Raw genomic sequence first — 57,671 nt, 5'->3', positions numbered from 1 at the left:
GGCAGTTATTTCCTGTAATAAGCGGATCTGCTTTGAAAGGAAATGGAATAGATACGTTTTTGGAAATATTCTCAAGGCTGACGGGTACGGATTATCATAATAGAGAAAATTCTACATTTAGGGGAAAGGTTTATAAAATTCTCCATGATGAAAAGGGAACAAAATTAACGTTTATAAAGTTGTTATCAGGAAAGCTGAGTGTTAAAGATGAATTTTTATTTATCAGAGGAGAAGATGAATTCTCGGAAAAGGTAAATGAAATTAGATTATATAATGGTATGAAATATGAAGTTAAAACTGAAATTAGCGCCGGAGATGTATTTGCAACTGTAGGTCTGACAGCCCCTATATGTGGTACGGTATTAAGGAATGGGGGAACCATAATAGAGGATGTAAATGACTTTAAACTTACGGCAGCGCTTAAATCAAGGGTAAGAGTATTGGATAAAACGGATTCAATTACAATTATGGAAAAGCTGCGTATTTTAGAATCTGAAGATCCCATGCTTTCGATATCTCATAACAAAGAAAAAGGTGATATATTGATAAGCGTGATGGGTAAAATTCAATTAGAGGTTTTGGAACAGGTTATATCATCGAGATTCGGCATAAGTGTGTCGTTTGAAGCTCCTCAGGTTGAATACAAGGAAACTGTAGCATCAACAGTAACAGGCTACGGTCATTTTGAGCCCTTAAGACATTTTGCTGAGGTTCAATTAAGATTAGAGCCTGCTAAACGGGGAAGCGGAATAATTTTTAAGAATGAATGCCATGTGGATAACTTAGCATCAAACTTTCAAAATATTATTAAAAGTCATGTGTCTGAAAAGGTTCATAAGGGAGTACTGACAGGCTCGCCAATTACCGACATAAAAATAATTCTTACGAATGGACGTTCTCACATAAAGCACACCGTAGGCGGTGATTTCAGAGAGGCAACATACAGAGCTATAAGGCAGGCATTGGAGAAATCAGAAACAATTTTATTAGAACCCTATTACAAATTCGAAATCTATGCAGAAGAATTATATATCGGAAGAATAATGTCTGATGTTCAAAAGCTGAGGGGATCATGCGAGCCGATAGTACTTGATACGGGAAACGCATGTATTAAAGGAAGAGGACCTGTCGAATCTTTTATGGAGTATGGTGTTGAATTACTTTCCTTTACAAAGGGAACAGGAAGTATAAGCTTAATGTATGATGGATATGATTTGTGTGGAAATTCTGATGAGGTTGTAGAAAAAATAGGATACGACAAGGAAAGAGACGTTGAAAATACATCAACATCAGTATTCTGCGCTAAAGGAGTTTCATACACGCTACCGTGGTTCGAAGCAGAAAAATTTAATATAACATAGAACAAGACCATCGTCCAGCAAACGATGGTCTTGTTCTAAACTTCAATAAGGGCTTTGCCCGTCATTTAACGATTTCAGTGGTGGTTTTCCACTGAAAAAATTTAAATATTTTCGCCGCCTATAGGGCGGTAATATTTAAATTTAGTTATATTAGGAGATTTCCTGTAAAAGTTTTGTTTTTCTTAACATTATTATAATTAACAAATGTGAAGATTTTATGAAGAAAATAAAAATTGTCTACATAATTTCTTCATAGTAATCATTTAAAATAGTAAAAAAGGAAAAGGATGTAATAAAATGGGTTGCTGTAGTGGTCCGAGACCGAATAAAAAATACACGTTAAAAGAATATGTTATTTCTGCTGCTGCAATTAGTGCATTTATATTGTTGATTTATTTTTTAATACGTGCAAATTCTTAATAAAGCAGGTGAATTATGATTAAAAAAGAAAAGATAAAGGTTTATGATATGACATGCGGCTCTTGTGAAAAGAGGGTGGAAAGAGCTGCCTTAAACGTTGATGGAGTTATAGCGGCAAAAGCAAGCTACAGTGGTCAGTTTGCGGAAATTGAATATGACGATGATGTCTGTAGTCATAATAATATTAATAAAGCAATAAATGACGCCGGTTACGGTACGAAGCAAAACAGTGATTATAAATTTTTTGGTATGGTTATCATTGTTGCGGCTATTTTAATTCTTGGATTTAATACGGCGGGATTCGATATGGAATCGCAATTGAACAATGCCTCCTATGCGGTGCTGTTTATTGTAGGAATTTTAACCTCCATACATTGTGTAGGTATGTGTGGAGGTATAATGCTCTCTCAGACAGTTAATAACGAAAGTGAAGATAAGCTTCAGGCTATGAAGCCGGCACTATATTATAATGCAGGACGAGTACTGTCATATACTGTTCTTGGCGGAATAATAGGAGCGGTAGGCTCTATATTTTCCCTGTCGTTTAAGTCAAAAGCAGCAGTACAGATTGTTGCGGCGCTGTTTATGATTGTGATGGGGTTGAATATGTTTGGATTCAGTTTGTTCAGAAAGCTTCAAATAAAGCTGCCCCATTCATTTTGTAAGTTTAAAAACAAAAGCAATTCTCCGTTCATAGTTGGGTTGTTAAATGGCTTTATGCCCTGCGGACCGTTACAGACGATGCAGATATTTGCTTTGGGAACGGGAAGCCCTGTAAAGGGAGCCCTTTCCATGATGATATTTTCCTTGGGAACAGTACCTTTGATGCTTACATTTGGAGCAGTATCCGGTTTGTTAAGCAAGGGATATACCAAAAGGCTGTTAAAGCTAAGCGGAGTAATGATAATAGTTCTTGGTATAATTATGGGCAACAGAGGCTTGTCAATGCTGGGATATAATTTAAATCCCGCCGTATTGGCTCTGGATAAAAATGATCTCAGCGATGACAAAGAAAACCCCAACGTTGCAAAGGCGGTAATACAGGATGGCGTACAAATAATCAATATGACCGTAGACAACAGAGGATTCACTCCCAATGCCTTTTATGTACAAAAAGATATACCTGTAAAGTGGATTATTGACGGTGAGTTAATAAACACGTGCAATAATGCCATAATAATACCTTCAATCGATAAGGAAATTAAAATAAATAAAGGCGAAAATATATTGGAATTCACTCCAAATGACAGCGACATGAGATTCAGCTGCTGGATGGGTATGATAAACGGTATTATAAAGGTGGTTGATGAACTTGATACGGTTGACACATCGGTGCCTGATCCGTCAATCCCCGCACCGTCTACGGGACCGGGCTGCTGCTCTATGCCTGTAGATGAGGATACTGCTTCTTACTATAACCCGCCGAGCATTTACGGCGATGATATATCAAAGGTGCCGACTGAAATGCTTATAGGCAAGGCAGAAAACAATGCTCTCAAAATAAGCGGTATAGGCTATGAATTGCAGCCATTGGCAGCTGTTGTTGAAAAAGGCAGTACGACCGTAATAACATTTGATTTCACGGATTTCGATAATGCAGATGGAACGTACGTTATAGCCGACGGCTATACAGGCGAAGAAATAACCTCCTTTACAGCAGTTAAAGGTATAAATCAGGTTGAGATAACCCCGGTTGAAACAAGTCTATACGGAATTGTAAAGGGAAATGCATTATTAGGTATAATAGAGGTTGTGGACAGCATAGATAATATTGATTTAGAGGAAATAAGAAATTATTTAATAGCAGAATAATATTAAATTTAAATACATCTAATGGAGCGTTGACAATATCGGGTCAATGCTCTATATTATTTTTAACGGAATGTCCAAAAAAGCTATGGAGTTTATATGAAAAATATACTATTGATAGAAGACGATGAAAGAGTTTCAGAAGTTGTGAAGGCATATCTTGAAAGGGAAGGATACAATGTTTTTTTGACTGCCAGAGGTCTTGAGGGTATAGAAATCAACAGGAAAAATGATATTGATTTGATTATACTTGATCTGATGCTGCCTGATATCAGCGGAGAAGAAGTGTGTAAACTAATAAGACAATTCTCCGATGTACATATATTTATGCTTACTGCAAAGGGCTCATTGACAGAGAAGATAGACGGCTTGAATATAGGGGCGGACGAATACTTGGTTAAGCCATTCAGCCCGAGAGAATTAACGGCAAGAATAAATGCGTTATTCAGACGTCTTAATAAAAACAATGATCCGGAAAATATATATGATGACGGTAATTTATCTGTTAATTATGAAAAACGAACCGTAAAATTAAAGGGTATGGAAATAGCTTTTACTCCCAACGAATTTAATATTCTATATGTATTAATTATGAATAATGGAAAGGTATTATCAAGAGAACAGCTTATAGACAGGGTATTCGGCATGGATTTTGACGGATACGACAGAACTATTGATGTGCACATAAAAAATATCCGTAAAAAGATTGAAGAAGACACCAAAAATCCCAAGTATATAATTACCGTAACCAAGCTTGGGTACAAATTCGGCGGTGAAAATTGATGCATACAATAAGAAAGAGATTAAGCATTTTAATTATATCCTGTTCCATCATGGCTATTTTGCTTATAATGCTGTTTGTTAACTTTACCATTAACCATATATTTGAAGATTATATGACAGCAGTTCAAAACAAAAGATATGAAAGAATAGTTACACAATTAGAAGAGCTATATAAAAATGAAGGTCAATGGAATGAAATTTCGGGAGTAGAAATATTGCATGAAGCATATATGAGCAATTACAATCTAACTCTTTATAACATTAATAATATACCAGTTTGGGGTATGAATCCAATGGATATACGCAATAAAGTTCATCTTCATGATATGAAAGTGCAGGATCAGGGTGTTTATTTAACGAAGAAATTTGAATTGCACTTTGAAAATGAAATTGTGGGATATGTTGAAATCGGACAATATTCTCCACTGTTAATGACGGATGAAGATGCCGCATTTAAATCTTCTGTGAATAAAAGCATAATGATGAGTGGTATTGTTACAATTTTTATAATAATTTTTGTCAGCTTGTATTATTCAAAGCAATTCTCGCAGCCGATAACAGAGGTTTCGAATATGTCCGTTAAGCTGTCAAAAGGTGAGTTTAAAGAAAAAACTACCATAAAAACAAATATAGAAGAAATAGCAAACCTAAGAAACAGTATAAATGAGCTGGCAGAAAAATTAGATAATCAGAATGCCTTAAGAAAACGCCTCGTCTCTGACATTTCTCATGAGGTAAGAACACCTTTAAACGTGCTTCAAAATAATTTAGAGGCAATGATTGACGGTATATTTCCCGTATCTGACGAAAGGCTGTCTCATTTGAATGATGAGGTAATCAGATTCGGCAAACTGTTAAACAATTTAGACAAATTAAAGGAATTTGAAAATGAAAGCATGAAATTAAATTTTCATAAGGTGGATTTGCTTTCATTGCTAAAAAATATGCATAAGGATTTTTCGTCAGAAGCAAAAGAAAAAAACATTGCGTTTAATTTTAGTTATGAAAATGAAAAATACTATATAAACGGTGATGAGGACAAATTAAAGCAAGTATTTATAAACATCATTGATAACGCCATCAAGTTCACAAACAAAGGCGGAGAGGTTGATATTAATTTAAGTAAAAATGACGATAAAATAATAATTGGAATCAAAGATACCGGTATAGGCATAAACGATGAAGACATGCCCTATATCTTCGAAAGGCTGTACAGAGGAGATAAAAGCAGGCATGAAACTGAGGGAAGCGGTATAGGTCTAACGATTGTAAAAAGTATATTGGACTCTCACCTCGCAACAATTGATATAAAAAGCAAAGAAGGAGAAGGCACATCAGTCCAACTACGCTTTTAAAGACCCAGAGGGGAGACCCAGAGGGGACGGTTCTTCTTGGGTCACATATGACCCAACGAGAGTCTTGATTTTGTGAATCGCATACACTGCAAATTCCACTATTTAACAAGTCCGTATTGACATGTATATTTTTATAGTATATTGTTATAGAAACAATAGTTATTTATATTATTTCATCATAGCAAGGCATAATCCTTTTGTTACATATAAGATAATTTAAGGAGTGTGGTAATATGCCAAGACAAGCAAGGGTACATAGCGACACAGGTATTTATCATATTATGATACGCGGCAATGATAAAAGAATAATTTTTTTGGATAACGAAGATAGAAAACGCTTTATTTCGACACTGTTTGAAAAAGCTTCTGAGGAAAACATCCGTATATATGCTTATTGTTTAATGAACAATCATGTTCATTTATTATTACATGAAGAAGATGACAATATAGCAATATTAATGAAAAGAATTAATGTTAGCTATGTATATTATTTCAATAAAAGATATAAACGAGTGGGGCATCTGTTTCAGGATAGATTTAAAAGTGAAATTGTAGACAATGATGATTATTTATTGGCAGTTGTAAGATATATCCATAACAATCCGGTAAAAGCAGGTATAGTAAGTTCGCCGGAAAAATATCTATGGAGTAGTTATAATGATTATATCAGTACCAAGAAAAGAAATGACTTAGTAACTGATAAAGTACTAAATTTATTTTCTGAAAACATATCGTTGGCTATCAAACAATTTATTAATTTTAGTAATTTAGATTGTGATATTAAGTTTATAGATTTTATAGAAAAAGAAGAATTAAAAGTAGAGAAAGAAAGACAAGCTATAGAAGCCTTAAACGATATTTTATTGCCAAAAGGATTATGTTCTAAAGATTTATCAATGAGAGAAAATCGTGATATAAGAAATAAAACAGTAATTTATTTAAAATATGAATTTGACCTATCTTCAAGACAAATATCTGCAATAGCAAATATAAGCAAAGGTACAGTACTTAAAATTTTAAATAAAAACAGTTAACAATGACCCAAAAAGAACCGTCCCCTCCGGGGCGAGGTATAGTGAAGAGGAGAAAACGAATATGTTAGACAGTAAAGGATTTGATTTGTGGGCAGATGGTTATGATAAAAGCGTAAATCTGAGTGAAGAAAACAATGAATATCCATTTGCCGGATATAAGGGTGTGTTAAATTATATTTACAGCAAGGTTAGAGAAAGCAGTAGTTCAAATGTTTTGGATATTGGATTTGGAACCGGAGTATTAACAACACAATTATATAATGATGGTTACGGTATTACGGGAATTGACTTTTCAAGCAGTATGATAGATATTGCAAAGGATAAAATGCCTGATGCCGTATTAATAAACTGGGATTTTTCGAAGGGTCTGCCAAATGAGATAGCAGGCCATAAATATGATTATATAATAAGTACATATGCGATTCATCATTTGTCTGACGAAGCAAAAGTTGAATTTATAAAGGCTCTCACAAAATTATTAAATACAAATGGTAAAATATTAATAGGAGACGTTTCCTTTGAAACAAGTGAGGAATTAAATAAATGCAGGGAGCTGCATAAGGAAGACTGGGATAATGATGAATTTTATTTTGTCGCGAATAATATAATGAATAGTCTTAATGATTTATATTACTGTAATTATGATAAAATATCCCATTGCGCGGGTGTATTAGTGGTTGAAAACATAAAATCAGAGTAGAATTTATAGTTTTTATTACGACATATCTTCAGGAGAAAAACATATGAAAAATTCAGAACAAATTACTCAATTTGAAAAATACAGCCCAATGTCGTATTTGGATCATAAATTGACATCATGGGGTAGAATGCTTTGTGATACAGAAAATAAAGAAAGCTACACATCAAATTATGCAGTTGTTTACAGAAATGAAAATATTGATGAAATAATAATGGAAGTAGAAGAATATTATGATTCGAGAAATATAGTTCCTAAAATATTTAATCGCCTCGGATCGGTAGAGTTGGATATATTAAAGCCATATTTTATAAATCATGGGTATGCAATAAGAGAATTCGACATGGAGTTTATGACTTTGGATGCAAACAGTATCGAAGATAAAATTGCTGAAAAACCTGAAATAAAAACTATAAATCCTCCTCTTGAGGGGCGGGAATACAGCCTGGCAATAGAGCAGGATAATGGCAAAACGTATGGTGTAAAGCTTTTGAATAAGCAATTAGCTTCGGGAAGTAAAATGTTTTTTGCTTATGATGAATTCAAAAAGCCTGTCAGTATGGCACTGGCAGAAAAATATAGCAATGTTGTCTACATTTCAGATGTATACACAACATCTTCAATGAGATGTAAGGGATATGGAATGGCCGTAGTAAACAACATTATACAGCATTATGATAATTCATTGATTTACTTGTATACAGATAATCCCGATGCGGCAAGTATTTACAGAAAATTAGGCTTTTCCGGTGAAAGTGTAAGTTCGTGGTGGGCTATAAAAGGCTCATTGCCGGAATGGTGCATGGAATAAGGACTCCAGAGGGAGAATTGACCCAAGGACAAGGAGAACCGTCCCCTCTGGGTCTTTGTATTACTTCTGTGACTTCAGCTTGTCGATATCCGTGGAAGCAATTTTTGTTATTTCTTTGTAACGGCTCATGGATGCGCACAATGCTTCAGAAAATACATCAGGGAGACTTTTCTCGAAAACCTTCACTCCTTCATATGTGATGCCGCCTTTGGTTGATACACGATTTATGGTTTCCTCAAAGCTCATATTTTTCTCCAAAAGCAGCCTTGATGCTCCAAGCAAGGAAACTAAAAGCATATGCTCAAGTTCTTCATCAGATACATTTCGGCTTTTTACAGATGCGGATTTGACGAATTCCAGCATTATTTCTGCAAAAAAGCCCGGAAAGCTTGCCGTCATGTTCTGGCATATATTGATATCAGACTCTTCCAATATTTTTACCTCGCTGAATTGCTTCAGGGAGTTATGGAAGAATGTCTTTTGATTATTGTCTGCTCTGCTGTTGTGATATGCAAGTGTCACCCCGCCGTTAACCATTGATATCAGTGTTGGCATGAATATGGTTATGCCTCCATCGTGGAATTTTTGTATATCCTCCACGGCAACCATGGAGGTTGATACCATCAGATATGCTTCAGAATCGGTATATGGCTGAATTTCCATCAATACATCCGGTAAATTCAAGGGTTCAACACAAAGCAAAATGTTTTTGCATTTCTGTGTAAGTTCGATGTTGTTTTTGCAGATGGTTATGTCAGGATACTTTATTGAAAGGCTCTCTAATTTTTCCTCTGAGCGATTTGCCACACAAATATTTTCCTCTCTGAATATGTTGAACTCCGTAAATTTGCGTAACAGCATAGAGCCTACGTTTCCTATTCCAATTATTCCTATTTCTTTTTTCATAAAGTCCTCCTTATAATATCAAAAAATAAAATCCACCTCTTACAAAGAGGCGGAATTGTCCACGGTACCACTCTAATTGCTGCAATGCAGCATCTCATTTAAAATAACGGCTTCACCGTTTGGGTTGCTACTCCCAAAAGCTCCGAGACGGGTTCAGCATACAGAGGGACGGAAACTCTCACCGCATGATTCCTCTCTTTGGTCCATGAATGCTTACTGCTTCTCATCACAGCAATATATTATTATACATGATATACCATAAAACAATTAATATCAATAATTTTTTCAAAAGAATTCTTCTATGAATTTTGGGTGCGTTTTGGAGACGCATTTTGGTTTCAATTCTTCGTCTCCAAAGTCTCATTGCACATGTATTATAAAAATATTCCGTGGGATTCTACAAATTAACGTGTATAATATATTAGACGGTCGAGGAGGTGTGCCTATGAGTGATTCCAACAAAAATGATTCCGATAAGGTTATAGAGCTTATTAAATCCCGGACGGATGAAGGTATGAAGCTTTTACATGATAAATATTCGGGGTTGATGCACTATGTAGTGTCAGGAATTTTAGAAAATAGAAATGATGTGGAAGAGTGCATAAGTGATATATGCATGAAGGTTTGGAATTCAATAGAAAGTTATTCGGCTCAAAAGAGTAAATTTTCCACATGGCTCACCGTTATAGCACGAAATACAGCTTTAAATTATCACAGGAAAAACACTGGATATGAAGAGCTGAACGAAGAAAACGCCGTGCACTCTTCACCTGAAGACGATGTTTTGCGTCGTGAACAGGCAGAAGAACTGAAGCGTGCCATATCCTTCCTTTCGTCTGATGAACAGCATATTTTCTACCGTAAATACTATTATCTTCAGCAGACCTCTCAAATTGCCGCAGAGCTTGGCATGACAAATCGTTCTGTTGAGGGAAAGTTGTATCGCATACGCAAAAAGCTTCAAACTAAATTAGGAGGTATACAATGAATAAGAACAACCTTGATTTTGATGCCAAGATGATTGATAGCCTCAGTCACCTTGATCCTCCTGAATACGAAATTCTCAAAACAAACCCTTGGAGCAAATCCATAGGTTCAATTGCATGGGGATTCTCTCTTACAACACTGCATCTGAACTTTTTATATCTTCAATATATTTTGCCAACAATCGGTACAGCTTTGATTTTTCTGGGATTTCGCAGCTTAAGGAATGAAAACAGGTATTTTAAAACAGTATATATTTTTTCAATATTCAGATTGATTTTACATTTAGCAGGACTTGTATGGATTTCAACACCGCTGAACATGTTGGATTACATTACAATTCCTATAGGAACTGTAATGTTTATTTTCCAAATAATTATGTTTATGATTTCTCAGGCGGCTTTGAATGAAGCATATAAAAAGGCGGGCAAAGTACCTGAATATAATCCGTTTTATCGGATTGCAGCATGGACAGCAGCATCATTTTTCATAGCGCTGTCACCTCTGTCCCAAAGTTGGTTATCCTTCATACCTATGGTAATATTCTATATATTGATTATACGGTCATTGTTCAGAATAGGCAATGAGTTGGATGATACGGGCTATGTGTTGACAAATGCACCTGTAAAAATTAACAGTGAAACCTTTGGCCGAGCATATTTTGTTACCGCGCTTATGATTGTCATAATCTGCAGTATATTTTCCAACCATTTAAGATTAAAGCCCCAAAGATTTTATTTACCGGAAATGACTCCGATGAGGCATAGCCTTGTCAATGCAGGATTTCCCACTGAGGCTCTTAATCGCTTAAGTGAAGAGGATGTTGAAAAATTAATTGATGCTGTAAATATTGAATCAGTCAGTGAGCTTCTCATGTTTGATCCAAAAGAGATTGAACACCGCACCACATATGGAAATCACACTTCGATAAATTATACCTACGAACCGGGTAAGAATAATTTAGATGTAACTACAATCTACATCGAAATGCCTGAAAATCTGATTTATGTCATGCAATACTTTGCGTGGAAAGGCGGAAGTCCTGTATGGCAGGATGGCATTCTGATTTCAGGAGAAAATGAGGTAAATAACAAGAAAATCGTCAGCAGCGGTTTGTTTTACAGCAAGGACGGAATCTCATATGGTGCAGATTTTCCAAATCTCGTATGCGAAGAGGTTATACAAAATACTATGTTTGGATCATCTTATACCACACCTGTATCAGGTACGCTGAGCTATCCTTTTGGTTCGAAGGATCAGCGAGGTTATGTGCTTTACAGTTATGAAATTCCCGACGAAGTTGAATTTTATATAACATTTTCTAGCTTCAACTATATGCATAATTCCGGACCTCTTCATCTGCCATATGCAAGAACCGATGAGAAAATCATAAGCGGGGCATATATGTTTTCGGATAAAAAAAAGCAGCATTACACAACATATGAATCTTCAAGAGAAGATTAAAATTTTAACTTCCTTATAAACGGAAATTAGACCTGAGAATTGATAGAATAGGCGCAGTGCTTAAAATATTTAATGAAATTTAATTGATTTGATGCGAGAATGACTAAGGAGACCGTGCTCAATGGATTTCTATGATTTTTCGTAATTTGTGTTGACATATTACGAAAATTGCATTACAATTAACTTGAAGGGAGTGAAAATTATGGCAAACTTAAATATTCGTGTTGATGATACGTTGAAAAAACAGGCAGAAGTAGTATTTTCCGAGCTTGGTATAAGTCTTTCTGCCGCAACTACAATGTTTTTAAAACAGGTAGTTCGTTGCAATGGTATTCCTTTTGAGTTGAAAATTGATCCGTTTTACAGCGAAAGTAATCAGAGACATCTTCGAAAAGCAATTGAGGATCTTGAAGCAGGTAAAGGTAAGATACATGAATTGATTGAGGATGAATATGAATAAATTATGGCAGGATGATGCATGGGAAGATTATTTATACTGGCAGAATCAAGACCGAAAAACATTGAAGCGTATTAACCTCTTAATACAAGACATTTCACGAAATGGATATAATGGCATAGGAAAACCAGAACCATTAAAAGGTGATTTTTCTGGATGGTGGAGTCGTCGTATTGACGATACAAACAGACTCGTTTATCGTATAAACAATGGACTGATTGAGATAGCTCAATGCCGATCTCATTATGACGATAATTAATCATTGGAATCAATGGAGAGACGTAATGGAAATTCCGTGGACGGATATTTGAGTTTGAATTTACAAATTGATTATAGGTATCTTAAAGTCCATCCACGGAATGAATCAAAGCAAAGTCAAAAGATATTTTTTATTATCACATTCTGTCGGGAACTTCGATTCCAAGCAGTTCAACGGAGGTTTCTAAAACTTTCTTTGTCAGGCTGCTGAGGCACAGCCAAGAGCTTTTCTTTTCTTGATTTTCTTCGCTTATAATTCTGTTGCTGTGGTAAAATTTATTGAAGGTATTGGATAAATCATACATGTATTCGCACAGCTTGTTTGGAGCTTTTGTTAAAAAGCTGAACTCTATAGTTTCGTTAAACTTTGAAAGCTTCAGCATCAAATCCAGCTCGCACTGACTGTATGGTTTTTGTATCAAATCAGAGCCGCAGTATTTTTCTTTTGAGCATGCTTTGTTCAAAATGGATTTAATTCTTACAATGGTGTATAAAATATATGGACCTGTATTTCCTTCAAATGAAGAAAATTTTTCTATGTCAAAGACATAATCCTTTGTGACCTGATTGGATAAATCCCCGTATTTCAATGCGGATAATCCGACCCTTCTTGCAACATCACCCATTTCTTCTTCACTGAATCCCTTGCTTGCATCAAGCTTATCAAGCACACTGCTTTGTATAGTTTCGATTAAATCCTGCAGCTTCATGACACCGCCTTCTCTGGTTTTAAAAGGCTTGCCGTCCTTTCCGTTCATTGTTCCGAATCCGATGAATTCCAAGGACAGATTTTCGCTTGCAATCCCTGTTTTTTTAACACATCTGAAAACCTGTTCAAAATGCATATCCTGTCTTTTATCAACAACATATATTATCATGTCCGGATTATAGTCCTCAACTCTCTGCCAGATAGTAGCAATGTCTGTCGTACTGTACAATGACGACCCGTCCGATTTTAATATCATGACAGGAGGTATTACGGAGGAGTCACTTTCTTTGGCAACGTCAACCACTAATGCACCCTGACTCTCATAAGTATAGTTGTTCTCCTTCAGATATTTAACCATTTCGTCAATGTATTTCTCGCAATCACTTTCTCCGAGCCACAAATCAAATTCTACATTTAAAGAACCGTATACCTTTTTCAAATCCTTTACGGATCCATTTAAAATATGCCTCCAAAGTGCCACATAGCCTTTCCTTCCTGCCTGAAGCTCAAATGTTGCTTTTCTTGCTTCTTCCATTGCATCTTCGTTATTCTTGGCGAAAGCACTCGCAGTAGGGTATATCTCTTCAAGCTCACTTATTGTGAACGGGGCATCTGTAGGATATTCACCAGTATAATTTTCATCGAAGTAGGGAAGTCCGGGCATACGTCTCTTAAGCTCGGTTATAACCATTCCTATCTGTAGTCCCCAATCTCCTAAGTGAACATCACCTATAACGTTGTGCCCCAAAAATCTTGAGATTCTTTTTATTGCTTCTCCGATGACTGCGGCTCGTATATGCCCAACATGCAGGGGCTTTGCAACATTAGCTCCGCCATAATCCACGATAATCGTTAAAATATTGTTGGCTTTGTCGCATCCGCACTTTTCATCTCTGTTCATCATATTTAAATAATCAGCTAACATACTGTCATTTACGTTTAAATTGATGAAGCCGGGACCGGCGGAAGAAATATCCTTAAAGCTGCAGCTATCTTTAAGTACATTTAAAATCTCGTTTGCAATTTGTAAAGGGGATTTTTTATATCTTTTAGCTGCTGTAAGAGCTCCGTTACATTGAAACTGGCATAAATCAGGACGGTCTGATACTGTCAGGCTGCCGAGATAACTTTCATATCCACATTTTTCAAAAGCATCACTTACTTCCTTGCTTAATATTTTGATTAATTTTTCCATATAATCATCCTTATCATATTTTATTTTGAATAAAATTTTCCATCATAAAACCCGCCTCATATAATGAGACGGGTTGAAATCCGCGGTACCACTCAAATTGACCTAAGTCCACTCAATTACTTTAACGCAGTTAACGTACCATCCTTGCATTGCTCAGATGTCCTCTCGGAGTCCCTCTTCGCTGTCGGTTCTCTTGCAGGACTCTCACTCTGTTCCCACTCGCTGCTAGATGCATGACAGTTACTATTCTCTTCACAGAATTTACAGTTGTCTATTTCCGGTTATTTTATAGTATATGCAATTGATTGTCAACATTTACTTTTATTTACGGCAGACACAAATAGGCTCAAATAGGCTGCAAATGAGTTATGATAGTAGTGACCCAAAAAGAACCGTCCCCTTTGGGTTTGTTATTATTTAGAAAAGTAATAAATATTTCTTGAAATAACAACTCTTGTGGTTTAAAATTATTCCAATAGGAATGGTTTTAAACCATGAAAATCATTAGCATTCCAAATCGGTAAAAATATGGAATGAATTTATTCCATGCTCTTGCTGTTCTTATTTAGGTAAGATTGATTTTATAACGTTTGTGGGATTGTTAAAGTTGGCACAAATAATGCAAAGAAAAAGATGGGAGTTATTATGAAAACTAAAAAGATTAAGTTAACTGCTGTGGAGGACAGAGCGCACATAACCTACGAAGCGTTGTCTGTATTACATAAATACGACGTTGGGCTGATTTGGATGGAGGTTTACGCTTTTGTTGCCTACATAAAATTAATGCCTGTAGAAGATGAGGTCTGGGAGAAAATCAAAAATGAGCTTCAGGAGCTGAGTGGGTGGGCTTCCTTAGAAGAAATTGATTTATTTCCATTTGAAGAAAAAGACACTGAAATGAAAAAGGTGCTGGACGTAATTCCTCACGGCGTAGTTTTGTTAAACAGAAAAGGCGATATAAAGTATTTTAATGATTACTCCGCCGAAAAAATATTTAATACGGAAGGCAAGGACATAACGGGTCTTAACATAAATAAGTTTATAGATTTCAAAAAACTGATAGCAACACTGAAAGACAACAATATGTCCCTGATTAAAGAAAATCTGGAAATAAGCAATCAGCTTTATGAAGCAAATTTACAGCCTATTGTTAACAAGGAAAAGGTATTGAGCAGCTACTTGATTTCATTTTACGAAATTGATTCCAATATTTATAACAGATTCGATAATCCGATTACCTTTGATGACATAATTGCCGAAAGCAATAAAATGCTTGTAACAATTAAATCGGGAAAGCTGTATTCAAAATCTGATTCTCCTGTCTTAATTACAGGTGAAAGCGGAACCGGCAAGGAGCTTTTCGCAAGAGCGATACATAATGAAAGTAAAAGAAAAAACAAACCGTTTATAGCGATAAACTGTGCTGCCATACCTGACCAATTGCTGGAAAGCGAGCTGTTCGGATATGAAGGAGGAACTTTTACAGGCGGCAGAAAGGAAGGCAAGCCCGGAATATTTGAAATCGCCGGAGGCGGAACGGTATTTTTGGATGAAATAGGAGATATGCCTCCACATTTGCAGGCAAAGCTGTTGAGAGTATTGCAGGAAAAAAGGGTAAGAAGAGTTGGAAGTGCCAATGAAGTAAATGTAGATGTAAGACTGATATCGGCGACCAATCAAAATATTGATGAAATGGTCAAGAACAAAGAATTCAGATTAGAGCTTTTATTCAGAATTAACATATTCAATATAAATATTCCTCCTCTTCGAGACAGGAAAGAGGACTTGCCGGCACTATATGAGCATTTTGCACAGAAGCATTCGAAAAGATATCGTAAAAATATAACGGGAATTGAAAAGGAAGCGATGAGAAAGCTTATAAATTATAACTGGCCCGGAAATGTAAGAGAATTTCAAAATGTATTGGAAAGGGCCATAGCGCTTACAGTAAGCAATGAGATTGCCGCAAAGGACATTATACTTAATTATGACATTGTTCCGATGGACGGCATCGAAGGAAAATCGCTGAAAGGTTGCATTGAAAGCTTGGAGAAAAAGAAAATTATTGAAAGTCTGAAAAATAATAAAAGCATCAGGGATGCGGCAAAAGAATTAGATGTCACTCATACTTTATTGATTAACAGAATGAAAAAGTATGATATTGATAAAAATAATATTTAAATAAGATTTATAAATTATGGAGGTTTTTATGGATAAGCAAAAATTAAATCAAATGAAATTTTCAACAAGAGCAGTACATGCAGGTTATGTGAAAAATGAATATGGTGCGTTGGCTACACCAATCTACCAAACTTCAACATTTATATTCGATTCTGCCGAACAAGGCGGTAAAAGATTTGCTTTGGAAGAAGAAGGCTATATTTATACAAGGTTGGGGAACCCTACAAATACTCAGGTTGAAGAAAAATTGGCCAGCCTGGAAAACGCGGAGGCAGCTGTTTCCATGTCCTCAGGTATGGGTGCTATAACTTCGGTTGTATGGGCAAAGGTAAAAGCCGGCGATCATATAGTTGCAGCAAAGACATTGTATGGATGTACATTTGCATTTTTAAACCATGGTGTTTCAAGATTTAACGTTGAAGTAGATTTCGTTGATACATCAGATCCTGAAAATATAAGAAAAGCAATGAAGTCAAATACAAAGATAGTATATCTGGAAAGCCCCGCTAATCCAAATATGCTTATAGCTGATATAAAAGAAATATCAAAAATAGCTCATGAGATCGAGGATTGTATCGTCGTAGTAGATAATACATATTGTACTCCTTATATTCAAAGACCGTTAGATTTAGGTGCCGATGTTGTAGTTCATTCGGCTACAAAATATCTAAACGGTCACGGGGATGTTATTGCCGGATTTGCAGCAGGTAAGAAGGAATTTATAGATTTAGTAAGATTGTTTGGTATTAAAGATATGACCGGTTCGGTATTGGGACCTTTCGAAGCCTATTTGATAAACAGAGGGATGAAGACACTGGAAATCAGAATGGAAAAGCATTGCGCAAACGCACAAAGGGTTGCTGAGTTTTTAGAAAAGCATCCAGCGGTTGTAAACATCCAGTATCCGGGATTAAAAAGCTTTCCCCAATACGAATTGGCTAAAAAACAAATGTCATTACCGGGAGCAATGATTGCGTTTGAAGTTAAGGGCGGACTTGAAGCCGGTAAAAAATTAATGAATTCATTGCATCTTTGCACATTGGCAGTAAGCTTAGGTGATACGGAAACACTGATTCAGCATCCTGCATCAATGACACATTCTCCTTACACTCCTGAGGAAAGAGCTTTATCAGGTATATCCGAGGGATTGGTCAGATTATCAATAGGTCTTGAGGATGCAGATGATATTATAAGTGATTTAAAGCACGGATTGGATATGTTGATATAGTTGAAGCAAGAAAATTGTTTCGAGTTCCTCCTTTTTAGAACCATTCAGAGTAATGGTTCTTTTTTTATGACCTAACCCCATTTGAACAAGCGACAGCGTAGTTTAAATGGGGTTAGGTCAAATACGCAGAATGCCAAATTTATGTGAGCAGAGCGAACTGATAAATTTGCTGCACTCCCATTTTATGCCCTAACAAAAAACCGCTTGCGCGGTCTTTCAATATAACTTTCACTTACAGGACATCAAATCAGAAATTTCAGTGTCCTGATTAATATTTTATGAATTTAGAACCTAACACTCCGCAAATACTGCATCTTTCCGGAACGAAAGTTTCGATGTTTCCGCAAACAGGGCATAGGTAATAAAAGATTTCTTCTGTATTGTCAATACTTTCTAAGGCTTCTTTGTACAATTTAGCATGAACCTTTTCTGCTTCCATGGCAAGGTTGAATGTATTAATTGCTGCTTTATTTCCTTCTGACTCGGCAGCCTTTATGAATTCTGGATACATGTTTTCAAATTCATATGTTTCGCCTGCAACAGCATCGGCAAGATTTTCTTTTGTTGTTTTAATTTTACCTGCAACCTCTAAGTGCTTTTGTGCATGTAATGCTTCTGCATCGGATGCTGCCTTAAATAGCTTTGCGGCATTTGTTTTTCCTTCCTTTTCTGCTTTCTTAGCATAAGCTAAATACTTTCTGTTTGCCTGTGATTCCCCTGCGAAACCATCCATTAAATTTTGCAGTGTTTTTTCTTCCATTTTCAAATCCTCCTAATAATAAATATAGCTAAACTATTCTTTGCCGTCGGCGATGCATGATCTGCATGTGCCTTTAAAAAATACATTTTTGTCATTTATTTCGAATCCGGATAATTGATCAGCTTCAAATAAATCAATATCTATATTGAAATCATATATATTTTTGCAGGATTCACATTTGAAATGACCATGATCATGAGTGTTGATATCATATCGAACCTCGTTGTCCTCAATGTTAATTGCTCTTATTAAGCCTGCATCAAGCAATGAGCTTAAGGTGTTGTAAACAGTCGTCTTAGACAATGTGGGAACCTCGTCATGGAGCCCGTTATATATCTGATCCGCTGTGGGATGATTATAATTTGTCGTAAGATATTCTAAAACCTTTAATCTTTGATGGGAGAGGCGTATTTTTTTATTTTTCAATTCATCTATTAAGCTTTCAAAATTCACTTTCATAGCATTCTCCTTTCGGAACTGTTACAACAATCATCAAGTTGTAATGATTACAAAGTAACAATAACATTAAAGGTTTGTGCTGTCAAGTATTAGTTTTATATTATTAATAAAATATTGATATAATATCTGATAATACTTATATAAAATTTTAATTCATTGACAAACCTTTTCTATGCTTATAGAATTGTATGTATGAAATTTTATTTCTCCGAGTTTACAATTCTAAAGCTCAGTACATGAATTGTAAACTGTCAGGGTTTGACCGGAAACGGTCATACCTCCCGTTGCACTTACAGTATAAACGACCGACACCAAATTGAAAAATTGGGTCGTCTGTTTAGAAAGGAGATTGCTTTTGCATCTCTTTTCGTATTACATATATGAAAGGAGTTTTTTATGAAAACGAAAATGAAAGGCTTGTTGCTTTTTATATTGTCATTAGTATTGGTATTTTCGATGACAGCATGCAACAATCCGCAAGAACCGAATGAGGAACAAAACGAAGAACCAAATATTGATCAGCCTGTATCAGAAGATCCAAAGGAAGAAAGAAGTATAATACTTGCTACTACAACAAGTACAGAGGATTCTGGATTGCTGGACTTCTTGCTACCAGCTTTTAAAGAAAAAACAGGTATAGAGGTTGAAGTAGTTGCGAAGGGCACGGGAGCGGCTCTTGAGCTTGCCAGAAACGGTGATGCGGATGGTGTTTTAGTACATGCCAAAGCACAGGAAGAACAGTTTGTTGCAGATGGATTTGCTAAGGAAAGATTTGATGTTATGTATAATGACTTCGTATTGATTGGACCTGAGTCAGACCCTGCAGGCTTGCAGACAGATGCACCGAATGATCCTATAAAGGCCTTTGAACTGATAGCGGAAAAACAAGCTGTGTTCGTATCAAGAGGTGACGAATCAGGTACACATACAAAAGAAAAATCCTACTGGAACGAAGCTGATATTACTCCTGAAGGAGAATGGTATGTTTCTGCCGGAGCAGGAATGGGAGCAGTTTTGCAGATGGCAGATGAAAAATTAGCTTATACGTTAACGGACAGAGCTACATATTTATCGATGAAGGACAATCTTGATTTAGTAATCGTAACTGAGAAAAATGATAAAATGTATAACCAATACGGTGTTATGATGGTTAACCCGGAAAAATATCCTGTTAAAGAAGCAGAAGTTCAGGAATTTATCGATTGGATTTTATCCGAGGAAGGTCAGGGCTTAATCAGTGAGTTTGGTGTTGAAAAATTCGGTCAGCCGTTATTCATTCCAAATGCTGAATAATTAAAAAAGGTGAAATGATGTTTGAATTTATTAAAGAATTTTTTATCGAATATAATGATATGTTTCCGGTTATTATGTTATCTTTAAAAGTATCGCTCACCTCAACATTAATTGCATCAATTTTAGGGATGGTTTCAGGTGTAGCAACGGCTTTAAATGAATTCAAGCTTAAAAGAACTCTCATGAGGGTTACAAATACCCTCATGAGCTTACCACCCGTATTGATAGGTCTTTTAGTATATATGTTATTGTCAAGAAAGGGACCGCTGGGAAGCCTCGGTCTGTTATTTTCTCCAACCGCAATGATTATTTCACAATCTCTTCTTGTTTTTCCAATTATATTTGGGTTAACGGTTTCTAACATTTCAGAATCGGCAAAAGAAATACAGCTTACCTGTATGTCATTGGGAGCAAGCAAAAATGATACGTTGAAAGCAATAATAAGCGAGTGCAGAATGCAATTATTATCAATTGTTACAGCCGGGTTCGGCAGAGCTATTTCCGAGGTAGGGGCCGTTATGATGGTGGGCGGAAACATTAAAGCAAAAACGAGAGTTATGACAACTTATATTGCTCTTGAAACCGGAAAAGGCAATTTCAACGAAGCAGTTTTTATAGGTATAGTGCTGTTATTTATATCATTTTTTATAAATACTGTTTTATACAGGCTGCAAAGGAGGGAATAATCTTGGTTATAACGGTAGAAAATGCAATTAAAGATTATGGTGACAGCCGCATTCTGGATATAGATAATTTAACAATAAAAAAAGGAATATATGTTATTTTAGGTTCTAACGGAAGCGGAAAAAGTACACTTTTAAGTTGTATTTCAGGTTTAAATTCACTTACAAGTGGTAATATATTATATAACGGCAACAAGTTAGACAGTTCGATTAAGAATTCAATAACTATATTGTTGCAAAAACCATATCTTTTCAGAAAAACATCCTACGAAAATATTATAAGCGGGTTAAAATATAAGAAAATAAATAATAAAGAAATTGAAAATCGATTAAATAAATACATACATTATTTTAATGTGGAAGAATTATTAAATAAAAAATCCCACTGGCTTTCAGGTGGAGAAAGAGCCAAGGTTGCTCTTTTAAGAACATCAGTTTTAGAAACGGAAGTTACTATGCTTGACGAGCCGACGGCAGCAATGGATATAGAAAGCTCCATGAAGGCGGAGGAGCTTATAAAAAATTTATCAAAGGATAACAGAACAGTTATAGTGGTAACTCACGATGTTTATCAGGCAAAGAGAATTGCGGACTATGTGATTTTTATGGATAAGGGCAAAATATTGGAAATGGGCGACAAGGATGGAGTGCTTGGCAATCCAAAGAACAAATTATTAAAACAAATTTTGAATATATGAGTAATGAGATAGATTCTTCGGGCTATAGCTCTCAGAATGACAGAAAATTGGTTTCTCGTCATACTGAACGGAAGCGAAGTATCTTACTCAAACTTTTAAATAAATGGAGGAAATATGATAAGGACCGGGATATTAACCATAAGCGACAAGGGCTCAAGAGGAGAAAGGATAGACGGAACAGGTCCGGCTATAAAGGACAGCTTAGACGAAAATATATATAAATTGGATTATTATAAAATAATACCTGATGAAATGGACTTAATATGTGAAGAATTAATATATATGTGTGATGAGCTTAAGCTTGATTTAATACTTACAAACGGCGGAACGGGATTTTCGAAAAGGGATGTTACTCCGGAAGCAACTATGAAGGTTATAAAAAAGCAAACGCCCGGTATATCCGAAGCAATGAGACAAATGTCGCTTGCTATAACGCCCAAGGCTATGCTGTCAAGAGCAACGGCAGGCATAAGAGACAATACATTGATAGTAAACCTTCCGGGTAGTCCGAAGGGAGCTGTTGAGAATTTGAGTTTTATACTTCCTGCACTGCCTCACGGAATTGAAATACTGAAGGGCACTGAAGGAGAATGTGCAAGATAGGAGCAGAAAATGGATTTATTTAATGTTATGACAGTTAAAGATACAACAAAGCTTATAGACAGTTTTAGCTACAGCCTAGCAACTGAAAAAGTAACACTTCTTAATGCAACAGGCAGAATTTTAACGAATGATGTAATTGCAAAAGATAATGTTCCCGATTTCAGAAGATCAACGGTAGACGGCTATGCTGTTAATTCCAGGGATGTGTTTGGGGCAAGCGAATCAATTCAATCTGTTCTTGACTTAAAGGGTGAAATTTTAATGGGAGAAGAACCGTCGGCTGAAATTAAAATACCGGGTCAGTGCTACTATGTTCCTACCGGAGGGGCAATTCCCATGGGGGCAGATTCTGTTGTAATGATTGAATATACGGAAAAGCTGGATGATGAGGTAATTTTAACCTCAAAAGCAACATCGCCCGGTGAAAATGTAGTAGAAATCGGCGAAGATATTAAAAAGGGTGAACAAGTCATAGCTAAGGGAACAAAGCTCAGGGCTTATGAAATAGGAGTGCTTGCAAGCTTAGGATATTATGAGGTGGAAGTATATAAAAAACCTAAAATAGGTATAATATCAACCGGAGATGAAGTTGTACATCCCGCTGAAAGTATTAAGCCGGGACAAATAAGAGATATAAATACATATTTGCTGCACTCATTAACAGAAGAAAGTGGTTGTGAGCCTGTTAATTACGGAGTTGTTAAGGATGAATATGAATTGTTAAAACAAACTGTAGAAAAAGCAGTTGACGAATGTGACATTGTATTAATGTCAGGAGGCAGTTCGGTAGGCAAAAAGGACAACACCGTAAATGTAATAAAGGATTTAAATGATGGAGAACTTATGGTTCACGGTATTTCCGTAAAGCCCGGAAAACCTACAATAATAGGAAAATCCGGCAATAAAATAATATTCGGACTTCCCGGTCATCCTCTTGCATGTGCAGTAATTTTTAAGGTTATCGTAAAGCATTATATAGAAAAAATAACAGGGCATAAAGAAACTATATATCCTATAGAGTGCAGATTTAAATTTAATTACCATAAGGCAAAGGGAAGAGAAGAATTTCTGCCTGTAACAATAGAAGAAAAAAAAGGTGAATTAGTGGCGGCACCGGTGTTTGGTAAATCAGGACTGATAACAGGCTTCTCTAAAGCATGGGGCTTTATCAGAATAGAAAGAAACGAAGAAGGCATAAAGGAAGGTCAGTCGGTAAAAGTATTTAAGTTTTAGGAGGAAAAGATGCAAAAGGTATATCTTTCGAATTATGAATTGGATGAGGCAAAAAAAATATACTTTGATAAATTAAAATTAAGATTACAGACAGAAATAGTTAATACTTGGGATGCTCTGGGCAGAGTGACAACAAAGCCCGTATTTGCTCATCTTTCGTCACCGCACTACAATTCATCGGCAATGGACGGAATTGCCGTTAAAAGTGAAAAAACCTTTGGTGCATCGGACAGAAATCACATAACTCTTACGGAAGGTGAGGATTATGTGGTGGTTGACACAGGCGATCCAATCCCAAGGGAATTCGATTGTGTAATAATGGTTGAGGATTTAATTAAGGTTGATGACAGACATATAAAAATATATCAGAGTTCTGTGCCATGGCAAAACATAAGACCGTTAGGCGAGGATATAGTTGAAAATCAGCTTATAGTTCCATCAAGGCATAAAATACGTCCCGTTGATATAGGTGCTTTAATTGCAGGAGGTATAAATACTGTTGAAGTATTTAAGAGACCTGCTGTTGGGATTATACCAACCGGAACGGAATTGGTTGAACCCGGATCAGAATTAAGGGTTGGAGATATAATAGACTTTAACTCGAGAACATTTACGGCTCAGGTTACAGAGTGGGGAGGAATTCCTAACAGATACTCAATAATCAAGGATAATTATAAACTCATAAAAGACACCGTATTAAAAGCAAATGAAGAAAACGATGTGGTATTGATTAATGCCGGTTCATCGGCGGGCAGGGAGGACTTTACTTCATCTGTTATAAGTGAAGTGGGAGAATTAATAGTCCACGGTGTGGCTATAAAACCGGGTAAACCTGTCATGCTGGGTATAATAAATGATAAACCAATCATCGGAATACCGGGATTTCCTGTTTCGGCATACTTCGTTATGGAGGAAATAGTTAAAGAATTGATTTACAGTTATCAGTGTCTTGAAACAGAGGAAAGAAAAATTGTAAATGCAAGCTTGACTAAACGATGCATGTCATCGTTAAAATACCATGAATTTGTAAGAGTAAGGCTAGGATTCATAGGAGGTAAATACGTTGCTACTCCTTTAACGAGAGGAGCAGGAGCCACCATGTCACTGGTAAATGCAGACGGAGTTTTGGAAATTAACCAGCATACTGAAGGAATTGAATCCGGTACCGAAGTTAAAATAAAGCTGTTAAGTGCCGAGGATAAAATAAAAAATACATTGGTGTGTATTGGAAGTCACGACCCGATAATTGATATTGCGGCAGATATAATGCATAATAGAAATAAGAAATATTTCCTTTCTTCATCCAATGTAGGAAGCACAGGCGGTCTGATGGCATTAAAAACAAGCGAAACCCATATGGCGCCCACACATTTATTGGATATGGAAACGGGAGAATACAACGTATCATATTTAAAAAAATATGTGCCTGGTAAAAAAATATGTTTAGTGAAATGTGTCAACAGAATTCAAGGATTTATTGTTGAAAAAGGAAATCCTAAAAATATAACTAAGTTTGAGGATTTGCTTAGAGACGATGTAAAATTTGTAAACAGACAAAGAGGCTCAGGCACGAGGTTGCTTCTTGACTACAATTTGAATAAATTAAATATTGACCCGCAAAAAATAAAGGGATATTTCAGAGAAGAGTTTACGCATTTAGCGGTTGCCGCAGCGGTGGAAGCAGGTGATGCGGATGCAGGTCTTGGAGTTTATTCGGCGGCAAGCTTGATGGGGCTTGATTTTATACCTGTTTGCAACGAAGAATACGACCTGGCAATTCCGGAAGAATATATGGATTCTGAAATTGTAAAGGAATTTTTAGAAACAATAAAATCTGAAGAATTCAAAGATAAGCTTGATGAGCTTGGAGGATATGACTATTCAAATACAGGCACGATTATAAAACTTCAGGAGCTGATGTAATGCTTGATAAAAGAGGAAGAACTATAGATTACTTGCGAGTTTCCCTAACAGACAGATGTAATTTGCGCTGTGTATACTGTATGCCCGAAAAAGGAATTGAGAAAAAATGCCATGATGATATATTGCGCTTTGAAGAAGTCGAAAAAATAATTACCGCGTGTGCCGCATTGGGTATTAAAAAGGTAAGGTTTACAGGAGGTGAGCCCCTTTTATTAAAGGGAATAGACAAGCTTATACGACATACGGCAGCCATTGACTCAATCAATGATATTTCATTAACTACGAACGGTATTCTTTTATATGATATGGCCGAGGACCTAAAAAAAGCTGGATTAAGGCGTGTTAATATAAGCCTGGACACTTTAAATGCTGATAAATTCAAAAAAATTACAAGATCAGGGGACATAAACAAGGTTTTGAAAGCAATAGAAAAATGCATAGAGTTGAAAATGGTCCCTGTTAAAATTAATGTAGTGCTTATGAAAGGCATCAATGATGATGAAATAGAAGATTTTATAAATATGACTTTGGATAAGCCGATTCAGGTAAGGTTTATTGAATTGATGCCTATAGGAGAGGGTCTTAAATATTACGAAGCTTGTAAAATGAAGGTGGAAGATATCTTAGAAAAACTTCCAAAGTTAATACCTGTGAAGGACGACAGCAAGGTTGCATCTGTATATAAAATTCCCGGAGCAAAAGGAACGGTCGGTCTCATAAGCCCCGTCAGCTGCAAATTTTGTTCGGATTGCAACAGGATAAGGTTGACATCGACGGGAACGATCAAGCCGTGTCTTCATTCATTGGAAGAAATCAATTTGAAGCCGTATTTAAATGATGAGAAAAAGTTAACAGAAATCATAAGTGATGCAGTTTATAATAAACCACAGGAGCATCATTTAGAAAATGAGAATAAAAGTGACACAGACAGAATGATGTTTCAAATCGGAGGTTAATATGGAGTTAACTCATATAAATGAACAGGGCAGAGCAAAGATGGTCGATGTGAGCAAGAAGCAGGAAACTGTCAGAGAAGCCATCGCACGCGGAAATATATATATGAAAAAAGAAACATTGGAAAAAATAAAAGAAGGAACTATAAAAAAGGGAGATGTTTTATCTGTTGCACAGGTTTCAGGAATTATGGCGGCGAAGAAAACATCGGATATAATTCCGATGTGCCATCCTATAATGATTTCCGGCTGCGATATTGTCTTCACCTTAAATTTTGAAGAAAACAAAATTGAAATAACATCAACAGTCAAATGCACAGGTCAGACCGGCGTTGAAATGGAAGCGCTTACAGCAGTAACCGCAGCAGGGTTGACAATTTATGACATGTGTAAAGCGATAGACAAAGAAATGGCAATATCAGATGTTGTGCTTTTAAAAAAAACAGGCGGCAAGACCGGATTGTTTGAACGAAAATGAGATTATTGGAGATAAAATATGGCGAAAGTATTAGCAGTTAATATAAGTGAAGAAAAGGGAATTCCCAAAGAACCTATAGAAAAAGGATATTTTGAAGTTGATCACGGCTTGGCCGGAGATGCTCATGCAGGCAAATGGCACAGACAAGTAAGCTTGTTAGGGAAAGAAAGTATTGATAAGCTTGATATGGAGAAAATCGAGGGAAGCTGTAACGGAATTTTTGCTGAAAATCTTACAACGGAAGGAATCGTTCTTTATGAACTCCCTATTGGAACAAAATTAAAAATAGGAGAGACAGAAATGGAAGTAACTCAAATAGGAAAGGAATGTCATTTGGGATGCTCAATCAGAAATATAGTCGGTGATTGTGTGATGCCGAGAGAAGGTATTTTTACGAAGGTTTTAAAGTCTGGATGGATAAAAGCGGGAGACGAAATTATCATAATTTAAGATTCGCAGTTTATAATACCATAAAACCTTGAATAAATTAATTGAAATAAATCACAATAAGCAAGAGGTGATTTATATGGCTAAAAAGGGAATGAGAAGACCTGACCCGAGAGAACCGCATGGAACCGAAAGTAATAAAAAGCAACATTTCACAAAAAATGACCAGCCACCGGTTCCGGAAATACAAGGTAAAGCAAAATATGGCCACGAAAAAGCAAAACAAATTATAATAAATGCAATCCATCATAAAGAATTAGAATGATTAATTGGACATTTATGAATTTTGTGGTAAAATAATTTGAATAATATATTTATCGGGAGGATTATTTATGAAAGCTATTGTAGACAGAGATGCCTGTATAAGCTGTGGGCTTTGCGTATCACTATGTCCGGAGGTTTTTGAATTAGATGATGAAAGTATATCGGTTGTTATCCAGGATCCTGTTGCTCCGGAAAATGAAGATTGTGCAAAGGAATCAGAGGACAGTTGCCCGACAAGTGCAATTCTCTGCGAAGAATAAAAAAGGTGCCCAAGGCACCTTTAATTTTAATCGTTTCCGAATATATTGCCTAAGGCAATTCCACCAAGTAAGCTGCCTTCACCCTTATTGCTGTTACCTCCGCCGGCTTTTTTGCTTGCCGAGAAAATTCTGTCTGCCATTCTGCTGAACGGAAGTGATTGTAACCATACTGTTCCGGGACCCCGGAGTGTTGCAAGGAATAATCCTTCTCCTCCGAACAAAGCGCTTTTTACGTTTCCTACAAATTGAACATCATAATCAACTCCGTTTGTAAAAGCAACTAAACATCCCGTATCCAATTTAAGCATTTCACCCGGTGAAAGCTCTTTTTTAATTATAGTTCCGCCGGCATGTAAAAATGCCAAACCGTCACCAACCAATCTTTGCATGATAAAACCTTCACCGCCGAATAAGCCCGCACCGATTTTCTTTTGAAATGCGATGCTGATTTCTATTCCCTTCGCAGAACAAAGATATGAGTCTCTCTGACAAACTAATTGTCCTCCGAAATCCATAAGGTCTACGGGAATTATTTTTCCCGGATAGGGAGCTGCAAAAGCCAGCACCCTACTGTCCGGTGCTTTGTTGGTAAAAGCAGATGTAAATAAATTTTCGCCCGTTAATACTCTTTTACCTGCAGTAGCCAGCATGCCCTTTAATCCTTTTCCTGATTCCTTACCTGAACCATCACCAAATACAGTGTCCATTTCAATACTTGAATCCATGTACATCATGGCACCCGGCTCGGCAACAATTGTTTCGCCGTAATCCAATTTGATTTCTACAAATTGAATGTCATCGCCAAATATTTGGTAGTCCACTTCGTGTGCTCTTTTCATTTTGTTAAATCCCTCCTTGTAAATTGATTTCCCCTTGTAATATGTAAATTTATTACAATTATCATATTAAGAATAGCAAAAAACATTACTTTAAGCAATATGTTTGTGAAAATGTTCTCAATAAATTACCCCTTGTAATATTTTGATAATATTTATATAATAAATTAGTTAAAGAGGTGGAATATGATTTATTTAGATTATGCGGCAAATACACCTGCAGACGAGCAGGTTATAAATATTTTCAGTGAGGTTTCAAAGAATTTTATTGCTAACCCTAATTCATCACATAAGCTTGGTTTTCTGGCGGCAGAGAGATTAAAAGATTCTAATGATAAAATTGCAAATCTGTTAAATGTACAAGCAAATGAAATAATTTATACTTCAGGGGCCAGTGAATCAAACAATTTAGCAATAAAAGGAGTTGCAGGGCAATACAAAAAATATGGAAAGCATATTATAACGACCTATTTAGAGCATTCTTCCATCAATGGAGCGGTTGAATACTTAAAAAACAACGGATATGAAGTTGATTATGCAGATGTAGACAATAATGGATTAGTAGAACTTCAAAGCTTAAAGGATTTGATAAGAAAAGACACAATCTTAGTTTCCATATGCTGCGTTGACGGAGAGGTTGGAATTACGCAGCCAATAAATGAAATAGCCCGTTTAACGGCGGCTTATCCGAATTGTTATTTTCACACAGATGCTACGCAGGCTGTAGGTAAAATACCTGTATCTTTTGAAAATGTAGATTTGATTACATTTTCACCTCATAAATTTTATGGATTAAACGGATGCGGCGTATTGATTAAAAAAGAAAATGTATTGCTGGAACCTCTCATTCACGGCGGTATTTCAACTACAGAATTCCGAAGCGGTACACCAAGCTTAAATATGATTGCCGCTGCGGAAAAGGCACTGTCTTTGGCTTTCGAAAGCTTAGAAGACAGATATAAATATGTTAAAAGTATTAATTTGAAAGTCAGAAACGAACTGAATAAATACAAAAATGTTAGAATTAACAGTACTGAATATTCAGTTCCATATATATTGAACATAAGCATTAACAAGGTAAATACGGAGAAGTTTAAAGCGGCTTTGGAGGAGTTTGATATTTTTGTCTCCACAAAATCAGCATGCTGTGCCCCTAATACCGTCTCACGACCTATATATGCGCTGACGAAGGACAGAAAAAGAGCACTTTCAACTTTGAGAATAAGCTTCAGTCATTTAACAGGTGACAAGGATATAGAGGTATTTTTAGAAAAGTTTGATGAATGCTATACAAATTTTGCAAAGTAGGTTGGTCATGGAAAAATTTGAAGAAGTAGAAAGAAGTATTGTAAAGAGATTCAGAAAATGTATATGGTCAAGGTTTATATCAACTATAAAAGAATATGAGCTGATTAAAAATGGGGATAAAATTGCTGTTTGCATCTCGGGAGGCAAGGACTCAATGCTGATGGCAAAATGCATGCAGCAGCTGCAAAAATATTCTGAAATAAATTTCGAGGCAGAATATATAGTTATGGACCCGGGCTATAATGAAATAAACAGGCAAAGAATTATAGAAAATGCAGAAATATTGAATGTACCTGTCAAAATATTCAATACTCAGATATATGATATAGTTGCAAATGTCGAAGAAACACCTTGCTATCTGTGTGCCAGAATGAGGAGGGGATACTTGTATCGATATGCCAAAGAATTAGGTTGCAATAAAATAGCACTGGGACACCATTTTGATGATGTGATTGAAACAGTGCTTATGAGCATGCTTTATGCAGCCGAGTTTAAAACTATGATGCCGAAGCTGAAAAGTACAAATCATGAAGGCATGGAGCTTATAAGACCCATGTACAAGGTTCGGGAAGAGGATATTATCTCATGGAAAAGGTACAACGAGCTTGACTTTATACGTTGTGCATGTCGGTTAACTGAAAATTGTGTGCTTGGAGACGATGGAATCGGCTCTAAAAGACAGGAGATGAAAGCACTGATTAAAAAGTTAAGACAGACAAATTTACATATAGATACAAATATTTTCAGAAGTATTCACAGCGTAAATTTAGATACTGTAATCGGTTATAGGATAGGAGAAGAAAAGCACAGCTTCTTAGACGATTATGATGAAAAATAATTAAATTTTTAACTTATCAATTCAGGAAGGATAAAATTTTTGTTTGACATATGATTTTGAATATGTTAATATTTTATTCAACAAAAATCTTTAAACTCGGTACAGAGATGCCGGCAAGATTGTTATATTCATGGTCAATTTTTGATGCCTTTAAATCTTGCGGTCAGCAGGATTTTTTATTTTGGCTATGAATAAAAAGCATTTCATATTGAGTTTTCTGCGCCATTTGTTAAAAAATATAAAACATGAGAAAAGGAGCTAAATTATGGCAAAGAAAATTAATCAACACGTTGACACAGACTATTCATTGGAGAAGGTGCCGGAAAGTGCACGCAAAGGATTCTGGCCTATGTTTTTTATTATGCTGGGCTTTACATTTTTCTCAGCCAGCATGAGCGTTGGGGCTAAATTAGGAAATGGCCTGGATTTGGTCGATTTTATCTGGGCACTTTTGATTGGCGGTGTTATTTTGTCGATCTATACAGGTGTGCTTGCCTATATAGGCAGTGATACAGGCTTAAGCCTTGATTTGCTTGCCCAGCGTTCTTTTGGAAAATACGGTTCTTACATACCTTCCGCACTAATAAGCTTTACACAGCTTGGTTGGTTCGGCGTAGGTGTCGCTATGTTCGCAATTCCCGCGTCGGAACTTCTTTCGATAAACCCGGTTATTCTGGTAGTAATTGCCGGTATGTGCATGACTGCATCCGCTTATTTCGGAATAAAGGGTCTTGAAGTAATAAGCTATATTGCTGTTCCGCTGATTGCCGTTCTCGGAATTTATTCAATGTTTACAGCAACCGTAACCGGAGGCGGATTGTCAGCGGTCTTTTCAAAAGGAACCGGAACAATATCGATTTTTACAGGTGCCGGTATGGTCATCGGCTCATTCATCAGCGGAGGTACGGCAACTCCAAATTTCATACGTTTCGCGAAATCAAATAAAACAGCGGTTATCACTACTGTTATTGCATTCTTTCTCGGAAATACGCTCATGTTTGCTTTTGGAGCCGTAGGCGGAGCATTTACCGGAAAGGATGATATATTCTATGTTCTGATTGCTCAGGGACTTGCTATACCGGCATTATTGGTGCTTGGGGCAAATATATGGACCACGAACGACAATGCTCTTTATACATCGGGACTCGGTCTTTCAAACATCACAAAGTTTAAGAAACGCCCCATGGTGCTGATAGCAGGTATAATAGGTACGGTTGCAGCAATCTGGCTTTACAATAATTTTGTCGGATGGCTGTCATTCCTGAATGCTACACTGCCTCCAATCGGTGCAATCATTGCTCTTGATTTCTATATGCACAGAGAAAGCTACAGTGAAGAATCAACTGTAGAGCGAAAATTCAACATAGGTGCCATTGCAGGCGTAGTGGCAGGGGCAATGGCAGGAAACTTCATTCCATTCGGTATTGCGGCAATCAACGCTATGATGGTATCCGGTGTGTGCTTCTTGTTATCTGAGCTGATATTGCAAAAACGATTAAAAAAAATAACTATTGAAGGATGATAAAATGCTGGTAAAAAATATATATATCGAAAATTCACAGGAACTGTCTGACATTCGCATTACAAACGGTTTATTTGCTGAAATTTCGGGAAATCTTTCAGCCCAACCAGGCGAAGAAATCATTGATATGGGTGGAAAGCTGGCACTCCCTCCGTTTATAGAATCCCATGTGCATCTCGATACATGTCTGACAGCGGGAGAGCCGGTATGGAATCTTTCGGGAACATTGTTTGAAGGAATTGAATGCTGGAGCAAGCGCAAGGATAAGCTGTCCAAATCGGATGTAAAGGAACGTGTGAACAGGGCTGTACGCATGCAGGCAGCAAATGGAGTTCAGTATGTGCGTACCCACGTGGATGTCACTGATCCAAAGCTCACAGCCATGGATGCCATACTTGAGCTGCGCGATGAATTGAAGGATTTCATGACAATACAGGTAGTTGCGTTTCCACAGGAGGGAATACTCAGCTATCCCAACGGCAAGGAGCTTATGGAAAATGCCGTTCGTATGGGTGCTGATGCTGTTGGAGCAATTCCGCACTTTGAATTTACAAGGGAATACAGTGTGGATTCTCTTAATTTTGCCATGGAGCTTGCTTATAAGTACAACAAGTTAGTTGATGTACATTGTGATGAAATAGATGATGAGTCATCCCGAGGACTTGAAACATTAGCAGCCCGAGCTTATGAGATGCAGATGTTTGACCGTGTGACGGCAAGTCATACTACTGCCATGCACTCATACAACAACGCATATGTTGTTCGTCTGATGCGCCTTTTAAAAATGAGCCGCATAAATTTTGTTTCTAACCCACTTGTGAATACACATCTGCAGGGACGTATGGATACATATCCGAAGAGACGTGGAGTTACACGTGTTAAAGAACTGAATGCAGAGGGAATAAATGTTTCCTTCGGACATGATGATATCTTCGACCCCTGGTATCCGTTGGGAAATGGCAATATGCGCGATGTGGTGTTCATGGGACTTCATGTATGCCAAATGATGGGATATGAGGATATAATGAATTCATACCAGTTCGTATCTACAAATGCCGCAAAGACTTTATACCTCGGAGATTCATATGGTATCAAGACAGGTAATCCGGCAAGCTTTATCGTATTGGATGCAAAGAATTATTACGATGCTTTGAATTATAATTCACCTGTGTTGTACTCATACAATAAAGGCTGTCTTGTTGCCAGAACAGCCGCAGGAATAAAAGATATATTGTTTTAATTCGAAGGCCGGACAAGGTCAGATGGTTGGGGTGTTCTGCAACAAGGGCGGTGTTGTATTTATACGGAAAAAAATAAAAAATTAGTGGAAATCATTTTTGAAGTGTAGTATAATTGATACACTCAATTTTTGCTATAAAAAATACGGGGGGGATTTTATGAATAGGTTTAATGAATTAAAAATAATAATAGATGACCTGAGTGACGGAATATTTGTTTTTGATGAAAACAAAAATTGTTTAGTCAATAAAAAGTTTAAGACGTTGTTCATGTTGGAAGATTATAGTTTTGCTAAAATTTCGGATGCTTTACAAGAATACGGTCTTTCGGAAATATTTAACGAATCATGTAATACAGAATATGAAATTTTTCTGAAAAACAGGAGATATTCTGTTGATTTCTTCCTTATAGATAATAATGACGACTCAAACTTCAAGGTAGTTTTGTTTAAGGAATTAATCAATATCGAAGAAGCAGAAACTGAAATTGAGGAACTCAGGCAAGGGCTTAATAGTATGAAGGATATTTTGGATAATGCATATCAGGGAATTGTCCTCGTTGATAATGAGGGAAAAATAGTTAAATGGAATTATGAACAGTTGTTTGGTATCAAGGAAGAGGATGTCTTAGGTAAGCCGGTGGAGGAAATAATAGAAAATACACGACTTCATATAGTTATAAAAACAGGACAGAAAGAGCTTTATGACATCCAGAGGATACAGGGACATGATATGATTGCAAGCAGGACACCAATAATTAAGAACGGTAAGATAATCGGTGCGGTTGGAACGGTATTGTTTAAGGATATCAAAGAGGTCAAGGAATTAGCAAGTAAAATAAAGACACTCGAAAATACTGTTAATATATATAAGAAAGAATTAGGTAAAATGTATTGTGCCAATTATTCGTTTGACGATATAATAACGCAAAATCAGAAAGTTATTGAGATGAAGGATATTGCTTTAAAAGCGGCAAATTCCTCTTCGACAATATTGATAGAAGGTGAAAGCGGAACAGGAAAGGAATTTTTTGCTCACGCTATTCACCATGCAAGTATAAGAAAAAAATCTCCATTTATCAGAATTAACTGCGCCGCAATACCGCATGAGCTTTTAGAATCGGAATTATTCGGTTACGAATCAGGTGCTTTTACCGGGGCTAAAAAAGAAGGTAAAATAGGAAAATTAGAGCTTGCAAATGGTGGAACAGTTCTTCTTGACGAAATAAGCTCACTTCCTTTCAGTATGCAGGCAAAGCTCTTAAGAGTTCTTGAAGAAAGAGAATTTGAAAGAATAGGCGGAAACGCAGCAATAAAAGTAGATATTAAGGTGATTGCCTGTACAAATGAAGATTTAGATAAATTAGTTGAGCAGAATAGGTTCAGACAGGACTTATATTATAGGCTGAATGTTGTAAAAATAAATATTCCGCCTTTGAGAGAACGTATTGAAGATATAGAATTGCTGTGTCAGGATATACTTAACAAACAATTGGATATCGGCTTCAATTCTAAAAAAGTTTCAGAAAAGTCGATTTTAGCTTTAAAATTATATGATTGGCCGGGAAACGTAAGAGAATTGAGAAATGTTTTGGAACGGGCAGCTAATATTTCTACGGGCAATATTATTACGATGCAGCACCTTCCTGATTTTATCAGTGAGAAACTGATATTTGAGGAACAAAAAAGTGACAATAAGTATTTGAAGGATAATATTGCCAAGGCAGAAATAAATGCGATAATGTATGCTTTAAAGGAAGCAAATGGGAACAGGACGGAGGCTGCTAAAATATTAGGAATACATAGGACGGCACTATATAAAAAACTTGCAAATTACGGTATTAATATTAAAAATATAGTGTAGAAATTCGTCTACTTCTATAAAAAGTGTAGAAAATATTCTACACAAATAAAATTGGTAAATTATGAACGTTTTTATTGGTTGGTTATTTTTTAGACAAAGAGGTGTATAAAATTATATACATCTCTTTTTTTATTTTTTTGTATATTTATTATGTACTCATCAAATAATATTGAAATAAGCCGATTGTTGAAATTTGTAAAATGATTTTGAATTGGCATGGTACTTGCTTTATATTAAGTGAGTACATAAAAACTCATAAAAGATGAATAAAAGAGGAGGAAAATATGAGAGAAGTTGTAATAGTAAGTGCCGCAAGAACAGCCATAGGTAATTTTGGCGGAAGCTTTAAGGATGTGTCTGCTGTTAAACTGGGCGGTATTGTTGCCGAAGAAGTGCTTAAGAGAGCAAACGTTAGCCCTGACATGGTAGAGGAAGTAATATTCGGAAACATACTTCAGACAGGTCTTGGACAAAATGTTGCGAGACAAATATCAATTGCTGCCGGAATACCCGTAGAAGTTCCGTCTATGACGATTAATAAGCTTTGTGGTTCTGGATTAAAAACTGTTCATTTGGCTGCTCAGGCAATTATGTTAGGTGATGCTGATATAATTCTTGCCGGAGGAACTGAAAATATGAGCCAGGCACCTTACTTTATTCCCAATGCAAGATGGGGTTTGAGAATGGGTGATGGAAAAGTTGTTGACTCGATGATAAATGATGGATTAACAGATATATTTAACAATTATCACATGGGTATCACTGCTGAAAATCTTGCTGAAAAATATAACATTACAAGGGAAGAACAGGATGAGTTTGCCGTAAGGAGCCAAAACAGAGCTGAAAAGGCAATTAAGGAAGGTAAATTTAAGGATGAGATTGTCCCTGTTGAAATACCTCAAAGAAAGGGAGATCCTATAATAGTTGATACGGATGAATTCCCGAGATTCGGTGTTACCATTGAAAGCATGGCGAAATTAAAGCCTGCATTTAAGAAGGACGGCACCGTAACTGCAGCTTCATCATCAGGTATTAATGACGCAGCAGCGGCTGTATTGTTAATGTCAAAGGAAAAAGCTGAGGAATTGGGAATAAAACCATTGGCAACTATTGTTGCGTATGCTAATGCAGGTGTTGATCCGTCAATAATGGGCTATGGTCCTGTTCCTGCAACACAAAAAGCTTTACTGAAAGCAAACATGTCAGTAGAGGATGTAGATTTAATTGAGGCTAACGAAGCATTTGCAGCACAATCACTGTCGGTTGTAAAAGGGTTGGGGTTAGATCCTGAAAAAACAAATGTTAACGGAGGAGCTATTGCTTTGGGGCATCCGATTGGGTGTTCGGGAACAAGAATTCTTGTAACATTGATACATGAAATGATAAAGAGAGATGCAAAAACAGGTCTTGCAACGCTTTGTATAGGCGGCGGACAGGGAACGGCATTAGTTATAAAAAGATAGGAGGATGACATATTGAAAAATAAATTAATTACCATTGAGCAAGCAGCAGATATGGTACATGACGGCATGACTATAATGATTGGTGGTTTTTTAGGATGTAGAAACCCATATCAGATTGTTGATGCATTAGTTGCGAAAGGTGTTAAAAATCTTACATTAATTGCAAATGACTCTTCATTTCCCGAAGTTGGAATCGGAAAATTAATTGTAAACAAACAAGTTAAAAAATTAATTGCTTCACACGTAGGTACAAATAAAGAAACCGGCAATCAAATGAATTCAGGAGAGATGGAGGTTGAATTAGTTCCTCAGGGTACTCTGGCTGAAAGAGTAAGGGCAGCAGGAGCAGGTCTTGGTGGTGTTTTAACTCCTACGGGTTTAGGAACTGTTGTAGCCGAAGGTAAGGACATCATTAATGTGGACGGCAAGGACTACCTGTTAGAAAAAGCATTAAAAGCTGATTTGGCAATCATAGTCGGAGCTAAGGTTGACAAAAAAGGCAATGTAAGATATGCAAAAGCTACAAGGAACTTTAATCCGCTTATGGCAACAGCCGCCGATATAGTTATAGTTGAAGCGGACGAAGTAGTTGAAGTAGGCGAAATTGATCCGGATGACGTTATGACTCCTGGAATTTTTATTGATTATATAGTAGATGTAGGAGGTAGTAATTAATGGATGATAAACAATTAATAGCAAGAAGAGTTGCGAAGGAATTAAAAGACGGTGATGTTGTAAACTTAGGAATCGGACTTCCTACATTAGTATCTAACTACATACCTGAAGGAATAGAAATTACCTTACAATCGGAAAATGGTTTCTTAGGAATGGGACCGGCTGCTCCTGAGGGAGAAGAGGATTGCTATTTGGTAAATGCAGGAGGTATTCATGTAACTATTAATCCGGGAGGAGCATTCTTTGACAGTGCTGAATCATTTTTGATTATAAGAGGCGGTCATGTGGACGCGACAGTTCTTGGTGCATTAGAGGTTGATGAAAAAGGAAATCTTGCTAACTGGATGGTACCGGGTAAAATGGTTCCGGGAATGGGCGGTGCAATGGATCTCGTTACCGGAGCTAAAAGGGTTATCGTAGCAATGAATCACACGGCAAAAGGAAATCACAAAATACTTAAAGAATGTACACTTCCGTTAACAGCCGTTAATGCGGTTGATTTAATAGTAACCGAAATGGGAGTAATGGAAGTTACAGATAAAGGAATTGTTTTAAAAGAAATAAACCCTGCATTTACTGTTGAAGAGGTTCAGGCAGCAACAGGAGCAACACTAATTATTGCAGAAGATTTAAAACAAATGGAAGTTTAATCAAATTGTATTAAAAAAGGGAGGATATTATGTTAAAAAACAAAGTTTGTATTGTCACAGGAGCTGCAAGCGGTATAGGTCTTGCAATAGCTGAATCATTTGCTAAAGAGGGCGCAATTTTAGTTATGGCGGATATTAATGAATCTAAATTGCAGGAAGAAGCTGCAAAATTAGGAGGTTCATATTTAAAGACTGATTTAAGTAAATCAGAAGATTGTAAAGCATTAGTTGAATTTGCGGCAGAAAAATATTCAAGAGTTGATGTGTTGGTTAATGTAGCAGGTATTCAAAATGTAAGCCCCATAGAAGATTTTCCGGAAGAAAAATGGAGATTGATAATCGATTTAATGTTAACTGCACCTTTCTTGTTAACTAAGTATGCATTCCCATATATGAAAAATCAAGGCTGGGGAAGAATTATAAACTTGAATTCAGCTCACGGTATAAGAGCTTCAGAATTTAAATCAGCTTACGTTTCGGCTAAACACGGTTTGAGTGGTTTAACTAAGGTTACCGCATTAGAGGGAGCACCATATGGAATTACTTGTAATTCAATTTGTCCGGGCTATGTAAAAACTCCATTGGTTGAAAAGCAAATAGCTGATCAGGCAAAAGCTCACGGAATTTCCGAAGACAGAGTTGTAACTGAAGTTATGTTAAAGAAACAAGCTTTAAAGAAACTTATTAATCCTGAAGATATAGGCGAATTAGCAAAATTCCTGTGCTCAGATGCAGCACAATGCATGACAGGCGCTTGTGTTTCAATAGATGGTGCTTGGTCTGTGCAATAAGCTAACAGTTCTTAGAGATAACTTTGATAATAGTCAGAGTTATCTCTGAAGTAAAAAATAAAATTAAATATAATTATTGGAGGTAGGTTATGTTTGGCATTATCTTGGGTTTAGTATTATTAATGTTTTTAGCTTACAGAGGATATTCAATATTGTGGGTAGCTCCTGTTTGTGCACTTGTTGTTGGATTGACAGGTGGTCTTAACGGATTAGACATGTATAAAGAAACTTATATGTCCGGTCTTGCAGGTTATGTAAAGTCTTGGTTCCCTGTATTTATGATGGGTGCAATATTTGGTCATTTAATGGATTACACAGGTGCCGCTAAATCAATAGCTCATTGGTTAACAAGTAAATTGGGACCAAAAAGAGCTATTATGGGTGTTGTGGTTGGTTGTGCTGTTTTAACTTACGGCGGAATCAGTTTATTCGTTGTTGTATTTGCTATGTATCCATTGGCATTGGAATTATTCAGAGAAGCAAATATTACGAGAAAGTTAATTCCCGGTTCCATAGCTCTGGGCTCATTTACGTTTACGATGACAGCGCTTCCGGGAACTCCTCAAATCCAGAATATGATACCTACAGATTATTATGGAACTACGGCTACGGCAGCTCCTATAATGGGTCTTGTGGCAGCAACATTAATGTTTGTACTAGGTATTTTATGGTTGCAACGCAGAGAAAAGAAATTTACGGCTGCAGGCGATGTGTTTACAGAGCCGAAGGGTAAAGAAGCAGTTGAAGTAGATTACAGCAGCCTTCCAAACCCTTTCTTATCATTTTTACCGTTGATTACGGTTATCGTTACAATGAATTTCTTAGGATTTGATATAATTATAGCTTTGTTAGCAGGTGTAGTATTGTCGATGCTTATAAGCTTTAATAAATATCAGGGATTTACTAAATCAATAAGTGCTGGAGCTGTCGGATCTATAACTGCAATATTAAATACCGCGGCAGCAGTTGGTTTTGGAACAGTAGTTAAAGCAGTACCGGGTTTCGGAAAACTAACATCATTATTGCTTAATGTTCCCGGAACTCCACTTATTTCTGAAGCAATAGCCGTTAACTTACTTGCAGGTGCTACCGGTTCGGCATCAGGCGGTATGAGTATTGCTCTTGAAGCCTTGGGAGAAAAATATTTACAGATAGCATTAGATACAGGAATAGACCCTGCGGCTTTCCACAGAGTTGCTTCTTTAGCATCAGGCGGACTTGATACATTACCGCACAACGGAGCAGTTTTAACATTATTGGCAGTTACAGGAATGACTCATAAGGATTCATATATAGATATTTGTATGACATCACTTGTATTGCCTGTAGTAGCTTCAATCCCTGCTATCTTATTAGGAAGCTTAGGAATTTACTAAAAAATATAACAAATTTAATAACAATAAAGATGCATATAAATGCATCTTTATTGTTATACGGAGATTGTTAAATTATTATTCATAAAGAGAGGTAGAATATGAATCTTAAGGATATAAAAATCATAGGTGTAGCAGGCGGCGGAACCATGGGTTCCGGCATTGCCCAAATCTTTGCACAACACGGATTTAAAGTGTCAGTGACTGACATTGATGAAAAGTATCTGGAAAATACAAAAAGAATAATATTATTGAATCAAAAAACCTTAATTGAACAAGGTCTCTTAACCGAAGAACAAGCACAGGAAGCATTAAAAAACATTTCTTTTACAACCGATAAAAACGTATTTAGGGATGCTGACTTAATTATTGAGGCAATAATAGAAAAATTAGACATAAAGCAGGATTATTGGAAGGAAGTAGAGGGAATAGCAAGAGAAGATTGTATTTTTGCGACTAATACTTCGGGGCTCAGCATAAATGCTATATGCAGTAAGTTAACTAACAAGAAAAGATTCATAGGTATGCACTGGTGGAATCCTCCGCATATTATTCCTTTGATAGAATTAATAAAATCAGAAGAAACAGCAGAAGAAACAGTCATGATTTTAAAGGAATTAGTAGACGAAATAGGTAAGGAATCAGTGGTGGTATTAAAGGATGTAAATGGATTTATAGGCAACAGAATTCAATTTGCGGTTTACAGAGAAGCACTTAAAATGGTTGAAGAGGGAATAGCAACTGTTGAAGATGTAGATAAAGCAATGAAGTTTGGACCGGGATTCAGATATCCCGTTTTAGGACCGTTTGAAACGGCAGACTTAGGCGGGCTTGATACATTTTACTATATTTCTTCATATTTGTTTAATGAATTAAGTGATGCCAAACAGCCTACAAAGCTACAGAAGGAGTTGATGGATCACAATAACTTAGGAGTTAAAACAGGAAAGGGCTGGTATGATTATTCTGACGACAAGGGCGAAGCAGCCATGGAGAGAAGAGATAAAAACTTTTACAAGATGTTAAAACATATTCATAACAACTAAAAAGTTAAGCAGATGACCCAAATCTCTGATTTGGTGTCAGTCGCTTATGCTGGATGCGAAAGCAGATGACCCAAATCTCTGATTTGGTGTCAGTCGCTTATGCTGGATGCGAAAGCAGATGACCCAAATCTCTGATTTGGTGTCAGTCGCTTATGCTGGATGCGAAAGCAGATGACCCAAATTAAAAACAGGGACGGTTTATTAATAAACCGCTCCCTGTTTTTGATTGATTTTGTTTTACGTATTATCGTTTTTTGATTTGCTTTTTTTCGGGAATATAAATTGATTTAATAGTACACCAAGACCCGCTCCTATAGCTACTAAGAAGAAAGTTGCAGCTCCTTCTACCTCAGGACCTATCAATGGTGCTGTAAAGTATGCCACTATCATAAAAATAATAGGAATGATAAATAATTTTATCATTACAGTCACCTCCTTTCATTTGAGATAATTCTTAATGTGAAAATTAACAATATAAAAGGGTAGCCAATATGCGGCTATCCCTAAAAAATCATAAAATTTCAGCATCAAAAAAGGACAACCACAATGGTTACCCATATTGACTATCGGTTGCATACAAAAAAGGATAACCAACAGCTATCCACCCTGACAACCTAATTTCTCACATAAGACCATCGTATCCAAATGACGTAGATGACTTACTCCGCGCATATAGCTTTCACTATTATGGCTTTGACCGGATATTATTCAATTATTACTAACATTATATACTATTATTATAATAGTGTCAACGTTTTCTTTGAATTTGTTAAAAATATAAGCTGCTTAAAAATTCATCCTGCAAGGCTATCAGCGAAGCAGGATGTTTTTTTTAAACAGCTTATAATATTATACATTGAATCTGAACAGAACGATATCTCCGTCTTCCATTACATATTCCTTACCCTCAAGACGCATAAGTCCTTTTTCCTTTGCAGCATTCATTGTGCCGCATTCAACAACATCGTTATAGCTTGTAACCTCGGCCCTGATGAAGCCTCTTTCAATATCGGTGTGAATTTTTCCCGCTGCCTGGGGAGCTTTCGTACCCTTTACAATGGTCCAAGCTTTTGACTCCATAGGTCCTGTTGTAAAAAAGCTTATTAATCCCAACAGGTGGTAGCTTACTCTTATTAGCTTGTCGAGTCCTGACTCTTCAAGTCCCATTTCATGCAAAAACTCGATTTTCTCGTCATCCTCAAGGGTTGATATTTCTTCTTCAATTTTTCCGCAGATTATTATAACCTCTGAATTGTCCTGAGCTGCATGGTTTTTTACCTCGTCTACATATTTATTTGCGCCGGGGTTGGCAATATAATCCTCATCCACATTTGCCACATATAAAACCGGTTTTGCGGTAATTAAATTGAATGTCTTCAGAAGCTTTAATTCTTCGTCAGTATAATCTAAAAATCTTGCCTGTTTTTCATTTTCCAAAGCAGATACAAGTTTTTGAACAAGCTCCAATTCAGTCTGAAGAGATTTATCATTCTTAACCAATTTTGTTAATCTTTCTAATCTCTTTGTCATAACCTCAAGGTCGGCAAGAACAAGCTCAAGCTCAATGATTTCTATATCTCTTTTGGGATCTACACTGCTTTCCACATGTATTACATTCTCATCCTCAAAGCAACGTACAACATGTACTACAGCCTCAACCTCTCTTATATGTGATAAAAATTTATTGCCAAGACCCTCTCCTTTGCTGGCACCTTTTACAAGGCCGGCAATATCAAAAAATTCTATTACTGCAGGAACTGTTTTTCCTGAATTACTCATTTTAGTTAAAAAATCTAATCTTTTATCGGGAACCTCTACGACTCCTACATTTGGTTCTATTGTACAAAATGGATAATTCGCCGATTCAGCTCCTGCCGAAGTTATAGCGTTAAACAATGTACTTTTTCCTACATTAGGAAGTCCTACTATACCTAATTTCATTTTATTTTCCTTTCATTTATTACATTTACATACCAAAATTATGTCAAATTATTATATAACATAAAAAAATAAACTTCAACAAATTTAAAGGTAAAAGCTTGTATATTTTTTAATAAAAATAATGAATATAATGAAAACCCTTGAATAACATGGTATATATAAGACAAATTATGGGGGGAAGAAATAAATATGAATGATAAACAGATGCAGTCAAACTATATAAGGATTGTTGGTAAAATAAACAGTAAATTGGACTTTAGTCATGAAGTATTTGGAGAAAAGTTTTACGAATTTATTATGGAAGTACCAAGATTAAGCGACGCCAGAGATCTGCTGCCTGTAATAATATCCGAAAGATTAATAAATGACATTGATATGAGCATTGGGAAAGATATAGTTATCGATGGTCAATTCAGATCTTATAATAGATATGAAGACACAAGCAATAAATTGCTTCTGAGAGTATTTGTAAGAGATATTATAATACCTGAGGATGATGAATTGGAAGAACTTATAAGACACCCGAATGAAGTTTTTCTTAACGGATATTTATGCAAAGAAACAAAATTCAGAACAACACCATTTGGCAGAGAAATTACAGACATGCTTATTGCTGTAAACAGATCATATAATAAGTCAGACTATATTCCTTGTATTGCATGGGGAAGAAATGCAAGGTACTGTGAAAAATTAGAAGTTGGAGATCATATTAAAATTTGGGGCAGAATTCAAAGCAGGAAGTATCAGAAAAAAAATGAAAATGAAAGCTATGAAACGAAGACTGCATATGAAGTATCCGTAACAAAGCTAGAACATATAAAAACCGAAAACAATCGAAAAAGAGAAGATGAAGAGGAGTTTGAGGAATAATATTAAATATTTATTTTAGAGTCTGAGAAACCGCAAGGTTTCTCAGGCTGCTGAAAAAGTCCCCCTGCTTCGTTGCCGCTGCGCCGTTCAATCCTCGCGTATGTTTAATACACTGCGGTTGCCCGGCTTCCGGCGCCTTGCAGGATGAACTTTTTCAACAGCCTATCATCTTGATGACTTTGTCATCAATCTGAGAAACCGCAAGGTTTCTTTTTTGTTTTAAATTATAATATAATATGGTACAATATATCAAACAAAGTAAAGGAACGATAAAATGATTTTAGTATTGGCGGAAAAACCTTCAGTTGGGAAGGATATAGGAAAAGTTTTAAAATGCAATAAAAATGGAAACGGATATATAGAAGGCAAAGAATATATAGTAACCTGGGCGCTTGGGCACCTTGTTACGTTGGCTGACCCTGAAAGTTATGATAAGAAGTACGGTAAATGGGTTTTAGATGATTTACCTATAATACCAAAATCAATGAAGACGGAAGTTATTAAGCAAACAAGAAAACAATTTGAGGTTGTTAAAAATCTCATTTTAAGAAAAGATGTGACGGAAATTGTAATCGCTACAGATGCGGGCAGAGAAGGTGAGCTTGTTGCCAGATGGATTATAGAAAAAGCAGAAGTGAAAAAGCCGCTTAAAAGATTATGGATATCGTCTGTTACCGATAAAGCCATCAAGGATGGTTTTAATAATTTAAAAGACGGCAAGCTTTACGATAACCTCTATGCATCAGCTTTAGCACGTTCAGAAGCGGATTGGGTAGTAGGAATTAACGCTACAAGAGCATTGACATCAAAGTATAATGCACAGCTTTCCTGTGGGAGAGTACAGACACCTACAATAGCTATGATTGCATCATTGGAAGAAGAAATCAGAAGCTTTAAGCCGACAGAATATTATGGAATTGAGGTATCAGCCGGCAGCTTTAAATTCACATGGTATGATAAAAATAACGAAACAAGAACTTTTAATAAGGAAAAGTGTGACGGTATATTAAGCAGCATAAAATCGAAAAAGTTAGAAATTATTGATATTTTAAGAAATAAAGCTTTTACATCCGCTCCTCACTTATATGATTTAACGGAACTTCAGAGAGACGCAAACAACATATACGGATTCTCAGCAAAGGAAACACTGTCTGTTATGCAGCAGCTTTATGAACGTCATAAAGTGCTGACGTACCCAAGGACTGATTCCAGATATTTAACTGAGGACATAGTTGATACATTAAAGGACAGAGTTAAGGCCTGCAGTGTGGGACCTTATGCAAAAATAGGATTTAAAATTAGTTCACAGCCTATTAAAAATAACAAAAACTTCGTTAACAACTCAAAGGTTTCGGATCACCATGCAATAATTCCTACGGAGCAGACAGTTTTTCTGGGAGATTTATCAGATAAGGAAAGAAAAATATATGATTTAGTTGTTAAAAGATTTTTAGCAGTGTTATCTAAACCTTTTGAATTTGAAAAAATAGTTATAACAGGAAAAGCAGACAACGAAATGTTCTCTTCAAAAGGAAGAATTACTTTATCCATGGGATGGAAAGAAGTATACGGTAATTATGAGGATGAAGAAATACTCGATGATTACCCTGTGAATGAGTTGGATAAATTGAAAAAGGGCAGCGTATTACAAATTTCTTCAATCAGGAAAACAATAGGTGAAACCAAACCTCCGGCAAGGTTTACTGAAGCAACTCTTTTATCGGCCATGGAAAATCCCGTTAAGTTTATGAAAAACGCTGATAAAGACTTGAAAAAAACAATAGGTGAAACCGGAGGCTTAGGTACCGTTGCAACAAGAGCTGACATAATAGACAAATTGTTTAACAGCTTTGTCATAGAGAAAAAAGAAAAATACATTTATATAACATCTAAAGGGAAACAATTATTGGATTTAGCTCCGGTTGATTTAAAATCGCCTGAGCTTACAGCAAAGTGGGAGCAGCAGTTAAACGACATAGCAAAAGGAAAGTTACAAAAAACTAAATTTTTAAATGATATGATTGAATATACAAAATCAATAACTAAAGAAATAAAAGTAAGTGATAAGAAATATATTCATGACAATGAAACGAAATCGAAATGCCCTGAATGCGGAAATTACCTGCTTGAAGTAAATGGTAAGAAGGGTACAATGCTTGTATGCCAGAACAGAGAGTGCGGCTATAGAAAAGGTATTTCTCAGATAACAAACGCAAGATGTCCGAATTGTCATAAAAAGTTAGAGCTTAAGGGTGAGGGAGAAGGTAAATTATTCGTTTGTAAATGCGGTTTCAGAGAAAAATTATCAGCTTTCAACAAAAGAAAAGAAAATGAAAAATCATCAATATCTAACAAGGAAGCTTCAAAATATTTGTCGAAGCAAAGTAAAAAACAAGATGAAAATTTAAATACAGCTTTAGCAGATGCCTTGGCTAAATTAAAGCTTTAAGATAGCAAGTAAGGAGAAAAATAATGTATATCATAGCAGGTATATTAATTGTTTTATTCATATATTCAACTAACAGAAGAAAAAACCTTGAAAAGCAGGTAGAACTTTTTAATAAACTTTTATATAAAGAAAAAAGTCCTGAAAAGTATATTGATGAAGTTGATAAATTGCTATTGAAAGTTCAATCAGACAGAGAAACAACCATCAATTATATTCAAAAAACGACCGGACTTTTGTATGCCGGAAGATTTGACGAAGCTATAGATATATTAAACAATAATGTTAAAAAAATACCGTCAAACTGGCAGGTTGTTTATTATCATAATTTGCTGCTGTCCATGTATTTTAACGGCGAGATTGAAAAAGCGCGTCAGGTTATGGAACAAGCAAGAGAAACGTTGGATTTGTATAGTAAAAAAGATTACAATAAAGTAACAATACAATTGACATATGCAGTAGCGGATTTTTATAACGGTAATTTCGAGGAATGCAAAGATTTTTTTAAGGATTTGATTGATATTTCCAAAAATGAATACAGAGTTGCTTTCGGATATTATTTTACGGGAAAAATTCTTGAGCTTGAAAACGAACATGATAAAGCAGAAGAATATTTAAAAAAAGCTAAAACCTACGGGCAAGGCAGTTTTATGGAAAGTTTTTAGAGGTGAATATGAATATAATAGAAAAAAACAATAAAATTATTGTAGAGAATATAAAGGATTTTAATACAACTCACATATTTGATTGCGGACAAGCATTCAGGTGGAATAAAGAAGAGGATGACTCTTATACGGGAGTTGTTAAAAACAAGGTTATAAATGTAAAACAAAATGAATCTTCAGTTACGTTCAATAATATATCAATGAATGATTACGAAGGTATAATAAAGGATTATTTTGATTTTAATACCGATTATACCGAAATTAAAAAAAGAGTTAATACAGACGATATAATGAGCACTGCAATTAAATTCGGCTATGGCATCAGGATCCTAAACCAGGATGAATGGGAAACCATGATATCATTTATGATATCAGCAAATAACCGAATCCCGATGATTAAAAAGGTCATAGAAAATTTAAGCATCACTTTTGGTGATCATATATGTAATTATAACGGCAAAGATTATTATAGCTTCCCAACGGCAGAAAAATTGTCAGCTGCACCGGTTGATAAAATTTTAGAATGCAAGGCAGGCTTCAGAGCTCCGAGGATAAAAGAAGCAGCTCAAAGGTTTTTGAAAGAAAAAGACATCATTTACAATGTTAAAAACACTTCCTACAATGAAGGTCTCAATTATTTAAAAACTTATAACGGAATAGGGGACAAGGTTGCTAATTGCATATTGTTGTTTTCGATGAAGCAATTCGATACCTTCCCTGTTGATGTGTGGGTCAGAAGAGTTATGCAAACACTTTATGTCGATAAAAATACAAAGGATGCCGATATACAAAAATTTGCCGAAAATAAATTCGGTAAGCTTTCAGGATATGCTCAGCAATATTTATTTTATTATGCGCGCGAAAACGAAATAGGTAAATAATTTTAAGAAAAAAGCAGAAACTAAAACTGCTTTTTTAATTTTGTACTTACATCATAATTCAAGGAAAGGAGACAAAATGTCAGACAGAGAATTAAAGATAAAAACAGGATGGAATTTAGATAACAGTTATACGAACTTACCTGAAATTTTTTACAGAAAAATTTATCCCGTACCTGTACGTTCACCGTATATGATAGTATTAAACAACACTTTAGCCAAGACATTAGGATTAAACATAGAAGAACTTAATAGTCAAGATGGAGTTTTTACACTTGCGGGCAATTCGATTCCCGAGGGATCAATACCGATTGCCCAAGCATATTCAGGGCATCAGTTTTCACACTTTACAATGTTAGGTGACGGAAGGGCTGTTTTGCTGGGTGAACAAATCACGCCGGACAACAAGCGTCTGGATATCCAGCTAAAAGGCTCAGGGATAACACCATTTTCAAGGGGAGGAGACGGAAGAGCCGCACTTGGTCCCATGCTTAGAGAATATATTATAAGTGAATCGATGAATTCCTTTAAAATTCCAACTACAAGGTCATTAGCAGTTGTAGAAACAGGCGAGCCGGTGTATCGTGAAACTGCATTAAAAGGAGCAGTATTAACCAGGGTTGCGTCAAGTCATATAAGAGTCGGGACATTTCAATACGCAGCAAATTGGGGAAGCGAGGATGATTTAAGGGCATTGGCTGACTATACAATAAACAGACATTTTTCATACATTAATAAAGATAAAGAAAAATATCTGCTTCTTTTAGAAGAAATAATCAAGAGACAGGCATCACTTATTTCAAAGTGGCAATTAGTGGGTTTTATACACGGTGTTATGAACACCGACAACATGTCTGTAAGCGGTGAAACTATAGACTATGGACCGTGTGCATTCATGGATACCTATGATCCCGATACTGTTTTCAGCTCAATAGATACAGCGGGCAGATATTCGTATAAGAATCAACCTAAAATAGGAGAATGGAATCTTTTGAGATTAGCTGAAGCACTGATTTCCATACTTCATGATGATGAAGAAACGGCTGTTAAAATGGCTCAGGATGCTGTTTCAAAATTTTATGTACTGTTCATTAACAATTATTATGAAGGCATGAGAGCAAAAATTGGATTGTTTAATGAAGAGAAAGATGATGTATCCCTGATAAATAGCCTGCTTGATTTAATGCGCAGATATGAAGCAGATTATACGTATACCTTTAATGCTTTAACGGAAAATAAATTGGAAGACACAATACTGCATGGTAATTCTGAATTTATGAATTGGTATAATACGTGGCAGGCAAGATTGTTAAAGCAGCAAAGGACAAAAGAGGAAACGAAACAGCTTATGAGAAGCTCTAATCCGTCAATTATACCTCGCAACTATCTTGTTGAGAACGCACTAAATGAAGCAATACACAATGAAAATTACAGTGTAATGAACAATTTGTTAAGTGCTGTATCAAATCCATATTCGGATAATAAAGAGTATGAAGAATATAAAAAGCTTCCTCCGCCTACAGCTTGCCCGTATAGAACTTTTTGCGGAACCTAACTATATAAAAATGAGAATATGGCTTAGGTGATTATTATTGTCTAATTATTTGGGGCTGCATTATAAATTCATAATCCGGATCACCACCGGAAGAATAATGTCGTAAGTATATGTCGTAAAAGGTTGTTACATCAGGATATATAGGAACATCAATTAAATATGCAGTGTGATAATCGGGAGCCTGAACAGATACTATATAATATTCATTTTCTTCTTTTAAAACAGGTAGTTTAAAAGTCGGAACTTTGCCATCTTGATCTGAAGTATTAGTATTTATAAAAACTCCCAATCCATTTTCTCGGTATAAACCTCTGACGGTTAATTGTGAAACCCTGACAATAGCTCCCTCAATAGGAGCTTTAAGAACATATTGAAAAACATTAATATTCAAATATCCAATTTCGTTCTGATTATTATTTTCAAGCCTTTTGTTTTTGATATGCACCATTTTATTTTTGACCCAATAAGGTATGTTTCTGTAATACATTTTAACCTCCAATAAACAAATTGAATTTTATCAGTAAAAAGACTCAATATTTGCAACGTACCTGCATATAATTTACTATCATAATATGATAATTAAAATAATGTGTTTCAAATAAAAAAATTTATGATAAAACACAGAAGCTTAATTTAGCAGATATTTGTTCCAAAATCATTGACAAGCATCTAAAAAGTGCTATAATTATATTGTTGTCGGGGTGTAGCGAAGCTTGGTATCGCGCATGGTTCGGGACCATGAGGCCGAAGGTTCAAATCCTTTCACTCCGATATTTTTTATATTTAAAAATATATGGAGATAATATGACTTCAGAAAAACGAAGAGAAAATATCGAGTCGATACTAAAAAAAAGCAATGAACCTATAACGGCTACAGCTTTAGCTAAGGAATTTTCCGTAAGCCGTCAGGTAATCGTAGGAGATATCGCTTTAATGCGAGCAGCGGGATTAAAGATTTCGGCTACTCCAAGGGGATATATATTTGATTCGGATAAGGAAAATCAAATATGCTTTACTGTTGCATGTCAGCACGATAATGAAAATATGGCAAATGAGCTTTATGTGATTGTTGATAACGGCGGAACGATATTTGATGTAACTGTAGAACATCCCATATACGGTCAGATATCCGGAGAGCTTCGAATATCTTCAAGATATGAAGCAGACATGTTTTTGGAAAATATTAGAAGCAATAAGGCTCAGCCGTTGATGAAATTGACAGGCGGTATACATCTTCATAAAATTAAATGCAATAGTGAAAATGAAAAGAAAAGAATTATTGAAACATTGAAAAAAGAACAAATAATGTTTGAATAAAAATTATTGGGTTGACAAGCTGTTTTTTATTTACTATAATTGTACAAATAGATGTCAAGACACTTGACAAGACAACGAGTAAAGAAAGGACAGAAAAATGACAAGAAACAATAAACTGAATTCAATGCTGATTTCGGCACTTCTTTGTTCGATAGGAATAGTGATTCCAATAATTTCACCTATTAAAATAACTATGGAGCCTGCATCATTTACATTGGCAAGTCATGTAGCAATATTTATTGCTATGTTTATTTCTCCGTTAACAGCTATTTTTGTATCATTTGGTACATCAATCGGTTTCCTGATAGCAGGATTTCCTATAGTAGTAGTACTGAGGGCTGCATCTCATATAGTTTTCGCATTTTTAGGTTCGTTTTTTTTAAAGATGTACCCTGATACACTGAATTCATTTAAGCATTCGCAGTTATATTCGTTCATAATCGGATTAATACATGCAATATGTGAAGTAGCGATAGTATCTGTATTTTATTTTGGAAACAATATGAGTTCAGGTTATTATTCAAAAGGATTTTTTATATCGGTTGTATTATTAGTGGGAGTGGGAACCGTAGTGCACAGTATGGTTGATTTCTATCTTGCACAAGCAATATGGAAGCCCGTAACAAAGGCAGTTAAAATCCAGAAAGAAGCAAATGCGCATTAAATATCCATAAATTTCTCCTATATAGAGTGGCTTAGTCGTGTCAGATTAATTATATGATATTACTAAGTCGTTTTTTTATGGCAATAATTGACTATAAGTGGTATAATAAATGCAGATTTATAATTTAAGGCGGTATTTTTTCAGGAGGGTATTATGTACAGTGAAGAGTTGCTTCTTTCTAATTTGAATGGGATAGAAGCGGAAATAATCATAGCGAAATTAAAATCATACGGAATTCCTGTATTAAAAAAATCAAAAGGTACAGGTGAAATCATGGAAATTTACACAGGAGTGAATTTATACGGAATAGATATTTACGTTCCGACCGATATGCTTGAGCTGGCAAAAGATCTGCTTAAGCCGGTCGATGAAGAAGACGATTTAGAATAAGAAATTGAATTAAGTGTATGGAGTGATTATAAGTGAGATTTGAAAATGTATTAAACATAGTTGTTGTATTTCTTTTTGTATACACAATATTATTATGGGTAAAAGAAATATACAAAATTAAACATCAGGGAAAGCTGCTTGTTAAAATGAATATATACGGTGTATATATTGTTATTTGGTCAATATTATCAGTAGTTTGGATTTTAATATTGTTTAATAATATCTCAAAAGAAAATATAGATATACTCAGAGACATTGTTTTATCTGTTTTTTGGGTTCTTATTACTTCATTAAATTCCGTGTGCAGTTATAGAGGCTCGGAAATAAGAGAAGACGGAATTTATCATTTAAGATATTACTATAGATGGGATTCCTTAAAGGGGTATTCATGGATTTCACCGATAAAATTAAAATTACATACGAATAGAAAATTCAATACAAAAATTATTATAAAAGAAAAATTGAAATCTGAGATTGATGAATTATTAAAACAACATTTAAATGAAATTTATAACTAAAGGAGGTAATGCTTATGGCAAAATTTAATTTTTTAGGGTTGATTTTATTACCGATTATGATGGCTATACCCATAGCTATATCATATTTTGTTATTAAGTTAGCGGTAAAAAATGCAATAATAGAATTAAAGGATAAAAATATTATTTGAATTTTCCAGAGGTGTATATATGCTTAAGAAGGGTATGTTTTTGGTAATTTCCGTTATTATGGTATTTGTATTATTAATTGTTTATTGGAATATATATGACTGGGAAACTACAGTCATAGGTTCAAAAGAAAATGTTCTTAGCAGCTGGCATTATGAATTGAATGAAATGGATTCAGAAAAGGCAATATTTTCTTACGGTGTTACTTTATATAATGACAGTAATGAACCTAAAGTCGTCAGAACAATACAGCCAAGCTATAAAAATGAAATAAAAATCATAGAACATGATAATGCCATTACGGTAAACAAAAAGCTTCAACCCAATGAAAAATATGAGGTAAACTGGGATATAATTGTAGATACTAAGGAAATAACTGAATTAAATGTGAAAACAGTAAAAGCTGTTCTGGAAAGTGTTACTATAGCAATGGATAAATCTAACTATACGTATTATCAAAATTAACAAGGAGTGCCTAAAAAGATTAGACTTTTTGGTTAGCTTATTGAATGTGAAAAATCCTATATATAAGAGCTTAGATTTATAACAAACAAAAAAATGGGGGACACCCCATTTTTTAAATACCTATAATACTATTTTTTGTATCACATGAACAATGAAACAGCACAGTACACAAGAAGCAGTGCCATAATGACATTAACGGTTTTTTCGTTTTTGATAAATAGTTTTTGAAATACAGAACCGAACAGGGACCAGCAGCATGTTGATGCAAAGCCGACAAACGCAAGTAATACCGAGAAAATCAATAAGGAATACCATGATTGATAGTAGGGAACTATAAAGGTTGACAGTATTGTAAATGAATAAAGTATGGCTTTTACATTAACAAACTGCAAAATAACTGCGGACCACATGCCCATAACAGTTTTTCCTTCTTCATCAATACTGTGTGGCTTGCTGTTAAAAATTTTCCAAGCAAGCCATAATATATACGCTGCACCGATAATAGTCATATATGGCTTAATTGAAGGTATCAGGCTGTACAATGTTATGCTGAAGAAGCTGCATACGAGCATTATCAAAAAAAATCCTATAAAAACTCCAAAATTAAAAGGCAGACTTTTTTTAAATCCATACTTTGTTGCATTAGTCATAGACATAATATTATTAGGACCCGGTGTAAAGCTTGTAATAAAAGCATATGATATAAAAGCAGATAAATTAGGCATAATCAACCTCCGGATAAGCACACATATTTAATAAAATTCATGATAACACTTTATACATGATAGTACAAGCTGTAATTTTTCAAATAAAAACAGGATGCGAGTTTTAAGAGCATCCTGTTTTTATTAGGAGGAGGAAAATGTATATTCTGAATTAACGTATATCTGCAAATTTTTCAGTTATGTGAAAACCTTCTATTCCAAGCTCACGCATTTCAGGAGTGTTTATTAATATACCTCCGCCGGGGAGCAAGGTTAGTTGATTTTCAAGATTAATGTTATCAAATAGCTTATTTATCAGTTTTATTTTATCATGCTCCGGTCCGAGGAACATAACTGTCTTACCGTCGTGTATAAAGTCCTTTATTTTATTTTTTTCTTTTGAAATATCTGAAGAAATTATAACTTTCATGCCTTTTATTACGTCTTTAACCTCATCAAGTGTTTTTTCCGGTATCAAATCACCTTTATTTAATATTACAATTGTTTCAGCATTTATATTACTTGATATGCTAATATATGCTTTTAATTTTTCAGTGTGAAAGTCATTGTTTAAAGACATTAAAACAAATATTGTATCTATGTTAGAGGCAATGAGATCATCTGAGTTTGCATCCCATTTTCCTTTTCGTACAAGCTGATTTTTCCGGTTTATTATTTCAGATATATAATTAAATTCTTTTATTGTATCAATTATAACAAAATCGCCAACCACCGGATAATCAGACATTGTTTTGACCTTGTATTTAAAGCTGTCTGATATTTCTGTGTTTATTTCTCCTGTATCGGTAATAGCTTTATATGTGTCATGGATTCTTGCAACTATTCTGCCGATTGTTTGATTGCCTGATATATTGATGTCTTTGCTGTCAATACCGTATTTTTCCATGCTGTTCATTGTAATGCTCCTTAAATAAATTATTTCTTATATATATAATAGGGCAATTTTGATTTTTTTATTCATTGTGACGTATTGACTAATTTAGTATTTTAGAGTAAAATTTTCTTATTGTTCATGAATGGAGACAAGTGTAAATGGATGGCAGAAAGATTAGAAAATTAAGAAAAATTAATGATATGACAATTGAGAAGCTTTCTGAAAAAACAGGTTTTACAGCAAGCTATATTTCACAGGTTGAAAGAAATTTAATTGAGCCATCTTTAACTGCATTAGGAAAAATCTGCAAGATTTTAAATGTTTCTCCTTATTATTTTTTGGATGACGGAAGCAACGTAATTGTAACTCGAAAGGAAGAAAGACAAGTATTATATACAGCTGAAAAAGATATGGAACTAGAATATTTATTACCTATCGAAAACGAAAATAACAAAGTAAAATTGAAGGTTTATAAATTTATATTGAATTCAGGCAAATGGGACAATGATAATTTTTCTATAATAGATTCCGATAAATGTGTAATAATAATAAAAGGTAAATTGATTGTAACTTTTTCCGATTACAATGAAATTTTAGATGAAGGTGACAGCATATACATAAGCTCATATGTACCACATAAATTGTTTAATCCTTCAGATGAAAAAGCAGAAGTGGTCTGTATAATAACGCCATCATAAAATAAACGAGGTGAACCATGGAAAAAAAATTTGAAGAAATAAAAGAAGAATTCATTAATGCAAGCTTGGATGAAAAAATCAGAATTTATACTACGACACAAGGCTTAACCGTAGAACAGTTTAAAGAACTGTTAGCATATTTTCCTATAAAGCATTTGGATAGGCTGGAAGAAGCAGTAAACGGAATATAATCTGGAAACCTCAAGGTTTCTCAGGCTGCTGAAAAAGTCCCCCTGCGTCGTTGCCGTTCATCCGGTCATCAATTTGAGAAACCGCAAGGTTTCTTTTTTTATGCGGACAAATTTGTGATGGGGCATGCTATTCCTTTGACATATTTTAATTTGTCGGAAGCAAATAAATCTGATATATCCCACTGCTTGTATAAAATCATAGTATTTGGTAATAATTTCTATGAGGTGATTTTATGATTGATAACAGAAAATTCAAGAAAATTTTTATAAAGGAAGCAATTGGTTCAAGAAATTATTTCAGCTATCGAACTGACTTAATATTATATAAAGTTTTGTTAAGTATATTAATTTTTTTAACCATATTGTTGGTTTCTGATGATATAAGCTTATCGATTTTAATATCAGGAGAAGTGTTTTTAATATTTACTTTAGTAAATAAGTTGAATGTGGACAGAAAAAAAAATGAAGGCGAAAATCAGTTGATATTAAAGAGAAAAAAAGAGCATTTCAAAAAAAAGCTCGAAGAAATAAATATTAATGATTTTGAACTTTTGATTGGTTTTTTATTTGAAAAAAGAGGCTGCAAAAACTTTGTTAAAAAGGGAAGGCATATGTATTTGGCGGAAAAAGAAGGGCTGATTAATTGTATTAAAATATACAGGCTATTTGAACATATTGAGCTTGAACGTATAGATGCAAGAAATATGGTAACATACATGTGTCAAAACAATATAAGAATAGGCTATTTAATTACCACAGGAGTATTAAGTGAAGGCGCAAAAGAGCTTCTTGAGGATTTTAAGGACAGATTAGATGTAACGGTTATAGATTTTGACTGTCTGTTTGCTATGATGGACGAGTATGAAATTCTTCCTGCGGATGATTATTTTTATACCAAGGTTTATGAGGAAGAAGGCAAAAAAACCAAAGATGCGGTTATTAAAAAAAATATATTCGACAAGAAAAAAATTGTAATATATATTTTCTCTTCCATATTTTTTTATATAACATCAATGATTATGCCGGAAAATAATATATCCAGATATATATCTTATTATTTCATTGCATTGACTACTATAAACATAGCTTACTCAGTCCGCTGAAAAAGTCCCCCTGCGTCGTTGCCGTTCAGACGGTCAATCCTCACGTATGTCTAAATACGCTGCGGTTGTCCGTCTTCCGACGCCTTGCAGGAGGAACTTTTTCAACAGACTGTCAAGTTAATGATGTATATTACGTTAAAAAATTAATTTATTAGTTGAAATTAAAATGCCGGTGTATTATAATTTTTATGAGATTATAATTATGCGGAGGATACGATGAATTTTAAAGTTACTGTTGGATTATCTAATAAACATGTTCACCTAAGCAAGGAGCATATTGACATATTATTTGGAGAAGGACATGAATTAACACCTATGAAGGATTTAAGCCAGCCCGGACAATTTGCATGTGAGGAAAAGGTTGATTTAGTAGGTCCTAAAAGAACTATAAATGGTGTTAGAATACTTGGACCTGCTCGTAAAGAGTCTCAGATTGAAATATCTTTTGCTGACGGATTTACTCTTGGCTTAAAGGATATTCCTGTGAGAGATTCAGGAAAACTTGACGGAACTCCCGGAATTAAATTAGTGGGACCAAAGGGAGAGGTTGAGGTGGACAAAGGAGTTATAGCAGCGGCAAGACACATACATATGCACACTTCTGATGCCGAAAAATTTGGCTTAAAGGATAAAGATACGGTTAAGGTTAGGGTAGGTGGACCGAGAGGACTAACATTTGATAATGTACTTATCAGGGTTCATGATACATATGCTTTGGATATGCACTTGGATGTGGAAGAAGGAAACGCAGCAGGACTTTCTAACTGCGATGAAGTTGAAGTAATTGTTGAATAAAAAGAAAAAAAACAAAATAAACAGGTTAATCTGTTTATTTTGTTCAGACTGCTGACAAAGTCAGCAGCAAGTAACAAAAATTACGAAAACTTAACAGAGAAACAGTTGGAAAACCAACAG

General features: G+C 35.5%; 60 protein-coding genes, 1 tRNA gene, 1 riboswitch and 1 other annotated feature (1 of these 63 running past the window's edge). Of the genes, 51 read left to right on the top strand and 10 right to left on the bottom strand.

The features are described 5' to 3' along the window. The 7 genes from HZF24_RS12215 to HZF24_RS12185 all read left to right on the top strand — a co-directional run. A protein-coding gene (locus HZF24_RS12215; protein ID WP_179238609.1) for a GTP-binding protein crosses the window boundary here: on the top strand, positions 1–1,361 show its 3' portion. Its footprint begins 601 nt before the window's first position; 1,361 of the gene's 1,962 nt are visible here — the last part of the coding sequence; the start codon falls outside the window, past its left edge; the stop codon is at positions 1,359–1,361. A 432-nt stretch (positions 1,362–1,793) separates the two neighbouring features. After that, positions 1,794–3,593 (top strand): urease accessory protein UreH domain-containing protein, encoded by a 1,800-nt coding sequence (locus HZF24_RS12210; RefSeq protein ID WP_179238637.1) that lies wholly within the window; start codon positions 1,794–1,796, stop codon positions 3,591–3,593. Positions 3,594–3,689: 96 nt separating this feature from the next. Next, positions 3,690–4,373 carry a response regulator transcription factor gene (locus tag HZF24_RS12205; protein ID WP_179238608.1) on the top strand — a complete coding sequence of 228 codons (684 nt, stop codon included), beginning with the start codon at positions 3,690–3,692 and terminating at the stop codon, positions 4,371–4,373. Further along, on the top strand, positions 4,373–5,728 hold the full coding sequence (locus HZF24_RS12200; protein WP_179238607.1) for a sensor histidine kinase: 1,356 nt from the start codon (positions 4,373–4,375) through the stop codon (positions 5,726–5,728). Before HZF24_RS12205 ends, HZF24_RS12200 begins: the two co-directional genes overlap by 1 nt. 233 nt (positions 5,729–5,961) lie before the next feature. Then, entirely contained in the window at positions 5,962–6,762 is an 801-nt protein-coding gene (locus tag HZF24_RS12195; RefSeq protein ID WP_179238606.1) for an REP-associated tyrosine transposase, read from the top strand. Positions 6,763–6,823: 61 nt separating this feature from the next. Next, positions 6,824–7,462 carry a class I SAM-dependent methyltransferase gene (locus HZF24_RS12190; protein ID WP_179238605.1) on the top strand — a complete coding sequence of 213 codons (639 nt, stop codon included), beginning with the start codon at positions 6,824–6,826 and terminating at the stop codon, positions 7,460–7,462. Between the two features lie 43 nt (positions 7,463–7,505). Next, complete coding sequence (locus tag HZF24_RS12185; protein ID WP_179238604.1) at positions 7,506–8,270, top strand: GNAT family N-acetyltransferase; 765 nt, start codon at positions 7,506–7,508, stop codon at positions 8,268–8,270. Positions 8,271–8,330: 60 nt separating this feature from the next. On the opposite strand, the gene HZF24_RS12180 is transcribed toward HZF24_RS12185, so the two are convergent. Continuing rightward, positions 8,331–9,176, bottom strand: coding sequence for a pyrroline-5-carboxylate reductase dimerization domain-containing protein (locus HZF24_RS12180; RefSeq protein ID WP_179238603.1), 846 nt, complete (start codon positions 9,174–9,176; stop codon positions 8,331–8,333). Positions 9,177–9,218: 42 nt separating this feature from the next. Further along, positions 9,219–9,415: a binding site (T-box leader), on the bottom strand. Positions 9,416–9,621: 206 nt separating this feature from the next. Between HZF24_RS12180 and HZF24_RS12175 the strand changes: the two genes are divergently transcribed. The 4 genes from HZF24_RS12175 (at position 9,622) to HZF24_RS12160 (ending at position 12,340) form a co-directional block, all read left to right on the top strand. Beyond that, positions 9,622–10,164 (top strand): RNA polymerase sigma factor, encoded by a 543-nt coding sequence (locus tag HZF24_RS12175; protein ID WP_179238602.1) that lies wholly within the window; start codon positions 9,622–9,624, stop codon positions 10,162–10,164. Next, a complete protein-coding gene (locus HZF24_RS12170) occupies positions 10,161–11,624 on the top strand; it encodes a hypothetical protein (RefSeq protein WP_179238601.1) in 1,464 nt (487 codons plus the stop codon). Before HZF24_RS12175 ends, HZF24_RS12170 begins: the two co-directional genes overlap by 4 nt. Positions 11,625–11,826: 202 nt before the next feature. Next, entirely contained in the window at positions 11,827–12,084 is a 258-nt protein-coding gene (locus HZF24_RS12165) for a type II toxin-antitoxin system RelB/DinJ family antitoxin (protein WP_179238600.1), read from the top strand. Then, complete coding sequence (locus HZF24_RS12160) at positions 12,077–12,340, top strand: Txe/YoeB family addiction module toxin (protein ID WP_179238599.1); 264 nt, start codon at positions 12,077–12,079, stop codon at positions 12,338–12,340. Before HZF24_RS12165 ends, HZF24_RS12160 begins: the two co-directional genes overlap by 8 nt. A gap of 136 nt (positions 12,341–12,476) precedes the next feature. On the opposite strand, the gene argS is transcribed toward HZF24_RS12160, so the two are convergent. Beyond that, a complete protein-coding gene (argS, locus tag HZF24_RS12155; protein ID WP_179238598.1) occupies positions 12,477–14,243 on the bottom strand; it encodes an arginine--tRNA ligase in 1,767 nt (588 codons plus the stop codon). A 645-nt stretch (positions 14,244–14,888) separates the two neighbouring features. Between argS and HZF24_RS12150 the strand changes: the two genes are divergently transcribed. Then, complete coding sequence (locus tag HZF24_RS12150) at positions 14,889–16,424, top strand: sigma-54 interaction domain-containing protein (protein WP_179238597.1); 1,536 nt, start codon at positions 14,889–14,891, stop codon at positions 16,422–16,424. Between the two features lie 28 nt (positions 16,425–16,452). Continuing rightward, positions 16,453–17,652, top strand: coding sequence for a methionine gamma-lyase (gene megL, locus HZF24_RS12145; RefSeq protein ID WP_179238596.1), 1,200 nt, complete (start codon positions 16,453–16,455; stop codon positions 17,650–17,652). Between the two features lie 268 nt (positions 17,653–17,920). Here the strand turns inward: megL and HZF24_RS12140 are convergent, their stop codons facing one another. Both HZF24_RS12140 and HZF24_RS12135 read right to left on the bottom strand, forming a co-directional pair. Next, entirely contained in the window at positions 17,921–18,412 is a 492-nt protein-coding gene (locus HZF24_RS12140; RefSeq protein WP_179238595.1) for a rubrerythrin family protein, read from the bottom strand. Between the two features lie 33 nt (positions 18,413–18,445). Next, positions 18,446–18,871: a Fur family transcriptional regulator gene (locus HZF24_RS12135; RefSeq protein ID WP_179238594.1), complete on the bottom strand. Its 426-nt coding sequence runs from the start codon at positions 18,869–18,871 to the stop codon at positions 18,446–18,448. A 194-nt stretch (positions 18,872–19,065) separates the two neighbouring features. Then, positions 19,066–19,235, top strand: a riboswitch (molybdenum cofactor riboswitch). A gap of 44 nt (positions 19,236–19,279) precedes the next feature. On the opposite strand from HZF24_RS12135, the gene HZF24_RS12130 reads away from it, so the two are divergent. The 11 genes from HZF24_RS12130 to HZF24_RS12080 all read left to right on the top strand — a co-directional run bounded on the left by HZF24_RS12130 (position 19,280) and on the right by HZF24_RS12080 (position 27,706). Next, entirely contained in the window at positions 19,280–20,164 is an 885-nt protein-coding gene (locus HZF24_RS12130; protein WP_179238636.1) for an extracellular solute-binding protein, read from the top strand. A 17-nt stretch (positions 20,165–20,181) separates the two neighbouring features. After that, positions 20,182–20,850 carry an ABC transporter permease gene (locus tag HZF24_RS12125; RefSeq protein WP_179238593.1) on the top strand — a complete coding sequence of 223 codons (669 nt, stop codon included), beginning with the start codon at positions 20,182–20,184 and terminating at the stop codon, positions 20,848–20,850. A gap of 2 nt (positions 20,851–20,852) precedes the next feature. Continuing rightward, complete coding sequence (locus HZF24_RS12120; protein WP_179238592.1) at positions 20,853–21,545, top strand: ATP-binding cassette domain-containing protein; 693 nt, start codon at positions 20,853–20,855, stop codon at positions 21,543–21,545. 114 nt (positions 21,546–21,659) lie between these two features. After that, a complete protein-coding gene (locus HZF24_RS12115; RefSeq protein WP_179238591.1) occupies positions 21,660–22,148 on the top strand; it encodes a MogA/MoaB family molybdenum cofactor biosynthesis protein in 489 nt (162 codons plus the stop codon). 9 nt (positions 22,149–22,157) lie between these two features. Beyond that, positions 22,158–23,381, top strand: coding sequence for a molybdopterin molybdotransferase MoeA (locus HZF24_RS12110; protein ID WP_179238590.1), 1,224 nt, complete (start codon positions 22,158–22,160; stop codon positions 23,379–23,381). Between the two features lie 9 nt (positions 23,382–23,390). Then, positions 23,391–25,304 (top strand): molybdopterin biosynthesis protein, encoded by a 1,914-nt coding sequence (locus tag HZF24_RS12105; protein WP_179238589.1) that lies wholly within the window; start codon positions 23,391–23,393, stop codon positions 25,302–25,304. After that, positions 25,304–26,260 (top strand): GTP 3',8-cyclase MoaA, encoded by a 957-nt coding sequence (gene moaA, locus HZF24_RS12100; RefSeq protein ID WP_179238588.1) that lies wholly within the window; start codon positions 25,304–25,306, stop codon positions 26,258–26,260. The genes HZF24_RS12105 and moaA overlap by 1 nt, the downstream gene beginning before the upstream one ends. A 1-nt stretch (position 26,261) precedes the next feature. Continuing rightward, entirely contained in the window at positions 26,262–26,735 is a 474-nt protein-coding gene (gene moaC, locus HZF24_RS12095; protein WP_179238587.1) for a cyclic pyranopterin monophosphate synthase MoaC, read from the top strand. 18 nt (positions 26,736–26,753) lie between these two features. Further along, positions 26,754–27,185 (top strand): MOSC domain-containing protein, encoded by a 432-nt coding sequence (locus tag HZF24_RS12090; protein WP_179238586.1) that lies wholly within the window; start codon positions 26,754–26,756, stop codon positions 27,183–27,185. 76 nt (positions 27,186–27,261) lie between these two features. Beyond that, complete coding sequence (locus HZF24_RS12085; RefSeq protein ID WP_179238585.1) at positions 27,262–27,447, top strand: hypothetical protein; 186 nt, start codon at positions 27,262–27,264, stop codon at positions 27,445–27,447. 67 nt (positions 27,448–27,514) lie between these two features. After that, on the top strand, positions 27,515–27,706 hold the full coding sequence (locus HZF24_RS12080) for a ferredoxin (RefSeq protein WP_179238584.1): 192 nt from the start codon (positions 27,515–27,517) through the stop codon (positions 27,704–27,706). Positions 27,707–27,732: 26 nt separating this feature from the next. On the opposite strand, the gene HZF24_RS12075 is transcribed toward HZF24_RS12080, so the two are convergent. Further along, positions 27,733–28,545 carry a TIGR00266 family protein gene (locus HZF24_RS12075; protein ID WP_179238583.1) on the bottom strand — a complete coding sequence of 271 codons (813 nt, stop codon included), beginning with the start codon at positions 28,543–28,545 and terminating at the stop codon, positions 27,733–27,735. 183 nt (positions 28,546–28,728) lie between these two features. Here HZF24_RS12075 and HZF24_RS12070 point away from each other — a divergent pair, with 183 nt between their 5' ends. The 11 genes from HZF24_RS12070 to HZF24_RS12020 all read left to right on the top strand — a co-directional run bounded on the left by HZF24_RS12070 (position 28,729) and on the right by HZF24_RS12020 (position 41,309). Continuing rightward, on the top strand, positions 28,729–29,850 hold the full coding sequence (locus HZF24_RS12070; RefSeq protein ID WP_179238582.1) for a cysteine desulfurase family protein: 1,122 nt from the start codon (positions 28,729–28,731) through the stop codon (positions 29,848–29,850). A 7-nt stretch (positions 29,851–29,857) separates the two neighbouring features. After that, positions 29,858–30,688 carry a tRNA 2-thiocytidine biosynthesis TtcA family protein gene (locus tag HZF24_RS12065; protein WP_179238581.1) on the top strand — a complete coding sequence of 277 codons (831 nt, stop codon included), beginning with the start codon at positions 29,858–29,860 and terminating at the stop codon, positions 30,686–30,688. Positions 30,689–30,953: 265 nt separating this feature from the next. After that, complete coding sequence (gene codB, locus HZF24_RS12060; protein WP_179238580.1) at positions 30,954–32,210, top strand: cytosine permease; 1,257 nt, start codon at positions 30,954–30,956, stop codon at positions 32,208–32,210. A gap of 4 nt (positions 32,211–32,214) precedes the next feature. Further along, the gene (gene codA / locus HZF24_RS12055) at positions 32,215–33,450 is read left to right on the top strand and encodes a cytosine deaminase (protein ID WP_179238579.1); all 1,236 of its coding nucleotides are present in this window, start codon (positions 32,215–32,217) and stop codon (positions 33,448–33,450) included. Positions 33,451–33,607: 157 nt separating this feature from the next. Next, the gene (locus tag HZF24_RS12050; RefSeq protein WP_246346116.1) at positions 33,608–35,311 is read left to right on the top strand and encodes a sigma-54 interaction domain-containing protein; all 1,704 of its coding nucleotides are present in this window, start codon (positions 33,608–33,610) and stop codon (positions 35,309–35,311) included. Between the two features lie 284 nt (positions 35,312–35,595). Next, entirely contained in the window at positions 35,596–36,774 is a 1,179-nt protein-coding gene (locus HZF24_RS12045) for an acetyl-CoA C-acetyltransferase (RefSeq protein ID WP_179238578.1), read from the top strand. 12 nt (positions 36,775–36,786) lie between these two features. Next, on the top strand, positions 36,787–37,449 hold the full coding sequence (locus tag HZF24_RS12040) for a CoA transferase subunit A (protein WP_179238577.1): 663 nt from the start codon (positions 36,787–36,789) through the stop codon (positions 37,447–37,449). Then, positions 37,449–38,099 (top strand): 3-oxoacid CoA-transferase subunit B, encoded by a 651-nt coding sequence (locus tag HZF24_RS12035; protein ID WP_179238576.1) that lies wholly within the window; start codon positions 37,449–37,451, stop codon positions 38,097–38,099. The genes HZF24_RS12040 and HZF24_RS12035 overlap by 1 nt, the downstream gene beginning before the upstream one ends. A 29-nt stretch (positions 38,100–38,128) precedes the next feature. Continuing rightward, entirely contained in the window at positions 38,129–38,890 is a 762-nt protein-coding gene (locus tag HZF24_RS12030) for a 3-hydroxybutyrate dehydrogenase (protein ID WP_179238575.1), read from the top strand. Positions 38,891–38,979: 89 nt separating this feature from the next. Then, positions 38,980–40,266: a GntP family permease gene (locus HZF24_RS12025; protein WP_179238574.1), complete on the top strand. Its 1,287-nt coding sequence runs from the start codon at positions 38,980–38,982 to the stop codon at positions 40,264–40,266. A 98-nt stretch (positions 40,267–40,364) separates the two neighbouring features. Beyond that, positions 40,365–41,309, top strand: coding sequence for a 3-hydroxyacyl-CoA dehydrogenase family protein (locus HZF24_RS12020; RefSeq protein ID WP_179238573.1), 945 nt, complete (start codon positions 40,365–40,367; stop codon positions 41,307–41,309). A gap of 237 nt (positions 41,310–41,546) precedes the next feature. Here the strand turns inward: HZF24_RS12020 and HZF24_RS12015 are convergent, their stop codons facing one another. Both HZF24_RS12015 and ychF read right to left on the bottom strand, forming a co-directional pair. Continuing rightward, entirely contained in the window at positions 41,547–41,732 is a 186-nt protein-coding gene (locus tag HZF24_RS12015; RefSeq protein WP_179238572.1) for a hypothetical protein, read from the bottom strand. Between the two features lie 426 nt (positions 41,733–42,158). Then, the gene (ychF, locus tag HZF24_RS12010) at positions 42,159–43,250 is read right to left on the bottom strand and encodes a redox-regulated ATPase YchF (protein ID WP_179238571.1); all 1,092 of its coding nucleotides are present in this window, start codon (positions 43,248–43,250) and stop codon (positions 42,159–42,161) included. 189 nt (positions 43,251–43,439) lie between these two features. Here ychF and HZF24_RS12005 point away from each other — a divergent pair, with 189 nt between their 5' ends. The 5 genes from HZF24_RS12005 (at position 43,440) to HZF24_RS11985 (ending at position 49,664) form a co-directional block, all read left to right on the top strand. Beyond that, a complete protein-coding gene (locus HZF24_RS12005; protein WP_179238570.1) occupies positions 43,440–44,120 on the top strand; it encodes a single-stranded DNA-binding protein in 681 nt (226 codons plus the stop codon). 274 nt (positions 44,121–44,394) lie between these two features. Beyond that, entirely contained in the window at positions 44,395–46,569 is a 2,175-nt protein-coding gene (locus HZF24_RS12000; protein ID WP_179238569.1) for a DNA topoisomerase III, read from the top strand. A 23-nt stretch (positions 46,570–46,592) separates the two neighbouring features. Continuing rightward, entirely contained in the window at positions 46,593–47,231 is a 639-nt protein-coding gene (locus HZF24_RS11995) for a tetratricopeptide repeat protein (protein WP_179238568.1), read from the top strand. Between the two features lie 8 nt (positions 47,232–47,239). Further along, positions 47,240–48,112, top strand: coding sequence for a DNA-3-methyladenine glycosylase family protein (locus tag HZF24_RS11990; RefSeq protein ID WP_179238567.1), 873 nt, complete (start codon positions 47,240–47,242; stop codon positions 48,110–48,112). Positions 48,113–48,188: 76 nt separating this feature from the next. After that, positions 48,189–49,664, top strand: coding sequence for a protein adenylyltransferase SelO (locus tag HZF24_RS11985; protein ID WP_179238566.1), 1,476 nt, complete (start codon positions 48,189–48,191; stop codon positions 49,662–49,664). Between the two features lie 34 nt (positions 49,665–49,698). Here HZF24_RS11985 and HZF24_RS11980 read toward each other — a convergent pair whose 3' ends face one another. Next, positions 49,699–50,151: a hypothetical protein gene (locus HZF24_RS11980; protein ID WP_179238565.1), complete on the bottom strand. Its 453-nt coding sequence runs from the start codon at positions 50,149–50,151 to the stop codon at positions 49,699–49,701. Between the two features lie 210 nt (positions 50,152–50,361). Between HZF24_RS11980 and HZF24_RS11975 the strand changes: the two genes are divergently transcribed. The 7 genes from HZF24_RS11975 to HZF24_RS11950 all read left to right on the top strand — a co-directional run bounded on the left by HZF24_RS11975 (position 50,362) and on the right by HZF24_RS11950 (position 53,165). Next, a tRNA-Pro gene (locus HZF24_RS11975) sits at positions 50,362–50,435 on the top strand. Positions 50,436–50,468: 33 nt separating this feature from the next. Beyond that, entirely contained in the window at positions 50,469–50,981 is a 513-nt protein-coding gene (locus HZF24_RS11970) for a transcription repressor NadR (protein WP_179238564.1), read from the top strand. Positions 50,982–51,078: 97 nt separating this feature from the next. Then, positions 51,079–51,645, top strand: a complete 567-nt coding sequence (locus HZF24_RS11965) for a hypothetical protein (RefSeq protein WP_179238563.1) — start codon at positions 51,079–51,081, stop codon at positions 51,643–51,645. A 153-nt stretch (positions 51,646–51,798) separates the two neighbouring features. Then, positions 51,799–52,035, top strand: a complete 237-nt coding sequence (locus HZF24_RS11960; protein WP_179238562.1) for a putative signal transducing protein — start codon at positions 51,799–51,801, stop codon at positions 52,033–52,035. Between the two features lie 32 nt (positions 52,036–52,067). Next, the gene (locus HZF24_RS11955) at positions 52,068–52,553 is read left to right on the top strand and encodes a DUF5673 domain-containing protein (protein ID WP_179238561.1); all 486 of its coding nucleotides are present in this window, start codon (positions 52,068–52,070) and stop codon (positions 52,551–52,553) included. A gap of 14 nt (positions 52,554–52,567) precedes the next feature. Continuing rightward, positions 52,568–52,702 (top strand): hypothetical protein, encoded by a 135-nt coding sequence (locus HZF24_RS19255; protein ID WP_281372292.1) that lies wholly within the window; start codon positions 52,568–52,570, stop codon positions 52,700–52,702. Between the two features lie 19 nt (positions 52,703–52,721). Then, positions 52,722–53,165 carry a hypothetical protein gene (locus HZF24_RS11950; protein ID WP_179238560.1) on the top strand — a complete coding sequence of 148 codons (444 nt, stop codon included), beginning with the start codon at positions 52,722–52,724 and terminating at the stop codon, positions 53,163–53,165. Positions 53,166–53,305: 140 nt separating this feature from the next. Here the strand turns inward: HZF24_RS11950 and HZF24_RS11945 are convergent, their stop codons facing one another. After that, positions 53,306–53,890 (bottom strand): LysE family transporter, encoded by a 585-nt coding sequence (locus tag HZF24_RS11945; RefSeq protein ID WP_179238559.1) that lies wholly within the window; start codon positions 53,888–53,890, stop codon positions 53,306–53,308. A gap of 151 nt (positions 53,891–54,041) precedes the next feature. Next, positions 54,042–54,785 carry a GTPase RsgA gene (rsgA, locus tag HZF24_RS11940; RefSeq protein ID WP_179238558.1) on the bottom strand — a complete coding sequence of 248 codons (744 nt, stop codon included), beginning with the start codon at positions 54,783–54,785 and terminating at the stop codon, positions 54,042–54,044. Between the two features lie 137 nt (positions 54,786–54,922). On the opposite strand from rsgA, the gene HZF24_RS11935 reads away from it, so the two are divergent. From HZF24_RS11935 to pduL, 4 genes are all read left to right on the top strand, one after another. Next, positions 54,923–55,462 (top strand): helix-turn-helix domain-containing protein, encoded by a 540-nt coding sequence (locus HZF24_RS11935; RefSeq protein ID WP_179238557.1) that lies wholly within the window; start codon positions 54,923–54,925, stop codon positions 55,460–55,462. 17 nt (positions 55,463–55,479) lie between these two features. Then, a complete protein-coding gene (locus tag HZF24_RS11930; protein WP_179238556.1) occupies positions 55,480–55,653 on the top strand; it encodes a hypothetical protein in 174 nt (57 codons plus the stop codon). Between the two features lie 233 nt (positions 55,654–55,886). Continuing rightward, positions 55,887–56,756: a hypothetical protein gene (locus HZF24_RS11925; protein ID WP_179238555.1), complete on the top strand. Its 870-nt coding sequence runs from the start codon at positions 55,887–55,889 to the stop codon at positions 56,754–56,756. A gap of 216 nt (positions 56,757–56,972) precedes the next feature. Continuing rightward, positions 56,973–57,551, top strand: a complete 579-nt coding sequence (gene pduL, locus HZF24_RS11920) for a phosphate propanoyltransferase (protein WP_179238554.1) — start codon at positions 56,973–56,975, stop codon at positions 57,549–57,551. Positions 57,552–57,671: the final 120 nt, after the last annotated feature.

This window comes from Sedimentibacter hydroxybenzoicus DSM 7310, from assembly GCF_013403245.1.
In the GTDB taxonomy this organism is placed as follows: Bacteria; Bacillota; Clostridia; order Tissierellales; family Sedimentibacteraceae; genus Sedimentibacter; species Sedimentibacter hydroxybenzoicus.
This window is presented reverse-complemented; position numbering and strand designations above follow the sequence as displayed.

Excerpts from the sequence above, each read along its gene's own strand:
- HZF24_RS12070 (WP_179238582.1), top strand. The coding sequence starts at position 28,729 with ATGATTTATTTAGATTATGCGGCAAATACACCTGCAGACGAGCAGGTT.
- HZF24_RS12035 (WP_179238576.1), top strand. The coding sequence starts at position 37,449 with ATGGATGATAAACAATTAATAGCAAGAAGAGTTGCGAAGGAATTAAAA.
- HZF24_RS11965 (WP_179238563.1), top strand. The coding sequence starts at position 51,079 with ATGACAAGAAACAATAAACTGAATTCAATGCTGATTTCGGCACTTCTT.
- HZF24_RS12150 (WP_179238597.1), top strand. The coding sequence starts at position 14,889 with ATGAAAACTAAAAAGATTAAGTTAACTGCTGTGGAGGACAGAGCGCAC.
- HZF24_RS12085 (WP_179238585.1), top strand. The coding sequence starts at position 27,262 with ATGGCTAAAAAGGGAATGAGAAGACCTGACCCGAGAGAACCGCATGGA.
- HZF24_RS11980 (WP_179238565.1), bottom strand. The coding sequence starts at position 50,151 with ATGTATTACAGAAACATACCTTATTGGGTCAAAAATAAAATGGTGCAT.
- HZF24_RS12025 (WP_179238574.1), top strand. The coding sequence starts at position 38,980 with ATGTTTGGCATTATCTTGGGTTTAGTATTATTAATGTTTTTAGCTTAC.
- HZF24_RS12190 (WP_179238605.1), top strand. The coding sequence starts at position 6,824 with ATGTTAGACAGTAAAGGATTTGATTTGTGGGCAGATGGTTATGATAAA.
- moaA (WP_179238588.1), top strand. The coding sequence starts at position 25,304 with ATGCTTGATAAAAGAGGAAGAACTATAGATTACTTGCGAGTTTCCCTA.
- codA (WP_179238579.1), top strand. The coding sequence starts at position 32,215 with ATGCTGGTAAAAAATATATATATCGAAAATTCACAGGAACTGTCTGAC.
- HZF24_RS12170 (WP_179238601.1), top strand. The coding sequence starts at position 10,161 with ATGAATAAGAACAACCTTGATTTTGATGCCAAGATGATTGATAGCCTC.
- HZF24_RS12200 (WP_179238607.1), top strand. The coding sequence starts at position 4,373 with ATGCATACAATAAGAAAGAGATTAAGCATTTTAATTATATCCTGTTCC.
- HZF24_RS12005 (WP_179238570.1), top strand. The coding sequence starts at position 43,440 with ATGAATGATAAACAGATGCAGTCAAACTATATAAGGATTGTTGGTAAA.
- megL (WP_179238596.1), top strand. The coding sequence starts at position 16,453 with ATGGATAAGCAAAAATTAAATCAAATGAAATTTTCAACAAGAGCAGTA.
- HZF24_RS11935 (WP_179238557.1), top strand. The coding sequence starts at position 54,923 with ATGGATGGCAGAAAGATTAGAAAATTAAGAAAAATTAATGATATGACA.
- HZF24_RS12090 (WP_179238586.1), top strand. The coding sequence starts at position 26,754 with ATGGCGAAAGTATTAGCAGTTAATATAAGTGAAGAAAAGGGAATTCCC.
- HZF24_RS11945 (WP_179238559.1), bottom strand. The coding sequence starts at position 53,890 with ATGCCTAATTTATCTGCTTTTATATCATATGCTTTTATTACAAGCTTT.
- argS (WP_179238598.1), bottom strand. The coding sequence starts at position 14,243 with ATGGAAAAATTAATCAAAATATTAAGCAAGGAAGTAAGTGATGCTTTT.
- HZF24_RS11960 (WP_179238562.1), top strand. The coding sequence starts at position 51,799 with ATGTACAGTGAAGAGTTGCTTCTTTCTAATTTGAATGGGATAGAAGCG.
- HZF24_RS12080 (WP_179238584.1), top strand. The coding sequence starts at position 27,515 with ATGAAAGCTATTGTAGACAGAGATGCCTGTATAAGCTGTGGGCTTTGC.
- pduL (WP_179238554.1), top strand. The coding sequence starts at position 56,973 with ATGAATTTTAAAGTTACTGTTGGATTATCTAATAAACATGTTCACCTA.
- HZF24_RS12015 (WP_179238572.1), bottom strand. The coding sequence starts at position 41,732 with ATGATAAAATTATTTATCATTCCTATTATTTTTATGATAGTGGCATAC.
- moaC (WP_179238587.1), top strand. The coding sequence starts at position 26,262 with ATGGAGTTAACTCATATAAATGAACAGGGCAGAGCAAAGATGGTCGAT.
- HZF24_RS12020 (WP_179238573.1), top strand. The coding sequence starts at position 40,365 with ATGAATCTTAAGGATATAAAAATCATAGGTGTAGCAGGCGGCGGAACC.
- HZF24_RS12125 (WP_179238593.1), top strand. The coding sequence starts at position 20,182 with ATGTTTGAATTTATTAAAGAATTTTTTATCGAATATAATGATATGTTT.
- HZF24_RS12160 (WP_179238599.1), top strand. The coding sequence starts at position 12,077 with ATGAATAAATTATGGCAGGATGATGCATGGGAAGATTATTTATACTGG.
- HZF24_RS12140 (WP_179238595.1), bottom strand. The coding sequence starts at position 18,412 with ATGGAAGAAAAAACACTGCAAAATTTAATGGATGGTTTCGCAGGGGAA.
- codB (WP_179238580.1), top strand. The coding sequence starts at position 30,954 with ATGGCAAAGAAAATTAATCAACACGTTGACACAGACTATTCATTGGAG.
- HZF24_RS12195 (WP_179238606.1), top strand. The coding sequence starts at position 5,962 with ATGCCAAGACAAGCAAGGGTACATAGCGACACAGGTATTTATCATATT.
- HZF24_RS12045 (WP_179238578.1), top strand. The coding sequence starts at position 35,596 with ATGAGAGAAGTTGTAATAGTAAGTGCCGCAAGAACAGCCATAGGTAAT.
- HZF24_RS12205 (WP_179238608.1), top strand. The coding sequence starts at position 3,690 with ATGAAAAATATACTATTGATAGAAGACGATGAAAGAGTTTCAGAAGTT.
- HZF24_RS12065 (WP_179238581.1), top strand. The coding sequence starts at position 29,858 with ATGGAAAAATTTGAAGAAGTAGAAAGAAGTATTGTAAAGAGATTCAGA.
- HZF24_RS12110 (WP_179238590.1), top strand. The coding sequence starts at position 22,158 with ATGGATTTATTTAATGTTATGACAGTTAAAGATACAACAAAGCTTATA.
- HZF24_RS12175 (WP_179238602.1), top strand. The coding sequence starts at position 9,622 with ATGAGTGATTCCAACAAAAATGATTCCGATAAGGTTATAGAGCTTATT.
- HZF24_RS12115 (WP_179238591.1), top strand. The coding sequence starts at position 21,660 with ATGATAAGGACCGGGATATTAACCATAAGCGACAAGGGCTCAAGAGGA.
- HZF24_RS12000 (WP_179238569.1), top strand. The coding sequence starts at position 44,395 with ATGATTTTAGTATTGGCGGAAAAACCTTCAGTTGGGAAGGATATAGGA.
- HZF24_RS11970 (WP_179238564.1), top strand. The coding sequence starts at position 50,469 with ATGACTTCAGAAAAACGAAGAGAAAATATCGAGTCGATACTAAAAAAA.
- HZF24_RS19255 (WP_281372292.1), top strand. The coding sequence starts at position 52,568 with ATGGCAAAATTTAATTTTTTAGGGTTGATTTTATTACCGATTATGATG.
- HZF24_RS12030 (WP_179238575.1), top strand. The coding sequence starts at position 38,129 with ATGTTAAAAAACAAAGTTTGTATTGTCACAGGAGCTGCAAGCGGTATA.
- HZF24_RS12180 (WP_179238603.1), bottom strand. The coding sequence starts at position 9,176 with ATGAAAAAAGAAATAGGAATAATTGGAATAGGAAACGTAGGCTCTATG.
- ychF (WP_179238571.1), bottom strand. The coding sequence starts at position 43,250 with ATGAAATTAGGTATAGTAGGACTTCCTAATGTAGGAAAAAGTACATTG.
- HZF24_RS11995 (WP_179238568.1), top strand. The coding sequence starts at position 46,593 with ATGTATATCATAGCAGGTATATTAATTGTTTTATTCATATATTCAACT.
- HZF24_RS11990 (WP_179238567.1), top strand. The coding sequence starts at position 47,240 with ATGAATATAATAGAAAAAAACAATAAAATTATTGTAGAGAATATAAAG.
- HZF24_RS12075 (WP_179238583.1), bottom strand. The coding sequence starts at position 28,545 with ATGAAAAGAGCACACGAAGTGGACTACCAAATATTTGGCGATGACATT.
- HZF24_RS12135 (WP_179238594.1), bottom strand. The coding sequence starts at position 18,871 with ATGAAAGTGAATTTTGAAAGCTTAATAGATGAATTGAAAAATAAAAAA.
- HZF24_RS12185 (WP_179238604.1), top strand. The coding sequence starts at position 7,506 with ATGAAAAATTCAGAACAAATTACTCAATTTGAAAAATACAGCCCAATG.
- HZF24_RS12050 (WP_246346116.1), top strand. The coding sequence starts at position 33,608 with ATGAATAGGTTTAATGAATTAAAAATAATAATAGATGACCTGAGTGAC.
- HZF24_RS11925 (WP_179238555.1), top strand. The coding sequence starts at position 55,887 with ATGATTGATAACAGAAAATTCAAGAAAATTTTTATAAAGGAAGCAATT.
- HZF24_RS11985 (WP_179238566.1), top strand. The coding sequence starts at position 48,189 with ATGTCAGACAGAGAATTAAAGATAAAAACAGGATGGAATTTAGATAAC.
- HZF24_RS12165 (WP_179238600.1), top strand. The coding sequence starts at position 11,827 with ATGGCAAACTTAAATATTCGTGTTGATGATACGTTGAAAAAACAGGCA.
- HZF24_RS12130 (WP_179238636.1), top strand. The coding sequence starts at position 19,280 with ATGAAAGGCTTGTTGCTTTTTATATTGTCATTAGTATTGGTATTTTCG.
- HZF24_RS11950 (WP_179238560.1), top strand. The coding sequence starts at position 52,722 with ATGCTTAAGAAGGGTATGTTTTTGGTAATTTCCGTTATTATGGTATTT.
- rsgA (WP_179238558.1), bottom strand. The coding sequence starts at position 54,785 with ATGAACAGCATGGAAAAATACGGTATTGACAGCAAAGACATCAATATA.
- HZF24_RS11930 (WP_179238556.1), top strand. The coding sequence starts at position 55,480 with ATGGAAAAAAAATTTGAAGAAATAAAAGAAGAATTCATTAATGCAAGC.
- HZF24_RS12105 (WP_179238589.1), top strand. The coding sequence starts at position 23,391 with ATGCAAAAGGTATATCTTTCGAATTATGAATTGGATGAGGCAAAAAAA.